General features: G+C 40.1%; 48 protein-coding genes and 1 pseudogene (2 of these 49 running past the window's edge). 48 read left to right on the forward strand and 1 reads right to left on the reverse strand.

Annotated features, from left to right (window positions below; genetic code table 11):
* From FQV30_RS04335 to FQV30_RS04395, 15 genes and pseudogenes are all read left to right on the forward strand, one after another.
* Positions 1–1,607, forward strand: partial view of a hypothetical protein gene (locus FQV30_RS04335; protein WP_146498897.1) — the 3' portion only. 94 nt of this gene lie to the left of the window's left edge; 1,607 of the gene's 1,701 nt are visible here — the last part of the coding sequence; its start codon lies beyond the left edge, outside the window; the stop codon is at positions 1,605–1,607.
* Positions 1,608–1,620: 13 nt separating this feature from the next.
* A complete protein-coding gene (locus FQV30_RS04340) occupies positions 1,621–1,815 on the forward strand; it encodes a hypothetical protein (RefSeq protein WP_146498898.1) in 195 nt (64 codons plus the stop codon).
* Between the two features lie 38 nt (positions 1,816–1,853).
* On the forward strand, positions 1,854–2,381 hold the full coding sequence (locus FQV30_RS04345) for a hypothetical protein (RefSeq protein WP_186725517.1): 528 nt from the start codon (positions 1,854–1,856) through the stop codon (positions 2,379–2,381).
* Entirely contained in the window at positions 2,378–3,937 is a 1,560-nt protein-coding gene (locus FQV30_RS04350) for an AAA family ATPase (RefSeq protein WP_146498900.1), read from the forward strand. Before FQV30_RS04345 ends, FQV30_RS04350 begins: the two co-directional genes overlap by 4 nt.
* A 318-nt stretch (positions 3,938–4,255) precedes the next feature.
* Positions 4,256–5,116 (forward strand): hypothetical protein, encoded by an 861-nt coding sequence (locus tag FQV30_RS04355; RefSeq protein ID WP_146498901.1) that lies wholly within the window; start codon positions 4,256–4,258, stop codon positions 5,114–5,116.
* Positions 5,117–5,254: 138 nt separating this feature from the next.
* Positions 5,255–6,667: a TcaA NTF2-like domain-containing protein gene (locus tag FQV30_RS04360; RefSeq protein ID WP_186725518.1), complete on the forward strand. Its 1,413-nt coding sequence runs from the start codon at positions 5,255–5,257 to the stop codon at positions 6,665–6,667.
* A gap of 524 nt (positions 6,668–7,191) precedes the next feature.
* A pseudogene (locus tag FQV30_RS04365) lies at positions 7,192–7,419 on the forward strand (hypothetical protein); the annotation flags it as partial.
* Positions 7,420–7,456: 37 nt separating this feature from the next.
* Positions 7,457–7,729 (forward strand): hypothetical protein, encoded by a 273-nt coding sequence (locus FQV30_RS18330; RefSeq protein ID WP_370512355.1) that lies wholly within the window; start codon positions 7,457–7,459, stop codon positions 7,727–7,729.
* A gap of 25 nt (positions 7,730–7,754) precedes the next feature.
* A complete protein-coding gene (locus FQV30_RS18335) occupies positions 7,755–7,856 on the forward strand; it encodes a sortase family protein (protein WP_370512356.1) in 102 nt (33 codons plus the stop codon).
* 13 nt (positions 7,857–7,869) lie between these two features.
* Positions 7,870–8,049, forward strand: a complete 180-nt coding sequence (locus FQV30_RS18340) for a sortase domain-containing protein (protein WP_370512357.1) — start codon at positions 7,870–7,872, stop codon at positions 8,047–8,049.
* Between the two features lie 479 nt (positions 8,050–8,528).
* A complete protein-coding gene (gene nhaC / locus FQV30_RS04375) occupies positions 8,529–9,950 on the forward strand; it encodes a Na+/H+ antiporter NhaC (protein WP_146499567.1) in 1,422 nt (473 codons plus the stop codon).
* A gap of 451 nt (positions 9,951–10,401) precedes the next feature.
* Positions 10,402–11,613 (forward strand): hypothetical protein, encoded by a 1,212-nt coding sequence (locus FQV30_RS04380; RefSeq protein ID WP_255473304.1) that lies wholly within the window; start codon positions 10,402–10,404, stop codon positions 11,611–11,613.
* 473 nt (positions 11,614–12,086) lie between these two features.
* Positions 12,087–13,094, forward strand: a complete 1,008-nt coding sequence (locus FQV30_RS04385) for a TRAP transporter substrate-binding protein (RefSeq protein ID WP_146498904.1) — start codon at positions 12,087–12,089, stop codon at positions 13,092–13,094.
* Between the two features lie 67 nt (positions 13,095–13,161).
* Positions 13,162–13,662, forward strand: a complete 501-nt coding sequence (locus tag FQV30_RS04390; protein ID WP_146498905.1) for a TRAP transporter small permease — start codon at positions 13,162–13,164, stop codon at positions 13,660–13,662.
* Between the two features lie 8 nt (positions 13,663–13,670).
* Complete coding sequence (locus FQV30_RS04395; protein WP_146498906.1) at positions 13,671–14,948, forward strand: TRAP transporter large permease; 1,278 nt, start codon at positions 13,671–13,673, stop codon at positions 14,946–14,948.
* A gap of 37 nt (positions 14,949–14,985) precedes the next feature.
* Here the strand turns inward: FQV30_RS04395 and FQV30_RS04400 are convergent, their stop codons facing one another.
* Positions 14,986–15,993 (reverse strand): LacI family DNA-binding transcriptional regulator, encoded by a 1,008-nt coding sequence (locus FQV30_RS04400; protein WP_146498907.1) that lies wholly within the window; start codon positions 15,991–15,993, stop codon positions 14,986–14,988.
* Positions 15,994–16,240: 247 nt separating this feature from the next.
* Between FQV30_RS04400 and FQV30_RS04405 the strand changes: the two genes are divergently transcribed.
* From FQV30_RS04405 to FQV30_RS04550, 33 genes are all read left to right on the forward strand, one after another.
* Positions 16,241–17,737, forward strand: coding sequence for a tagaturonate epimerase family protein (locus FQV30_RS04405; protein WP_146498908.1), 1,497 nt, complete (start codon positions 16,241–16,243; stop codon positions 17,735–17,737).
* 19 nt (positions 17,738–17,756) lie between these two features.
* On the forward strand, positions 17,757–19,184 hold the full coding sequence (gene uxaC / locus FQV30_RS04410) for a glucuronate isomerase (protein ID WP_146498909.1): 1,428 nt from the start codon (positions 17,757–17,759) through the stop codon (positions 19,182–19,184).
* A gap of 15 nt (positions 19,185–19,199) precedes the next feature.
* Positions 19,200–20,225, forward strand: a complete 1,026-nt coding sequence (locus FQV30_RS04415; protein ID WP_222434311.1) for a Gfo/Idh/MocA family protein — start codon at positions 19,200–19,202, stop codon at positions 20,223–20,225.
* Positions 20,226–20,420: 195 nt separating this feature from the next.
* Entirely contained in the window at positions 20,421–22,325 is a 1,905-nt protein-coding gene (locus FQV30_RS04420) for a glycoside hydrolase family 28 protein (RefSeq protein ID WP_146498910.1), read from the forward strand.
* A gap of 181 nt (positions 22,326–22,506) precedes the next feature.
* Positions 22,507–23,463 (forward strand): sugar kinase, encoded by a 957-nt coding sequence (locus FQV30_RS04425; RefSeq protein ID WP_146498911.1) that lies wholly within the window; start codon positions 22,507–22,509, stop codon positions 23,461–23,463.
* Positions 23,464–23,518: 55 nt separating this feature from the next.
* Positions 23,519–24,595, forward strand: coding sequence for a mannonate dehydratase (gene uxuA, locus FQV30_RS04430; protein WP_146498912.1), 1,077 nt, complete (start codon positions 23,519–23,521; stop codon positions 24,593–24,595).
* Positions 24,592–25,428, forward strand: coding sequence for an SDR family oxidoreductase (locus FQV30_RS04435; RefSeq protein WP_146498913.1), 837 nt, complete (start codon positions 24,592–24,594; stop codon positions 25,426–25,428). Before uxuA ends, FQV30_RS04435 begins: the two co-directional genes overlap by 4 nt.
* A gap of 55 nt (positions 25,429–25,483) precedes the next feature.
* Positions 25,484–26,242, forward strand: a complete 759-nt coding sequence (locus FQV30_RS04440) for an SDR family NAD(P)-dependent oxidoreductase (protein ID WP_146498914.1) — start codon at positions 25,484–25,486, stop codon at positions 26,240–26,242.
* A gap of 451 nt (positions 26,243–26,693) precedes the next feature.
* Positions 26,694–27,596 (forward strand): Ig-like domain-containing protein, encoded by a 903-nt coding sequence (locus FQV30_RS04445; protein WP_146498915.1) that lies wholly within the window; start codon positions 26,694–26,696, stop codon positions 27,594–27,596.
* 607 nt (positions 27,597–28,203) lie between these two features.
* Positions 28,204–29,109, forward strand: coding sequence for an AEC family transporter (locus FQV30_RS04450; RefSeq protein ID WP_146498916.1), 906 nt, complete (start codon positions 28,204–28,206; stop codon positions 29,107–29,109).
* A gap of 218 nt (positions 29,110–29,327) precedes the next feature.
* Entirely contained in the window at positions 29,328–29,975 is a 648-nt protein-coding gene (locus FQV30_RS04455) for an acetyltransferase (RefSeq protein ID WP_146498917.1), read from the forward strand.
* A 209-nt stretch (positions 29,976–30,184) separates the two neighbouring features.
* Positions 30,185–31,174, forward strand: coding sequence for a GNAT family N-acetyltransferase (locus FQV30_RS04460; RefSeq protein WP_146498918.1), 990 nt, complete (start codon positions 30,185–30,187; stop codon positions 31,172–31,174).
* A 40-nt stretch (positions 31,175–31,214) separates the two neighbouring features.
* Positions 31,215–32,054, forward strand: coding sequence for a DUF2334 domain-containing protein (locus FQV30_RS04465; protein WP_146498919.1), 840 nt, complete (start codon positions 31,215–31,217; stop codon positions 32,052–32,054).
* A gap of 459 nt (positions 32,055–32,513) precedes the next feature.
* Positions 32,514–33,434, forward strand: coding sequence for a glycosyl hydrolase family 28-related protein (locus tag FQV30_RS04470; RefSeq protein ID WP_146498920.1), 921 nt, complete (start codon positions 32,514–32,516; stop codon positions 33,432–33,434).
* A 703-nt stretch (positions 33,435–34,137) separates the two neighbouring features.
* On the forward strand, positions 34,138–35,460 hold the full coding sequence (locus tag FQV30_RS04475; RefSeq protein ID WP_146498921.1) for a UDP-glucose dehydrogenase family protein: 1,323 nt from the start codon (positions 34,138–34,140) through the stop codon (positions 35,458–35,460).
* A gap of 80 nt (positions 35,461–35,540) precedes the next feature.
* Complete coding sequence (locus tag FQV30_RS04480; protein ID WP_186725519.1) at positions 35,541–36,860, forward strand: oligosaccharide flippase family protein; 1,320 nt, start codon at positions 35,541–35,543, stop codon at positions 36,858–36,860.
* Entirely contained in the window at positions 36,838–37,341 is a 504-nt protein-coding gene (locus tag FQV30_RS18285) for an acyltransferase (RefSeq protein WP_146498923.1), read from the forward strand. Before FQV30_RS04480 ends, FQV30_RS18285 begins: the two co-directional genes overlap by 23 nt.
* Before the next feature lie 96 nt (positions 37,342–37,437).
* Positions 37,438–38,496: a glycosyltransferase family 4 protein gene (locus FQV30_RS04490; protein WP_186725520.1), complete on the forward strand. Its 1,059-nt coding sequence runs from the start codon at positions 37,438–37,440 to the stop codon at positions 38,494–38,496.
* Positions 38,489–39,745 (forward strand): hypothetical protein, encoded by a 1,257-nt coding sequence (locus FQV30_RS04495; protein WP_146498925.1) that lies wholly within the window; start codon positions 38,489–38,491, stop codon positions 39,743–39,745. Before FQV30_RS04490 ends, FQV30_RS04495 begins: the two co-directional genes overlap by 8 nt.
* Positions 39,746–39,766: 21 nt before the next feature.
* Positions 39,767–40,900: a glycosyltransferase gene (locus FQV30_RS04500; RefSeq protein WP_146498926.1), complete on the forward strand. Its 1,134-nt coding sequence runs from the start codon at positions 39,767–39,769 to the stop codon at positions 40,898–40,900.
* Between the two features lie 26 nt (positions 40,901–40,926).
* On the forward strand, positions 40,927–41,952 hold the full coding sequence (locus FQV30_RS04505) for an NAD-dependent epimerase (protein ID WP_146498927.1): 1,026 nt from the start codon (positions 40,927–40,929) through the stop codon (positions 41,950–41,952).
* A 408-nt stretch (positions 41,953–42,360) separates the two neighbouring features.
* Positions 42,361–43,488: a glycosyltransferase family 4 protein gene (locus tag FQV30_RS04510; RefSeq protein WP_146498928.1), complete on the forward strand. Its 1,128-nt coding sequence runs from the start codon at positions 42,361–42,363 to the stop codon at positions 43,486–43,488.
* Between the two features lie 538 nt (positions 43,489–44,026).
* Positions 44,027–45,409, forward strand: a complete 1,383-nt coding sequence (locus tag FQV30_RS04515) for a nucleotide sugar dehydrogenase (RefSeq protein WP_146498929.1) — start codon at positions 44,027–44,029, stop codon at positions 45,407–45,409.
* Between the two features lie 607 nt (positions 45,410–46,016).
* On the forward strand, positions 46,017–46,139 hold the full coding sequence (locus FQV30_RS18145; RefSeq protein WP_255473306.1) for a hypothetical protein: 123 nt from the start codon (positions 46,017–46,019) through the stop codon (positions 46,137–46,139).
* Complete coding sequence (locus FQV30_RS04520) at positions 46,136–47,572, forward strand: sodium:solute symporter family transporter (RefSeq protein ID WP_146498930.1); 1,437 nt, start codon at positions 46,136–46,138, stop codon at positions 47,570–47,572. The genes FQV30_RS18145 and FQV30_RS04520 overlap by 4 nt, the downstream gene beginning before the upstream one ends.
* Entirely contained in the window at positions 47,569–47,691 is a 123-nt protein-coding gene (locus FQV30_RS18150; RefSeq protein WP_255473307.1) for a hypothetical protein, read from the forward strand. Before FQV30_RS04520 ends, FQV30_RS18150 begins: the two co-directional genes overlap by 4 nt.
* Positions 47,692–47,707: 16 nt before the next feature.
* Positions 47,708–48,424: a DUF1028 domain-containing protein gene (locus tag FQV30_RS04525; RefSeq protein ID WP_146498931.1), complete on the forward strand. Its 717-nt coding sequence runs from the start codon at positions 47,708–47,710 to the stop codon at positions 48,422–48,424.
* 344 nt (positions 48,425–48,768) lie between these two features.
* Positions 48,769–49,398, forward strand: a complete 630-nt coding sequence (locus tag FQV30_RS04530) for an acetyltransferase (protein ID WP_146498932.1) — start codon at positions 48,769–48,771, stop codon at positions 49,396–49,398.
* A 1,640-nt stretch (positions 49,399–51,038) separates the two neighbouring features.
* The gene (locus FQV30_RS04535; RefSeq protein WP_146499569.1) at positions 51,039–51,698 is read left to right on the forward strand and encodes a sugar transferase; all 660 of its coding nucleotides are present in this window, start codon (positions 51,039–51,041) and stop codon (positions 51,696–51,698) included.
* A gap of 302 nt (positions 51,699–52,000) precedes the next feature.
* Entirely contained in the window at positions 52,001–52,177 is a 177-nt protein-coding gene (locus FQV30_RS17875) for a hypothetical protein (RefSeq protein WP_186725521.1), read from the forward strand.
* Between the two features lie 602 nt (positions 52,178–52,779).
* Positions 52,780–53,931, forward strand: a complete 1,152-nt coding sequence (locus FQV30_RS04540; RefSeq protein WP_146498933.1) for a hypothetical protein — start codon at positions 52,780–52,782, stop codon at positions 53,929–53,931.
* 693 nt (positions 53,932–54,624) lie between these two features.
* Positions 54,625–56,475, forward strand: coding sequence for an aminotransferase class I/II-fold pyridoxal phosphate-dependent enzyme (locus FQV30_RS04545; protein ID WP_146498934.1), 1,851 nt, complete (start codon positions 54,625–54,627; stop codon positions 56,473–56,475).
* 246 nt (positions 56,476–56,721) lie between these two features.
* Positions 56,722–57,671, forward strand: the 5' portion of a protein-coding gene (locus FQV30_RS04550; RefSeq protein ID WP_146498935.1) for a DUF1015 family protein. Its footprint extends 103 nt past the window's final position; 950 of the gene's 1,053 nt are visible here — the first part of the coding sequence; its start codon is at positions 56,722–56,724; its stop codon lies beyond the right edge, outside the window.

Genomic DNA, 57,671 nt, shown 5'->3' on the forward strand with positions numbered 1-57,671 from the left:
AAGTTGATACAGTAAATAGTGAAGTAGTGGACATTAGAAATAACTTGAATCATCTTATTCAAGAATTTCAAGATTATGTAAAGAAAGACTTGTTGGAGAAAAGCTTGCAGCTGGCTGAAACCCGAATCGTCAAAGTGCGGCAGGAGCTTGAAACGAGCTATGGACATTACGGAGAAGTGCGCCGCCGAGTGACCGGAATCCTACAAGCGGTAGATGTTGGACTGGTGAAAAAAGAGACTATAGAAAATTCTACTGAAGAACATATGCTGGCAGCTCCGCGGTATTGGTTAGCGCCATGTCTAATTTCGCTTTCTGCCTGGCTTAATGACAATAAAGAGCTGGCGGATAAGGCCATGTTAGAGGCGCTGCGTCGCGATAGCGAAAAAACTTCGTTGTTTTTTGCTCTTGTAACACGCCGCGGAGCCAGATATAAAGCCAGCAGCGATTGGTTAGATAAATATTTCGGATTGCAAAACCCGGAATCATTAGAAAGAGAAATTGTCGTATTGATCGATGGTTTTACAAATGGCATATTCGGACCGAATGCCCGTATGAATTGTGGAAGGCAAATTGAGTCTTGGATTTCGGAACTATCCCAAAAGGCTGGTTTTATAGAAGAACAAAATGCCCAGTGGAAAGTCGCATTGGAATCTAAGCTGGAGGAATTGAATGATCAATCCTATCCATACTTGAAAGCGCATAGCCAGACATGGCCTCGTCTAGAGTCTAGCCTTGAAGGGGCAAAAATCCATAGAACTATTACCGATTACTTTACTGAAATTCTTGGACGTGAAATTACTCCAGCTAAAAGCATCGCATATGCAGTAGACGGACTTCTTGATACACTCGTGTCTAAATTCGATGATGAGGAATTGCCACTAAGAAACGATGAAAGATTGCTTTCGTTAATCATCCAACAAAACGGGGACAATGCAACGGCACAAAAAATGTTCAAAAATGAGAACACATTAAAAGAACGCGTCTCTTTCACTCAATTATTAACGAACTTTGCCATGCATCCAGAGGTATCTAATGCATCAATAGCAACACAAAAGTTTTCGATCGCATGGTCAAAAGAGTGGATCAAGCATGCCCATGATGACTTAACCGCTGAAAATCGTGCGACTATTCCAATCGATATTGACTTAGAGATCGATCAATGGACGGGACAAACACAAGACGGCTCTAACGAAGAGGAGCTAGTATCCTCACTTGAAAACAATATGGAACAAAGAAAACAATTTGCGATTTCTCAAGTTAAACTAAAAATGGCCCATTGGGCAGCTCTCGCAGGCGGGATATTATTCGCAATAGGCGGCTTCAGCACTCCATTCCTCTTTCTATTCGCAGCAGCTTGCGGCTGGTATTTCTATTCAGGAAAACAAGGGATTCAAAAAAGAAAAGATCAAGTTGCAGAAGATTTTAGGGTGTTATCCGAAAAATCTAAGCAGAAATTGCTTGCGGCGTTAGCGGAAACAGTTGATTGGAGAAAAGAGTATGCGCATGAAGATGCAAATGCATCTTTAGTCACTGAACTTCTTGACTCTATTAATCCAGAGCAATATTCATTCTCGAGCCATGATACTGCAAGAGCAGTTGTAAATTAAGGAGGAGAGAAAAATGAGCAATCCAGAAAATTCGTCAAGCGTACTAAATAGACAGAAATCTATAAATAGTAATCCAGGAACTTCATTTCAAAAGATGATGAAAGAAGTAGAAAAAGAAACAATCAATAATACACTTGCTACTCAATTTCCAGAATGGGATTTGAAGCCGCCAGCCAATCTAGTAAGAAGAAAGCGGACAAAATTATAATGAATCCTCCGACTACTTATTCGCAATGGATTGAGTGTTTGGATTGTTTAAAAACTGCTATGCAAGATGAAGAAACAATCTTGTTGATGGAACGTGGAAGTATTGAATGGACGCCAGGCGTTGCTGAACGTTTAACTCAACGGCTTTATGAAGTGATTGATTATAGGCTCCGGCAAACTTCTGATCAATTCCAAAAACAGTTGAACCATGGCCGCGGAGATGAAATTGCTTTGGTCCAAGCCATTCTTTCTGTTCGCAAGCGATTAGCTCTATTAAAAAGGCTAGCGCAGCTTTCAGTATTTCCAGACAAAGTAAACGAAGCAATGCTCACCATTCTTTCAGATTACGCTAAAAAATCTCAGCAATCACTTGAAGATAGTGCAAAGACAGATCGAACTGGCCGATTAAGAATAACCATTAAAAATAATCCAATTACAAGCTTTGAGAAAGTAGAAAATGTATTTGGTTCTTCTGTTGAAACAACGTCTAGAGCTGTAAATATGACTAAAGAGAAAAAAGCAGGCAGTGAACCGAAACCGACGGGAAGAAGAGTGATTTTTAAATGAATGATGCCACTAATTGCTTTAAAACATTAGAAAGATATTTGAAAGCAAGAATCCCATTTATTACAATCCGCACATCTGAACATAAAAGAGCCTTAGAGATAGCGGCACAAATAGCTTATAAGCTATCGCTTCCCGTCTACAGTCATACTATTTCCCAAGGGACAAGGGATATTCTTACAAACCGCTTAGCTAATGAGGATCGCTCGGTTATGGGAGGGTTGGATTTCGCAAATCAGAAAATCAGCCAGCAACAAAATGTCACGTTTATTTATACAGAAGTACAGGACTTAGAGGACGACACACCGATTGCGAGGCAATTTCAAGATTTAGCGATGATGGCAATTGAAACTGGGGGCAGTATTATTGTCATTACCAATAAGCCTGTGTGGGGGCCATTACAACGTTCGGGAATGTCGATTGCTTTAGATCCGCCGAACGAAGATGAAATGCTTCAAATTATTCAGGATCAGATTTCCGGTTACCGCGGTGAAATGGTCATTGAATGGGGACCAGAAGAAGAAAAACAAGCTGCTGCTATTTTAGCAGGTATTAGCCAAATCGAAGCAGAAAATGTGATTGCTACTTTACTAGCTAATGGTTCTATACTAAATTCTGATCTTAAAGAACTTATGCATGCGAAGGATCGGATTTTTGCTGATATCTCAGGAATTGAACGCGTACAAGTCCGAGATGACTACGAGGTCGGCGGATTAGAAGGCATGAAACGCTGGTTAGAAGCTAACGAGCAATTGTTAACAGCAGATTTACGTGAAAGAGGCATTCGCCCTCCGCGCGGTATTTTGTTAGTTGGGGTTCCGGGATGCGGAAAGTCTTTATCTGCAAAAGCGATTGCTTCTCAATGGAATTTGCCTTTATATCGCTTAGATCTTTCTACAATTCACGGCCAGTATTTAGGACAAAGCGAATCAAGATTAAAAGAGGCCTTGGCTACAGCAGATCATGTAGCACCTTGTGTTTTATGGATTGATGAAATTGAAAAAGGCTTAGCTGGAGCCACTGGAGGTGGAGACGGCGGAACATCCACCCGCTTGGTTGGCCAGTTCCTATACTGGTTGCAAGAAAGTTTAGCGCGAGTATTTATTGTTGCTACGGCAAATGATGTTTCGCAATTACCACCGGAATTGCTCCGCAGAGGAAGGTTTGATGAGCTGTTTTTTGTTGACTTGCCTACACCGGAGGAGCGAGAAGAAATTATCCGTATTTATGTGAAAAAGGGTCTGAAAGTAGATTTGCCAGATGCACTGCTGCAAAAACTGGTTATGATATCTGAAGGTTTTGCAGGTTCAGATTTAGAAGCAGCTGTAAGGGAAGTAGTCAAGCAAGCAGTCGTTAAGGGTGATGATTCTATTTCGGATCAGACATTATTGGATTATTTTCAAAACATTGTTCCACTGTCTCAGACTAGTCCAGAACAAATCGAAAGTATCAGAGCTTGGGGGAAAGAAAGAGCCGTCCCAGCTGGAAAACAAATCGAAAATGGAAATTCCGATTTGTTGCAATCCAAGAAAAAAAATGGACGGACAGTTCTCGTATAGAAAAGATAATAAGCAGACGGATTGTGTTATTGAGCCGTCTGTTTTTTATATTTTGAACTCCCTTTACTGAAATTACCACTCGAATAACAATATACTCTGTAAGACATTAGAATTTAATACATTAATATGGGAAAAAAATAATATATTTTAACTGCAAAAGAAAAATATATGATATTATTTATCTAGTATTTTAAGACTACTAACATAGCCTATTATTTACTAAGAGATTTATCAACCTGGCTATAAAGAAAAGGAGGCAAAGTAGTAAAAGCTATAGGCATGTAATATATTAACCAAACAATCTTAGGAGGAAGAAAAATGAAATGTGAAAAATGTAACCATGAACAAACTACAGGTAAATTTTGTGGAAAATGCGGGAATGCACTTGTAGCACAAACGTCAACTAATACGGGACCTACTTTCCAACAGGTATCTACCGCGCAGCCAGTAATTTCAGCTCCCTCAGCAGCACCAACTTATCAGGCACCTACTGATCCAAATCTACATGTAGAAAAAGTTAAAGAAACTTCTAAGCAGTATTGGGCCTATTTTTTGGAACATTTGAAAAGACCGTCTACGATTCTTGAACGCTATGATATGAATTTTATAAATGCATTAATCACTTTTGCGATTTTTGCATTGGTCACCGCGTTAAGCATTAACGATATGATTGGCTATTTAATTGCTCCTGTTGATGAATTTAGCGAGATGTTTGTAGAGGAGAGCTTAAAGCCCTCATTCGTTAAAATATTGCTTTATGTTGTCGTGGCATTAGGAGTAGTTTTTGCACTATCAATTGGTTCGCTTTTTGCTGTTTCTAAATTTTTTGGTCCTCAAACACATTTCAAGCCGCTCGCTACAATGTTTGGCACTTATCTAATTCCTTCAATTTTAGTAGTATTTGCAGCTTATCTTTTACTATTAATAGACTCTAGAGGAATTGGCAGTACTTTATTTACTTTAGGTTTATTATTCAGCATTTTTGTAATGCCATTATTTTTAATTACAACGCTTATCAATCAAAAATCACAACAAATTGATTCTTTTTATGCATTTATCGCTTATATTGTTTTATTTGCTATTGGCCTTTCAATTATCCTTTCTGTATTTGTAGACGCGACACTTAGCGATTTGATTTCACAAATAAATGATCTAATGGGTGGCTACTCAAGTTTTTGAAAATTAATCAGTTTAAAATTTGAATAGAAGCAACTTAAATAGAAAGTCGTTACAAATTTTATAGATATTGCAAAAAGTCTAGTGATAGCAGGTCGTAAATCAACTTGTACTTAAAAAGATAGAATAGGAGGGAAAGCTTTGGAGAAATTTTGCCAGGAGTGTGGAAACAAGCTTGAAGCAAATCAAACTTTTTGCCCGGAATGTGGTACACCCATCCAAAATTCTAGCGAAGTAGAAAGTTCAACTCCAGCGAGTTATAGTTTAAATACCCAACCAGTTACAGAAAAAGTGAAAAAGCCAATGTCATTGAAAAAGAAAGTCAGTTTAGTACTAGTGGCAATATTAGCCATTGGTCTTGGTGCAGGACATTATATGATAGAGGCCAAAACTTCTCCGCAAGAGAAAGTGAATGCCTTCTTATCGGCACTGGCAATAGGCGATACAGAAGGAATTATGAAAGAAATTATAATTCCTGAAAATATTGTAAAAGATGATCAGGTATTCACCGAGTATTTGGAATCCCAAGATCTTGAAGCATTTCAAAGCAGAATTTATGAAGCGGCAAGCGGAGTGGAAAGTGACGGTATTGCTCGCTTTGTTTCACATGAAAATGGAGAAGACATTTTACGTATTACACAAGAGAAATTCATAGGACTGTACCCTGTAATTGAAATCGAAGCAATTCCTGTTGAAGTGAAATTTTTGACAGATATCAAAAATGCCGAATACCAATTGGGCGATAAAACAATTCAAGCTGATGAAAGCGAAATAGAGATAGGTGCTTATTTACCGGGAGTTTATCAATCAGCCTTGACCGTTACAAACGGAGAAATTGTTCGTACGATGAATGAAGAGCAAGAAGTTTCAGGTGATGGAAATATGACAATAGAAATTCTAGAGGCACAGGTAATGGTGAAGATATCTTCCGATGATCCGAATGCAACTGTTTATATTGATGAAAAATCTACAGGTAAAACTGTAGATGAGTTATCTGTTGTAGGGCCAGTTTCCGAAGAAGATACCATTTCAGTTCATGTAGAGCGCAAAAACAAAAAAGGTGAAATTGAAACCTCTATAGAAGAAACAGCGTATGCAGGTGATGTGTTGGAACTGCCAATTTATCCAGAAGAGGAAGAAACAGTTGCGGCTGAAGAAGAGGAAGCAACTGATTCAGAAGCTTTTACAGAAGAAGCACTCGCAGATTTCATTACTCATTTCCGTTCCGCCTATCAAAGTGCTTTAAACAGTAAAGATTACTCCATAGTGGAGGACTACTTACTGGAAAATTCAGAAACTAGTAAGGAAGTAGAAGATTTCATTGCTGATATTGGCACTGACTATTATTTGTATGAATTTATTACAGACAACGTAACTGAATATGATATCCAGGAAGACGCAGCTTTTATTACTACGTATGAAGAATTCGATTTTACTAATCATTTAGATGAAGTTACAAACTATAAGCGAAATAAGCGTTATAAGATTGTAGAAGGCGAAGACATGTATAAAATCGCAGAAATCGATATTTTGGATACAGAAAGAGAAAAGTAGAAATTGCTTGTTTTGATAACATAAGCAATAGATAGCACCGATGTTTAAAAAATCTTTCCATCGTTTAAGAGGTGGGAAGGAAAACTTGTTTGCGGCAAAATTTCGTAAGAGAAGTGAACAGTATAAATAAGAGGCATTTAAATTATGAGGAGCTTGACCTTTACAGGTTGAGCTCCCTTTTTTTATAGAATTCACTCATAAAGGTATAGACGAATTACCGATGATTTCACTGTTATCCATCTTGTTGTCCCAATGATCACCTGAACACTGGTTATAACAAAGATTCCAATAATAACAATTCAAATAGTAAATAAAACGTTTCAATACTCCCAAACTGTACTCCATTGAATTCATATAGATCCTTTTGATAGTTCTCAGAAGTTTTATGATTCTAACATTTCTAACAAACCTATTGGCATACCTGTATAATAAAACAGATTTTAAAATTTCGGGAGGCATCGGTTTGCCAGGCTTAAAAGAGAGAGAACCCTATTTTGATACATATTCATCTACTGGAGGATTTTGATGAACAACAACTGCTTGCGGTGATTCACAAGCGGGCTGAATATCAACGGAACGGGTTCTTTTATCCGGAACTTGCCATGTATTTTAAAAATCCCGAGAGGATCGAAGGCAGTTTCTTTATCCGCCATCATTCTTTCCGTACGCACATTGATGATAATGAACACTATCTTTCGGGCTATATTGCTTATTATAATGAATTAACAGCGGAAACCAGCAGTGTAGAATAAAGGCATCTGCTTCAAGAAGATTAAGGAGAGTACCGGAATGCAAAAACTAGGGAATTTGCTTATTGTTGTCGGTATCGTGCTGATAGGTTACTTTGTTTATGAATCGAAGACTCAGGAAATGGCGCAAAGCGAGTCGCTTGAAAAGGCAACGGAAACGATCGAACAGGCGCAAAGCGGACTGGAAGAGAGAGAAGGACCGGAAACAGAGGTGCCCGAACATTTCAAGGCGGACCCTCTGGAAGCTTTCGGCATATTGGAAATACCAAAACTGGACAAAGCTTTGGGGAATTGTGGAAGGCGCGGATGCTGATGTTTTAAAAAAAGGCGTGGGGCATATGCGTGAGACAGTATACCCGGGACAAGGTGAACAGATTGTTCTTTCCGGCCACCGGGACACGGTTTTCCGCGACTTTGGCAAACTGGAAATAGGGCGATGAATTTATCGTTAATATGCCGTATGGAAAATATAGATACGAAATCCGTGAAACCAAAATCGTTCCTGAGGACGACACCACCGTGGTTAGGAAAATGGGGGAAGAAGTACTTGTGGTCTCCACGTGCTATCCATTCAACTTTATCGGATCGGCCCCTGACCGCTTTGTTGTCTATGCCTATCCCGTGGAAAATTAGATTATGCTTTTGGGCAGCATGTCCAAGCGTGATTCAATGCAATCTAGTGCGATCAAAAACCCTGTCCAGACATTCCTTGGACAGGGTTTTTGATTCGGTGGAAAAGCCGGATAGTCATGTTTTGCCGTGCTAAAGATAAATTGAGGACTGGTCCTTATAATGTTTGGTGTAGTTTTGAAGATCAGAAGTGCTTCTATACTACACTCCCTTTTGAATTTTTCAAGCTTCTGTTTCAGTATGAAACTCTTATCATAACGGCTCCAAAAAGGTTGATTATTATACACGATGTTCTTTTTTTATACCTTTTGAAATCAGAAAAACAGTTTTCTCAAAACAGTTTGATAACGAAATGGCCGCTTGATATTATTACAAAGAAGTAAATTGAAGCGATGAAACAAAGGGGCGGATGCGGAAAGGGACGTATGAACGGAGCCGATGAAAAGAGGAAAGAAACCAATCATGTACAAGGGGGAAAAGGGATGAACGGAACACTGTCGCCGTTGAAAGCGATTACACTCATTGCGGTATCGATTGCCATTATATTTGGCGGTATTATTTTCATAGATGCAGAATCAACCATTGTGCTGCTGGCTGCTGGAACGGCACTTATCATTCTGAGTTTGTTGTGGGGCGTGAAATGGGACGATATCGAAAAAGACCTTATGGATAATTTGCGCGCCATGTTCATACCGATTCTTATTTTGCTTGCAGTCGGCCTGATGATCGGGGTCTGGATGCTGTCCGGGACGATCCCGATCATCGTCTATTACGGATTGCTCCTGATCAAGCCAAGTGTTTTTCTGTTTGTGGCGTGTCTCGCATGCGCACTGATGTCCGTCATGGCAGGCACTTCTTGGGGAACGATCGGCACGATCGGTGTAGCGTTCATGGGCGTTTCAATCGGTTTGGATATTCCTCTCCAGTACACTGCGGGGGCTGTCGTTGTCGGAGCCATTTTCGGTGATAAGATGTCCCCTTTATCGGATACGACCGTTATGGCCGCTGCCGTCACGGATGTGAAATTGGTGGATCATATCAAGCATATGCTTTACACCACATTGCCCGGACTGGTCATTTCATTGATACTTTTCCTCATATTGGGCTTTCAGTTCAGCGGACAAGTGGAAAATGAACAAATCACAAGCATTTTAAGTACGCTGGAATCTAACTTTAATTTGAACCCTTTGCTGCTGCTTCCGCCTTTTGTCATCTTGTTTTTGATCTATCGGAACAAACCGACTTTGCCTGTTTTTGGAGTGGGGATCTTGCTGGGTGCGTTGCTCGCTGCCGTATTCCAAGGAAACGGGCTGTCGGAAATAGCGCTTGCTTTGAATGATGGCTACACCGCTTCGACAGGAGTGGAAGTTGTGGACAGCATGCTGCAGCGCGGCGGCCTTTCCAGTATGCTCGGAACAGTCGCTTTGCTGATTGCGGCAGCCATTTTCGGCTCGCCACTGCGTACTGCCGGCGTGATCGATGAGATTTTGACTGGCATCCAGAAAGTCGTGAAAACAGGAAAAGGCATCATGATGTCGAGCTTGTCGCTCCACGCGTTCCTGTTCGTCATCACCGGAAGCTATTATGTCACGTTCGCCGTACTCGGCCCTATGATGAAATCGATGTATGACAAATATGGCCTGCACCGCAAGAACTTCTCCAGAACCTTGGAGGATACAGGAACCGCATTGGCACCACTCATCCCGTGGAGTGTAACGGGCGCATTCATCGCCGGGACACTTGGCGTTCCGACGCTGCAATACGCGCCCTTCGCACCGATGCTGTACCTGGGAATAGTCTTTGCAATCCTTTATATCTTTACCGGTTTCGGAATTTCAAAAGTTGAAGCTCCGGTGGCCGGAAAAGAGAAAGCGGTGCCTGCGAAGAAAGTGATGCAAAACTGATCGGAAAGAATGTGAAAAATTCATTCATCATTGAAAAGAATGTAAGAATGAACCTTAGCGCACAGATGTAAGGGAGTGATTGATCTGCCAAAAGCTTGTTCTTCTAAACAGAACAAGCTTTTTTCATGTATCAGAACTCATTCTTTAATTGATGGAATACATAGAAAAATTTGACAATATACCTCGCTATAAGTAATCTTAGTTTTGTAATTGCAAAGAAGTTGCAGGCGATTGATTTCAGGTTAAGGAAAGGGGAGGCTTATGAGAAAATCTAAGGTATACAGGAGGGTAAATGACTGATTCTCTTTTTTCTAGAAACTTGTATCTTTTTTATTCATTCGTGTTTTTTGTCCATATCCTCAATGTGTTTTTAAAAAGCGGCAAGCTTAATTATTTTTTGGGTATTTTGGCGATTATTATGCTGCTTGTTTCTTATAAGCAGGCATCAAAATTGTTTAAAATCCTTTCTGGCACTTTTATTCTGGCAGGGGCATTATTATTTGCTTCCACTGATTTTTCTCTAAGGCAAATCCCTGCTATATTGACTTCCAATATGCCGCTGCTGACGCTTCTGGCGATGCTGCCTTGGATGACTAGCGTTGTAAAAAGCGGACGATTTGACAGGGATCTGAAGCAAGTAATGGAAGTGAACGTAAAAGATCTTGGAAAGCTGTATCCACGCAGTTCAATTATTACATTGGTGATGGCGGCGTTTTTGAACTTGACTTCGACGACTATCGCTCAAGATGTATTGAAGAAAAACTTGAAGACATTCGACAAGAAAGTCAGGAATTCGTTCATTAATACAACGACACTTAGGGGCTACTCTTTAGCGCTCCTTTGGAGTCCGTTGGAAATTTTGCTGGCAGCCTCGATATTTGCCACCGGTGTGGACTATTTGGATTTATTGCCTTGGCTCTTGCTGATTTCAGGCGTCACTTTATTAGTCGACTCCATCTGGGGCAGGTATCAATACAGGAAATACACTTACAATCACGTTGCATGTGCAGGGCAGCCGATTGATATGAAAAAATTAATAAAAAAATTACTCCATTTGATTAGTGCACTTGCATTGTTTTTAACTTTAGTCGTTTCTCTGGGCAATCTTTTCAATTTGGAATTTATTTTCACAGTCACTGTCTTGATTCTTCCTTTTTCACTGGCATGGTCGGTTTTAATGAAAAGATTTCGGCGGTTCTGGGTAATCGGTTGGGAAACATGGAAAGAAAAAACCAACTCTATGCAAAATTTTATTGTGCTGTTCATCTCGTTAGCATTTTTCGCGAATAGCAGCAATGGTACTTCTTTTCTGGACGTAATTCAGGAGCCGCTGGTGGGAATGGCAGATAAACCATGGATGGTTATGATTACCATTCAACTGCTTTTTATATTTCTCAGCATGTTCGGCATTCATCCAGTCGCTACAATCGGAATTTTAAGCAGCGTTGTTTCCACTCTGATCGCCTTCATGAATCCAATCAGTCTCGCAATCATTCTCGTGACCAGTTCTATCTCTACTTTGACTGTCGGAACTTACGGCCTGGTCGTTACCTTGACATCGGCCAATATGAACCAGAGCCCATATAACATTACATTACAGAACATGCCTTTCGCTCTTCTTTTCGGCGGAATTGGCTCCATCACTGCCTATATGCTCTTATAAAAGCTTAGCCTGCAATTTGTTGAACCAGCAGAAGAAATTATGAACCGTTTTGGAATATCGACCATTTATAGATAATTATGAGATGCCTGATATAAATTCCCAGAAGAGCTTGATTTTTAAAACGCTTACAATTATAATTAAATTAAGAATAATAAGACTTTTCGGAAGCTTCCAGCTCTGGAAGTCATCCACTTATTCCTTTTGGCTCTTCAAGGAAAAACAGCCGACTTTATGTAATTCAATCATTGATTCTAAAGAAAGGAAGTGATCTGCTCGCCTTGCCTGCTCATCCTACATTCCAGATGGTGACGAGCCAAAAGGCCGGTGTTTTATTGGCTTGAAATGATTGGCTCACTATTGTATTGATGGTTATTGTTTTATTATGAACCAAAATAACAACGTTGTAAATTTTAATTTGACTGAAAAACGGGACTTTTTAGAGGAACTGATATAAGAAAACGGGGGGATTATAAATGAAAATGAAAACGCTATCAATTTTGGTGATTATGACGATTGTGGCTTTGGTTCTTGCGGCGTGCGGAAGTGGCTCAACAAGCGGAAGCGGAGGTTCTTCTGGAGAAGGAACCATCACATTGAAGTTAGCTGAAAACCAGCCAGACGATTATCCTACGACAATCGGGGATAAGGAATTTGCGAGGTTGGTCGAAGAGAAAACAGAAGGGCGCTATAAAATTGAAGTTTACTCTGGCGGACAGCTAGGCGAAGAAACGAATAGTATTGAACAGGTTCAACTTGGTTCTATTGACTTGGCCCGTGTTAATGCATCCCCTCTTTCTCAATTCGCGGAGGAAATTGGTGTTACATCAATGCCATTTTTGTTTGAAAGTGAAGAAGAGAAATGGGAAAAGCTGAATGGCGATGTCGGCCGGGAGCTGTTGGATACATTGGATGGCAGCAATATGGTTGGTCTGGCATTCTATGATTCTGGTGAAAGAAGCTTTTATAACACAAAACGTGAAGTTAAAACACCGGAAGATATGAAAGGGTTGAAGATCCGAGTTCAAAATTCCGAAATGTCTATCGCTGTAGTTGAAGCTTTAGGCGCTTCTGCAACACCGATGGAGTATGGGGAAGTGTATTCCAGCCTGCAGACAGGGGTTATTGATGGGGCAGAAAACAATTTTCCAAGCTATTACACTTCGAACCATTATGAAGTAGCACCATACTATACGGTAAATGGCTATACGGGAACACCGGAAGTTGTAATTGCTTCTCAAAAGTTGTGGGATACATTAAGTGATGAAGACAAAGAGTTATTTAGAGAAGCTGCATTGGAATCTGTAGAAGTTCAACGTGAAGCATGGGCTGAATTGACGGAAGAGTCAAAAGCGGCGGTTGTGGAAGGCGGCAGTAAATTGGTTGAAGTGGATGATATCAAACAGTGGAGAGACGCTGTTCAGCCTGTATACGATAAATACGGGGACCAATACAAAGAGTGGATTGAGAAACTGTCGAACTAAAAATCGGTGAAGAGGGAGGGGCGGTATACCGTTCCCTTTCCTGTTTCTCTTTTTAGGAGGAAAACCTATGAAAATGTTGAAGTTTTTGAAAACGTCCGTGGATCGCCTTTTACTCATCACCGCATTGACCATGCTATTGGCAATGGTAATTACCATTATTGTTCAAGTCTTTTCCCGTCAAGTGTTCAGTTACACTCCTTCCTGGTCAGAAGAAATCTCCAAAATTCTTTTTGTATGGGTTAGTTTTTTAGGAATTGCATATGGTTTTAAAGCAAGGCTACACATTGCCTTAGGCCTGTTAGTGAATAAGATGCCCAAAAAAGTCCAACATGTTTTTGATTATTTAGCAAAAGCGCTGATTGTAGCGTTCGGGTTGATCATGATTTATTATGGATGGCAGTTTACGACCTTGATGGGTAATTCCAATATGCCGGGAACCGGTTGGCCATCCAGTGTTTTATATGCAGCGATACCGATATCAGGAGTTTTTGTGACATTCTACGGACTTGAACTTTTCTTCCAAAAAGGCCTGCATACAGAATTCGATGATATAAGTGAGGTTCAGTGACTATGACTATGGATGTATTAATTTTGATGGGCAGTTTTCTTATCCTGTTGTTGCTTCGGGTGCCGATAGCCTTGAGCCTTGTTGTTTCGTCTTTGCTGACAGGAATTTATATGGGGGTTGATCTCGCCGCGCTTGTACAGCGGATGGTGGGAGGGTTAAACTCATTTTCTTTACTGGCTATCCCATTCTTTATACTTGCCGGTGAAATCATGAATGAAGGCGGCATATCACGCAGGCTGATTGACCTTGCAAACGTATTGATCGGGAAAATACGCGGTGGGTTGGCGTTGGTGAATGTTTTAGCCAGTACTTTTTTTGGAGGTATTTCCGGCTCCGCTTTGGCTGATACTTCATCACTAGGCTCTGTGCTGATCCCCATGATGAAGAAACAGAAATATGATACAGATTATTCGGTTTCCGTTACAATCTCCAGTGCTACGCAGGGAGTTATGATTCCCCCGAGCCATAATATGATTATTTATTCCACTGCTGCTGGCGGCGTCTCGGTCGGTTCTCTTTTTATAGGAGGCCTTTTGCCAGGATTGTTGCTTGGTTTGAGCATTATGATATTAACGTATGCGATTGCTGTTAAAAAGAATTATCCGAAAGGCGAACGTGTAGCGAAAGAGCAAATCCCGAAAATCATCAGAGAAGGCCTGTTAGGTCTGCTTACAGTCGTCATCATTATGGGCGGGATTTTAAGCGGATTTTTCACAGCTACTGAATCGGCAGCAATTGGTGCACTTTACGCATTCCTCATCACATTTCTTGTTTACCGGGAAGTTTCGATTAAACGAATGGGCGTTATTTTGCATAATACATTTAAAACCTTATCGATGGTATTATTCCTGATTGGTGCATCTTCTGCTTTCGGTTGGTTATTGGCCATGCTGCGGGTCCCGCAAATGGTAGCAGATGCAATGATCAGCATATCCCCGAACAACGCTGTCACTATTCTTTTAATCGTTGTAATCCTGCTGATGCTCGGTATGGTAATGGATATGGCGCCGCTTATTCTGATTGCTACACCGATTCTTTTGCCTGTCGCGATTACCGCAGGGATGGATCCTGTGCATTTCGGCATTACGCTCATTTTGTGCTTGGGCATCGGCTTGGTGACTCCGCCGGTCGGATCCGTCCTCTTCGTCGGTTCTGCGATCGGACGAATATCGATCGAGAAAGTCTCGAAATCCATGTTGCCGTTCTACGGGGCAATGTTGGTCGTTTTACTGCTGGTAGCTTATGTGCCAAGTTTTTCTTTGTGGCTTCCAAGCTTTTTTGACTAAAAAAAGGTTCCCTTATGAAAAGCATAAGGGAACCTTTTTAGTTAAAGTCGGTGCCAGTGTTTCTCTTTATGCATGAGTTTCTTTCTGAGAGTACGGGAGTTAGCTTGGTTGAATGCTGGACTGGGTTTTCATCTTCCACCAGTTTGATGATGGTATCAACGATTTTTTTCGCCAAATCTTCGATTGGAACGCCGACACTGGTCAGTGGAATTTCCAATGTTGCCATTTGCGGAATATTGTCATAGCTAATCAAGGAAATATCCTTTGGAATGTCTATGTGGTGCTGCTTTAGGCCACGTATAATGCCGCTGCTTATATCATAGCTTCCGCCGACGATGGCAGTGGCCCGATTTGGCGAAGCCAGAAATTCGTGCACGGCTGAATAGCCGGCATGCCAATCAAGTCCGCCGGTGTTGATGATATTGCTTTCATCCGGCACATCCAAATTGAATTTTTTTATGGCATCTCTGAAAGCTTCGTACTTTTTCAACTGGCGTGGATCGGCTTTTGATATATAACCGATATAGGCGATGTTCCGGTGGCCCAATTCATATAAATAGGAAACGGCCTGCAGGATTGCCTGTTCATGGTTCGGATCAATGACAGGATAGGATGAATGGCTTTTGCTGCTCACACCATATACCAGCACCGGAAAAGGGTAGTTCCGGGCCTGTATGCCGACATCTTCCTCAAACAAAATGACGCCATCCACTTGGTATTTTTTGAATGTTTCCAAGGATTTATCGACAGGTTCGACGGATAAAATCATGGAATATGGAGTTTTGTTTATTTCATTGCTGATTTTGGTTACCAATACGGCCAAAACAACTCGCTCAATCGTTGGCCATATAAGACCGATAATCTTTGTTTTTTTAGAAACCAGGCGCTGAGCCGCAAAGTTAGGCTCATAACCCATTTCCTGGGCGATGGCAAGAACTTTTGTTTTTGTTTTTTCTTTAACCAAAGGACTGTCGTTCAATGCTTTGGATACTGTTGAATAGCTGACGCCTGCCACTTTTGCGATATCTTTTATCGTAACTGTCATGTGATCACCTGAAAAACTTCATATTTTCCTTAAATGTACCATAAAGAAAGGGTTTTAACATTATTTTTAGAGCAGTACAAAAGAAAGAATGTTAAAATAAAGAATTTTTTGAAAAAATAGGTTTTAAGGTTGTTTTGGGATGTGAAATGTTTTAAGATAAATTTACAACGTTGTTATTTTTTATTCCTCTTTTTGAAAGCGTTATCAAAACATCAATGCAAATGAAAACAAGGAGTTGGAGATTACGATGGAACAATTTGAAACGGCAGTGGAATTTCTGGAACAAGGAACATTGGAGCAGGCTAGTGGCAAAAACGTTAAAGTTTACGAAAAATCGGTTGCCGAGAAGGATGGCACGAAATTGGTCATGGTACGTGATGGAAATCAAAAATGGATCATCGCCTCGGGGAAAGGGGAATTGCTCAATGAGTTGGAGGGCGGAAAGATAGGGGAAGGCAGTAAGGTTTGTCCTCTTTCGCATGAAAATCGGTTGGTGTTGAACCGGCATTTCGACTATACAGTTCCCCAGGCTTTCGGCAATAAGCAGGCGACGATGGGGTTGGGCGACCGCTTAGGAATTGCTTCGCCGGGACATATTGAAGCACTTCGGAACAGAAAAGTGAAGCCGATTCTTGCTCAGCAGAGCATTCGGGAGCTTACTTTAACGAACAGATCGATGAATGACATGCTTGATGCGGCTTCTTTTGCAGTGTTCCAGGAAGGCTATAAAGGCGGGTTCGGTGCCGATGGCGACCATATCAAGGAAGAAAAAGATATTCAGTATGCTCTTTCTCTTGGAGTGTCGATGTTGACGCTTGACTGCTCTGATCAAATTAAAAAAAATATCGAAAACGCTCCAGCCGAAAAGATAGAAGCTGATTATGAACAGCTTCCAGAAGACGCAAAAAGCTATTTCAACAGCGAATATTTGGATAAAGAATTTGATGTGAATGGGCTATCGATAAAATTCGATAAAATCACATTGATGAAAAATGTATTGACCTATGCTGAAGCCTTGGATTATACGGAACGGGTTTACAAAGAATATATTACCCAGGCGGGACGCCCGATCGATTTTGAATTGTCTATTGATGAAACGGAAACAATCACTTCGCCAAATGCGCATTTCTTTGTCGCCAATGAGCTTAAGGCAAAAAAAGTGATAGTCAACAGCCTGGCTCCTCGATTCTGTGGAGAGTTTCAAAAAGGCATTGACTATATCGGGGATATTGAGCAGTTCGAGCGTGAACTGGAAGAACATGCATTGATTGCTGAGTTTTTCGGCTATAAGTTGAGCATCCATTCCGGCAGCGATAAATTTTCGGTATTTCCTATTATTGCAAAATACACGAAAGGCGTCCTGCATGTGAAAACTGCCGGAACAAACTGGCTTGAAGCAGTAAGGGTGATTGCTGATGTCAGACCGGATCTATATCGCCGCATGCACACTTACGCATTGGAGCATTTGGATGAAGCATTACAGTATTACCATATCACACCGGACATGAGTAATATTGTCCCGCTTGAAGGCAGGCCGGATGCCCAGCTTCCAGAATACATGAATAACAATGCAGCGCGGCAAGTTCTTCATGTAACGTATGGCATCTTGCTTACTGCTAAAGATGAGGAAGGCAATTTCTTATTCAAGGATGAGTTTTTTGATACGTTAAATGAAAATGAAGAGGTATACCGCGAAGCGCTTGTGAAACACATAGGCAGACACGTTGACCTTCTGAATCTTTAAAATAGAAAGGATAGTTCATATGCGATCATTTATGGATGAAAATTTTTTATTGGAAAATGATACAGCAGTTCAGCTGTATCATGGCTATGCAAAAGAAATGCCGATTATCGACTATCATTGCCATTTGAGCCCGAAAGAGATCTATGAAAACAAAAAGTTTAAGAACGCCGCGGAAATTTGGCTCTATGGCGACCATTACAAATGGCGCGTGATGCGGGCGAACGGGATAGAAGAAGAACTCATTACAGGCAGTGGCTCTGATTATGATAAGTTCCTGGCTTGGGCAAAAACGGTTCCTATGGTTATCGGCAATCCGCTCTATAACTGGACGCATTTGGAACTGCAGCGCTTTTTCGGTATCTATGAATTGTTGAATGAAAAAACGGCGCCGGCAATTTGGGAAAAGATGAACACTTTGCTGGACGGCGAAGGGTATGCGGTACGTGATTTTATCCGCAAGTCAAAAGTAGATGTGGTATGCACAACTGATGATCCTGCAGATAGCTTGGAATACCATATAAAGTTGAGAGATGAAGCGGATTTTCAAACAAAAGTATTTCCAAGTTTCCGGCCTGACAAAGCGCTTGAAATCAACAAAGATGGATTTGTCGATTGGATTGCTAAGCTTCAGGAGGTTTCCGGAACAACAATAGACTCCTACGAATCTTTCCTTGGAGTCCTGGAAGCGAGAGTCGACTTTTTCCATTCTGTCGGCTGCCGCGTTTCCGACCATGCCATTGATACAATGATGTATTCAGAGACGGATGAAGCAAATGCAGGAGAGCATTTCAAACGCGCATTAGCAGGAGAAAAAGTTCCGCTGGAAGGCGAGAAAGCATTCAAATCTTTTACACTGACATTCCTCGGGAAACTATACGCCAAGCGCGGATGGGTCATGCAGTTCCATATCAACGCTCTGAGAAACAACAACTCCCGGATGTTACAGCAACTTGGCCCTGATACAGGCTATGATTCCATGAATGACGAAGCGATTGCGAAGCCGTTAGCCCGCTTGCTGGATTCTTTGGAAAAAGAAGATGCCCTGCCTAAAACTATTTTGTATTCTTTGAACCCGACGGACAATAATACATTGGCGGCGATGATCGGAAATTTCCAAGGGGGCGGAATTCCAGGGAAAATTCAATTAGGGACAGCATGGTGGTTCAACGATACGAAAACCGGCATGTTGGATCAAATGCAAGCGCTTGCTAATATAGGCGTCTTCAGCCAGTTTATCGGCATGCTGACAGATTCGCGCAGTTTTCTTTCTTATACACGGCATGAATATTTTAGAAGATTGGTATGCACATTTATCGGAAAATGGGTGGAAAACGGAGAGGTTCCGGATGACATTGAATTTTTGGGAGAAATCGTCCAGAAAATTTCTTACCATAACGCAGAGGAATATTTTAATTTTCAACATTTGCCTGCCGGTTCGCTAAAGTGAAAAGGAGGTGCATCATTGGATAAGCCGATAAACTTCGCGATTGTGGGCTGCGGGGCGATCGCCCTGCAGCATATCGAAACGATAACGGAATTGCCGGGTGCCAAGCTTTCAGCTCTTTATTCCAGGAACACGGACAAAGCAAATGAGTGGGGACAGAAATATCAGGTGAAGTCCTATTCGGACTACGACCGGCTGCTTGCAGACGAATCCATTGATGTGGTCGTCATATTGACGCCAAGCGGCACCCACGCAGAATTTGGAATCCGGGCAGCACAAGCGAAAAAGCATGTGATTGTTGAGAAACCCATCGATATCACTCTGGAAAAAGCAAACGCGCTAATAACGGCTTGCGGGGATGCGGGTGTGCTATTGAGCTGCATTTTTCAACATCGGTTTGATGATGCGGTCCTCAAGCTAAAAGAGGCTGTCGAGGAAGGCCGGCTGGGGCAGTTGAATCTGGGAGTTTCCCGTACGACATGGTACCGGCCCCAAACATATTACGACAGCGCAGAATGGCGTGGAACCCGCGCGCTTGACGGAGGCGGGGCTTTGATGAATCAGTCTATCCACTATATCGATCTCCTAATATATATCATGGGACCCGTTGAGGAAGTATTCGCTTATTGTGCAAGGAGAGCGCATGAACGAATCGATGTGGAAGATATTGCGGCCGCTGCCGTGAAATTCAAATCGGGGGCTGTCGGTTTAATAGAAGGAACTACTGCGGCTTTCCCGGGATTCAATACAGCTTTGGATATTTTCGGGGAAAAAGGGAGTGTCCGGATCGACTCGGATCAGATTGCTGGGTGGCATATCCAAGACATGGAAGAAGAGGCTGTTAGTGCCGGCAGGAATGCGGAAAAAGAAGCTCAATTCGCTGAAACCGCACTTTCATTTATGCGCCAGTACGAAGACATCACCCAAGCAATCGCAGGTGGCACTGAACCTCTTGTCAACGGCAAAGAAGCAGCCAAATCACTGGAATTGATATTGGCAATCTACAAATCCGCTGAAACCGGCAGACCGGTTCAGCTGAACTGAACCGGAAAGGAAATTCAAATCTAAAGCTTTAACAGAGTTTGATAGGAAAGGACAGCGGCCGATCTTTCTGAGTGCCCCCTGCTGTTTTCCGATTTATCACTCGCATCCATCTTCATAGAAGACATCAAGAGCAAGCTAGTGAACGACTGATTTATTACAGGAACTTACAACTATTCGAAAATAGGGAGGACCAAAATGAAAAAGTCTTTGATAGCACTACTGCTTTCTTCAGTTTTAATCCTGCAATACGCTTTTGCCCCGGAAGTTACTCAAGCAGCAGAACCGGACGTCTGGGAAACTGAGCTGCCGAAAATTTTAGCAAATATCGAAAAGCCGTCTTTTCCTGATAAAGATTTCTCGATTATCGATTTTGGTGCGGCAGCAGATGAAACGGCAAAATCGACCGAAGCCATCAATGCTGCAATTACGGCAGCACACGAAGCGGGAGGAGGCCGTGTAGTTGTGCCAGCGGGCAAATACTTGACTGGTGCAATCCATCTGAAAAGCAACGTTAATCTGCATATAGAAGAAGGGGCCACTGTGCTGTTCAGCACCGACCCCAAAGATTATCTTCCGCTTGTGAAAACAAGGTGGGAAGGCGTGGAACTGTACAACTATTCCCCGCTTATTTATGCCTATGGCCAGGAAAACATCGCTGTAACCGGAAAAGGGACCCTTGATGGACAAGGAAGCAATGAGGATTGGTGGCCGTGGAAAGGCAAAAAAGAATACGGCTGGACAACAGGGGAACCCCATCAAGCAGCAGCAAGGGATAAATTGTTCCAGATGGCTGAAGATGGAGTGCCGGTGGAAGAAAGAAGATTCGGAGAAGGTTCTTATTTGAGACCGAGCTTTATCCAGCCTTATGAAAGCAGCAATATCTTAATAGAAGGCATAGAAATAAAAGATTCTCCTATGTGGTTCATCAATCCCGTTCTTTCTGAAAACGTAACCATTGATGATGTAACGGTAGTTGGCCACGGACCGAACAACGATGGCGTGGATCCGGAATCCAGCAAAAATGTTCTGATAAAAAATTCTCACTTTGATACGGGCGATGATTGCATCGCGATCAAGTCAGGGCGTAATGCAGACGGCAGACGAATCAACGTCCCTTCGGAAAATATCGTGATCCAAGGAAATGAAATGCGGGATGGCCACGGCGGAGTGGTAATCGGCAGTGAAATCAGCGGCGGTGCCAGGAATGTTTTCGCAGAAGACAATGAAATGGATAGCCCCAATTTAGACCGCGTGCTGCGCATCAAAACAAATTCAGTCCGCGGTGGTATTGTAGAGAATGTTTATTTGAGAAACAACAAAGTGAACAAGGTTGGCGGAGAAGTCGTCCGCATCAACATGATGTATGAAGAAGGGGATGTTGGTGACTTTACGCCAATCGTCCGCAATATCGAAGTGGACGGGCTCGACAGCAATGGCGGCAATTACGGCATCTATATAAAAGCCTACGACCGGTCGCCAGTCCAAAATTTGAAAATCACAAATTCGAGTTTTGATAATGTAAAAACTCCGACGCTGATCGAGAATGTGGAGAATATGGTTTTATCAAACTTTACGATTAATGGCAAGAGCTACGACAATGTGGCGCCTGTCACGACACCAGAAGTGATTGGGGAACGCTTGTCGAATGGAGAGTATCTTGACGGTGCAGAAGTCCGCTTTGATGCACAAGATGCGGATGGAATTGCGAAAATCCGCTATCAGATTGAAGATCTTCCGTGGACGGATTATGCAGATCCTATTTCAATCAATGAAGCGGGGGAAACTGCAATCCGCTATCAAGCATTCGATAACACAGGCAACCGGGAATCGGTGCAGACGATTTCTGTGAAAGTTCTTGATGCCAACACAAAGAGCTTGAAAGAGTTGATCCAGCAAACAAGTTTAAGCAACAAAGGCATGGAAAATTCGCTGCTTGCTAAAATCGGAACTGCTGAGCGCCATTTCGCAAAAGGAAATGTGGAACAAGGGAATGGGGCTTTGAACGACTTGTTGAAATTTATCGGCAATAAAAAGGAAGACCAAATTCCTGTTGCCCTCAGAAGCGACTTATCGCTGGTGATAAAAAGATTGATGGAGTAAAACTCGGATAACCCGTTCGAAATTCCAAGCGGATTGCCCTTGAATCCTAAATGGCAAGAAGCATTTCCAGGATTCAGGGGCATTTGACTTTTTTAGAAATCGGTTGATTGAGAAAGTGCCATCCATCCGTTTTGGACTTGAATTATTGTAGGAAGATGACTGACTAAGAAAGGGAATGATTATGGAAAAAAAGTTTAAAGTATTCACATTGGGTGATGCACTCATCACATTCAACCCTTCAGAAACCGGCCCGCTCCGATATGTCTCTTCATTTAGCCGAAAGGTGGGCGGCGCGGAATTGAACTTTGCCATTGGCTGTGCCCGTTTGGGGATGGAATCAAAATGGGTTAGCCGATTGGGCGGAGACGAATTCGGCCGGGTAATTTATAACTTTGCACGCGGGGAAGGAATCGATATGTCGGAAGTGAAGATGGTGGAAGGGTACCCCACTTCGTTGAATTTTAAAGAAATCCAAGAAGACGGATCCGGAAAAACCTTCTATTATCGCCATCAATCTCCGATTTTAACTATGTGTCCTGAAGACATAACAGATGCGATGTTGGACGGGATAGATTTGGTTCACTTGACAGGGGTTTTCTTGGCGGTCGATCCAGGCAACCTGGAAATTGTAAAACAAGTGCTGAAAATCGCCCATGAGAAAAAGATCCGGATTTCCTTTGATCCGAATATCCGGCTGAAACTGTGGACACTTGAGCAGGCAAAAGCGGCCTATAAAGAAGTATTGCCTTTTGTGGATATTCTTTTGACGGGCCTAGACGAAATAGAACTGATTCACGGAGATATTTCCGATCGTGCTTTGGAAAGCTTTGCCGAATCTTTTAGGATCAGCCAGCTTGTCATAAAAGATGGAGGTAATGGCTCCCGCCTGCTTCAAGGGAACAGATGGTATTCCAAATCGGCTTTTCAAGTGAACCCGGTCGATACTGTAGGAGCAGGAGACGGATTTGATGCGGGCTATATCTATTCTGTTCTTCACGGCTATGCACCGGAAGAGGCACTGGAATTCGCTAATGGAGTTGGAGCCCTTGTAACTACGGTATCCGGGGATAATGAAGGGCTTCCTTATCTGCAAGAAGTCCTTTCGCTGGTCGGCAAAGAAAAAGTAATCGCGCGATAAGACAAGCGTACGGCAAGCATAAATAGAAAAGTGCAAAGCAAAGGAGAAAAAGCTTATGAATATGACTTTCCGCTGGTATGGCCAAGGAAATGATACGGTCACGCTTGAACACATCAAGCAAATTCCTGGCGTCAAAGGCATCGTTTGGGCACTTCACGATAAGCCCGCCGGAGAAGTATGGACGACAGAAGAGATTGGGGCAGAAATCGCTTATATCGAATCCCATGGTTTTCACGCTGATGTAGTAGAAAGTGTCAACGTCCATGAGTCGATAAAAATCGGCACTGCAGACCGCCTGCAGTATATCGACAACTATAAACAGACCATACGGAACCTTTCGGAATTTGGCGTAAAGGTGATTTGTTATAACTTCATGCCGATTTTCGACTGGACAAGAACTGAAATGTTCCATCCGCTTGAAGATGGATCAACTGCTTTGTTCTTCGAAAATGCGAAAGTGGAAAATGCCGATCCGAAAGAATTGATCCGCACGGTCAGCGAAGCATCCGATTTGACGCTGCCTGGCTGGGAACCGGATAAGCTGGCCCGTATCACGGAATTATTCGCCGCTTATGAAGAGGTGAATGAAGCGAAGCTATGGGAGAACCTGGAGTTTTTCTTGAAAGAAATTTTGCCGGTTGCAGAACAATCAGGGATCCAAATGGCTATTCATCCTGATGATCCGCCATTTTCGATTTTTGGTCTGCCGCGCATCATTACAGGGGCTGGAAGCTATGAAAAACTGATTGAAATCTCGGATTCCCCTTCAAACACATTCACTATGTGCACAGGTTCTATGGGGGCAAGCAAGTCGAATGACATGGTGGCAATTGCTGAGAAATACGCAAACCGTTCTCCGTTTGCCCATATCCGCAATGTGAAGATATACGATAATGGCGATTTCACCGAGACTTCCCATTACACGCAGGATGGTTCGATTGATATTAAGGGTGTGGTAAAGGCACTGCAGGCTCAGAAATACGGCGGCTATGTGCGGCCGGATCATGGCCGACATATCTGGGGAGAAGTCTGCCGGCCGGGATATGGGTTATATGATCGTGCTCTAGGCATTATGTATTTGCTTGGGCTTTGGGATGCTTATGAAACCAAAAGAATGGAAGGTGCCAAATGATTCCGATTCATAAAAATTTAAATGGCCGTGTAGCTGTGATTACTGGAGGCAGCGGCGTCCTTTGTTCAGAAATGGCCCGTGAGCTGGCTCGGCAAGGCATGAAAGTCGTTATCTTGAACAGAACGGCTGAAAAAGGGGAAAGCGTTGCCCAAGAAATCAGGGAAGCAGGTGGAGAAGCGATTGCCCTTGCGGCGGATGTATTGAACCGCTCGTCACTTGAAACCGCAAAATCCCATATACTTGAAAAATATAGTGGAATCGATTTATTGGTGAACGGGGCTGGTGGCAATCATCCCGATGCCATCACTGGACCCGAGCTCCACGGGGACGGTGCAGCTGGACCGTCGTTCTTTGACTTGGATGAAAAAGGGTTCTCAACCGTATTTTCAGTTAATTTTACGGGCACTTTTCTGGCATGCCAAGTTTTCGGGAGTGAATTATTGAAAAGTGCAGCTCCGGCAATCATCAATTTATCTTCGATGAGTTCTTATGCCCCATTGACTAAGGTCGTGGCTTACAGTGCTGCCAAAGCATCTATTAATAATTTCACACAATGGATGGCTGTCCATTTCGCTGAGACAAACTTACGCATCAATGCAATTGCGCCAGGGTTTTTCCTGACCACACAAAACCGGAACTTGCTGCTCGACCAAGAAGGCAACCCGACGGCACGCAGCAATAAGATACTTACAGCTACGCCGATGAAAAAATTCGGGGAGCCCGGCAACCTGCTCGGCGCGCTTTTATTTTTAGCGGATGAATCGTACTCATCTTTTGTTACGGGCACTACCCTTGCGGTGGATGGCGGCTTTATGGCTTATTCAGGAGTTTAACAAGAGCCTATACTTATGATTTATCACGGAATTCCGTTATTCAGGAGGCGTAGAGATGTTCAATCTAATTGGAAAAGTGGTATGGGTGACAGGAAGCAGCACAGGAATCGGCAGAGCCATTGCCGTTAAATTCGCGGAATGTGGCGCAAAAGTGGTTGTCCATGGCAATGCGAACAAAGTTGAAGCTGAAAAAACTTTGAAAGAAGTTTCCAGCAAAGGTGCAGACAGCCTTCTAGTCTTAGGAGACGTAACAGATAGAAGCCAAGTGGACCGGATGGTTGTTGAAATCAAAGAGGAATTCGGGCAGATCGATGTTCTGATCAATAATGCGGGAACGATGGTCAAGCGTGCAAAAGTAGAAGAAATTGAACAGGATACATTAGAAAAGATTTTTGCTATCAATTTCACTTCTGTTGTTCAAGTCACTCAAGCGGTGCTCCCTCTCATGAAAGACCGGAAAAAGGGGGTTATCGTCAATATGACTTCTATCGCAGCAAGAAATGGCGGAGGTGGAGGGGCTGTTATCTATGCTGCGGCAAAAGGGGCGGTCAGCACACTGACCCGTGGACTGGCGAAAGAATTAGCTGAGGACGGAATACGGGTCAATGGAATCGCGCCCGGAGTAATTGCCACACCTTTTCATGAGCGGTACTCGACACCGGAACTTGTTGAAAAAATGGTAGCGGCTGCTCCTCTTGGCCGAGCTGGCCAAGCAGAAGAGATTGCAGGAGCGGCACTATACTTAGCATCTGATTTATCAAGCTACGTCACTGGAGAAATCATCGAAATAAATGGCGGCGTATTAATGGATTAAAGATCAAACGTTTGAGGTGCTTGCAATGATCATTTGATGGATTGGAACTGCTTTCCTGAAATTACGGATGATAACTTCAGCGCTGATTATCGGATGTAAAGGCAGTCGCCATTGTTGAATTTCCAATGGCTTGCAGAGATTTTTACAAAATTGCCACAAGCCGCTGAAAAATGGCCAACCAATTGAGACACTCCTCACGAGCCGGGGCACCGGCTCGTGAGGAGTGTCTTTTTGTTATAAAGAATAAAAAAGTATTATTTTAACCGGTTGTTAACCTACAGAGACTAAGATGGTTCTTAATGAGAGAAAGCATTTTAATGGCACTAAACGGATTGCATGTCCAAAACCAATGAATTGAAAAAGCAGAAGAAGGCTGCGGATTTAGCGGCAGTACTGGTATTCACTGCTGAAACACTGGCAGTAATATAAAAAAACGAAAGAAGGTAAAGCGATGGAAAAAGGGACATGGTTCAAGAAGTTGTTTGTCTTGCTGCTTTTCATGTTACTGGTGTTTGGAAATACCGTTCAAGCTGCAGGAAATGGAACAACAGCGGGAAAAGCCAGTACATCAATTGAGCCGGCAGATTCAAAAGCGACAGCCGCGGCTATAGCCGTGAAGTCGGTGAAAATGAACAAATCATCGGTCACGCTCCTGAAGGGGAAAACGGTCACATTGTCTGCAAAAGTCAGTCCAAGCAATGCAACGAACAAAAGCTTGAAATGGAAAAGTTCAAATACAAAAGTGGCGAAAGTCGACAGCAAAGGAAAAGTGACGGCAGTGGGGGCAGGATCCGCCAAAATCACTGCGGCATCAAGCAACGGCAAGACGGCTGCTGCGGCCATCAAAGTTCCTTACAGCAAAAATTTGAGCGCAGGCACTTGGAAAGCGGGCACCCATCTGCCGGCAGGGCGCTATAAAATCACGACTAACTCATATGCAGGTAATTTGTTCATCACTATGAAATCGTATGACCGCTATGTAAACGAGATTCTTGCCAAGAGTCCAAAAGATGGTGTGACGGCTGTTACCACAGACATCAAAAAAGGCGATAAAATCGAAATCCTGGGTCTCGACAAAGTGCAATTCACCCAAGTGGTGTCCCGTGTGAAATCGAATACTTTGCACGCCGGCTACTGGACCGTCGGGAAAGACATAGGCGCCGGAAGATACAAAATCACCACAACGGATCGTATGGGGAACCTATTCGTAAGCAGGGGACAATCGCTGCTCGTAAATGAAATTCTTTCCGCAAAAAAGAGCGATTACTCTGTGACGAGCGTAACGACCACCCTTAAAAACGGGGATCAAATTCAGCTTTCAGGAATGAATAAGGTGATTTTCAAGAAGCAGTAACCGTGCAGGAAAAGGAAGGGGAAATTAGCAGCCTAATCACACACTTCCGCTAATTGAAACTTATCTCAATCAAATGCTGTTCTTAGAGCCAAGAAAAAATGGAGACCTTATTTGAAGTCAAATTCTTTTCTGTGCCTATCCAAAAGATTGTTTGATTTTATCGCATAAACCGCTTTTGGCTTGTTGAATGATAAGAGATGAAATCGTAGAAAGATGAAGACATAAAGGGGAGAGACTGCTGGGGGAATTTATCACCAGCTAAAAGAAAAAAGTCTTCTGCTTGTCTAGCTGGTACATTTTGTTGCCTGTAATTGGATCGTGAGTCTTGAACTGTCCAAGGGACTGGACGGAATCATCTCTACCGAACCCGAAGTGCAGGGAGAGACGAACGACCATGCGCAGATAAGTTGCATCTTGTGCACTCGGCAAAACTTTGAGGTTGAGTTTGGGGAACGAAATAGAGTCGTAAGCTCTTAGCTTCGATTGATACTGGTAGAGCTTGATTTGAGCATTTGGACAACTGGTCTTTTCATCCAATTTTCCGTACAATTAACGTTTAAGGGGAAGCGAAAGTGGCTTCCACTCGGATTACTGGATGTGAAATCAATTGGTCATCATTGAAATATTGAATGTCGTTTTGCCGGTATTCCTGCTGATGGGTGTCGGTTTTGTTGTAGGCAAGTGGATGAAGATCGATTCCAAATCGGTTTCCGACTTGTCGATTTATGTATTCAGTCCGGCCCTTTTCTTTTATTCGATATCAGCTTCCCAGATGGATATGGGCGATTTTGGGCGGATCGTCCTTTTCGCTTTTTCGTTGTTTCTGATATTTGCTTTGTTCATTTACGCTGTCGGAAAGATTTTCAAATGGGATAAAACTTATCAAAACACGCTGATGCTGGCCAGCGGATTTCCGAATGCGGGCAACTATGGGCTTCCGATTATCCTTTTTGCATACGGGGAGGAAGGAGTCGCAATCGGCATCATTTACTTGGCGATGCAATCTTTTCTGATGAATTCGGCAGGCGTTTTTTATGCTTCGAATCATGCGCACGTTCCAAAAAAGGATATTTTCCTGCAGGTCGTCCAGATGCCGGGCGTTATTGCCATTCTCCTGGCGCTGGCACTGAAAATTGCCGGCATCCCGATTCCAGCGGCGGTCGAGAATGCGACAGGACTGCTTGGCCAGGCCTCGATTCCGACGATGCTGACGCTTCTTGGTGTCACCCTAGCGTCAATCCGGATCAAGAATGTTCTCAGCTTTATCGGGACGGCTGCCGTATTCAAGTTGATTGCGCTGCCTGCCTTGGCATTTCTTTTGCTCGGGCTGATTTATCCGGCGGGTTCGCTTGAGGCGAAAGTGCTGCTCGTTGGCGCCGCTACACCGACTGCCGCGACGACGACCTTGCTCGCCATCAAATTCGGGATGAACCCGGATATGGTTTCAAGCGCTATGTTTGTCAGTACAGTTGCAAGCATCGTGACGATTCCATTATTATTATTGATGGTGTAAGGCATAGCCTCATTCATATAGCCGAAGCCAGCAGCCATATCGGTTGCTGGCTTCGGTTTTTTGTGTATTGGGGTTGATCAAAATAGCAGGAAAGTATAAAAAATGCTTGTTTGATGATAGATAGGTATTCATACACTGGTAAAACTATTAAAAGAACCATATAATTCTACCTATTAAACAGGGAAATCTTATGTGAACTGAAACCGGGAGGACTGCACGTGAACATCATATTAATAGGCGACAGCGGCCACGCGCGGGTTATCGCAGACAACATAACATCAAGCGGCAGCCGAGTAGTTGCCAGGTTGGACGATAAATATACCGAACCGTTTAAGGAAGACGGCAGCTGGATGGGTCCGGTATCTGAAGTATATTCCTTGATTGAAAAAGAAGGGGCGAAGGTTGTCATTGCCATCGGCTCGAATTCGGTAAGAAAAAAAATCGTGGAGCGTCTGGCGCTGGATGTAGAACAATACGCAACCGTCATCCATAAAGATGCAATCGTCTCTCCAAGTGCAGTGATTGGCAAAGGCACGGTCGTAATGCCGGGCGTGATTGTCAATGCAGCGGCACTGATCGGCAGCCATGTAATATTAAACACTCGTCTTGTAATTGAACATGATTGTGTCGTCGGCGATTATGCGCATGTGTCGCCGGGAGCCATGATTACAGGCGGAGTAAAAATCGGGGAAGGTGTCCATATCGGAGCCGGGACGACCGTTATTCCGTTGAAGGAGATTGGCCGGTGGAGCGTTGTCGGCGCAGGAGCCGTCGTCATTGACGATATTGAAGAACATTCAACAGCTGTGGGTATACCGGCAAAGGTTATCAAAACGGCATCAGCATCCGCAAAAGCGGTACAGTAAGACGCCATAAAAATCAGGAAGAAGTCAGTTGATGGGTTATTCAAACTCATGGGCTGGCTTTTTTATTGTGCAAAGAAAAGGACTTGCTCAACTAAATTTGAATATTCTAAAATTTTAACCCTCATTTAACCTTCATCCATTAGTATGGGTTGCAACAAGGGACATGACTGGAAAATCCATGGAGTGATTTATTGGGGGAGGAGCAGGCTATGAAAGAAATCTATTTTGATGAAAACTTTGGCCGGCTGCATGAAGCGGTGGAAGGCGGAAAGTGTGAAGTATTCGAATACCGCAGTGCTTTAGGCTCGGTCCGGCATATGTATATTAAGAGGGAAATTCCTGCAGACATAGACGGAGAGATGTATTACGACCTGGTAACGCCGTTTGCATACGGCGGCCCGGTCATTCAGGATTGCAAAGAAGACGGGGAGTGGGACTTGGTTTATGAATTTATCCAGGCGTTTGATGCATACTGCAAAGAAAACCGCATCGTCTGTGAACAGGTGCGCTTTCATCCGGTGGCAGAAAATGTGGTGGATTTTATCGGGTGCTACGAAACGGATTGGATTGGCGATACATACGGAACGAATTTAGAGGCTTTTTCGGATCCGGTCAAAGAAGAGTTTTCGGTCTCCTGCCAAAATGTGATCTGGCGGGCGCTGGAAGCGGGAGTGGAATACCGTGTCACTGCAAAACCGGATAGCATGGAAAAGTTTGCGGAGTTCTATACTAAGGCGGTGGAAGGAGGAGAACCGGACCTCGAATATTTTTTGGAGTGCGGAAATGCATTCAACGAGCAGTTGGTGCTCGTCGAAGCAATATTCAAAGAACAAGTGATCGGCATGAGCTTGAACTTCTTATCGGCCGGCGTCTTGTATACGCATCTGGGGGTGGTCCATCCGGGTTTTGCTTATTTAAGTCCAGTCCATGTCATGCGCTTTGGCCTTACGCTTTGGGGGAAAGAAAACGGTGCATCAATGATTCACGATGGCGGATGCATTGTCATGAATGGCGGGATCCATAACGCGGACTCCTTCAAGCGGCAGTTCAGTAAGCATAGCAGTTTCAAATGGTGCATCGGCCGTCGGATCTGGAACGAGGAGATATACGAAAAGTTGTGCAAGGACATGGAAATCGGGAGCGGGGCTGACAGCTTTCCGGCGTATCGTATGAATGAGAGCGGTTCTTGCGCCAGTTGATTCCATATGACTTGGAGAGATTTCTGGAAGAACAGGATGGATGCAGCAGGGTGGCACTTTCCTGAAAATCGTCTCGGCCGCAAAAATCCAATATATTTTTTCTGGAATTTATAATGTAGAACAAAAGGAGAGAAATGGAATGGGTGGAAAATATATTTTCAGATTTGATGATATCGCTCCGAATATGGACTGGGGGAACTATGAATATATAAAAAGTATATTCGATAAATATGATGTCAAACCGCTTATCGGTGTAATTCCCGACAATCAGGATCCTGAACTACAAAAGTATGCATATAGAGACGAAGATTATTTTTGGAATGAAATGAGGAAACTTCAACGGAACGGCTGGGAAATTGCATTACATGGGTATCAACATAAATATGTGACAAAAGAAGCCGGGATTTTTGGCATAAACAATAAAAGTGAATTTTCGGGGTTACCCATCGAAGTTCAAAACGAAAAAATAAAAAATGGTATGAGATTATTTAATAGCCGTGACATTAAAACTGATACTTTTATGGCTCCATCACATTCCTTGGATAGAAATACATTGCTGGTTCTGAAGGAAAATGGAATCCATACAATAACAGATGGATTTGCGCTGTATCCATACTATTATGAAGATTTGCTATTTGTACCCCAACTATTCGCAACCCAACGGAGAATGCCTTTTGGCATTTATACGTTTTGTATTCATTTCAACACGATGACCAAAGCAAGTATTACCGAAATAGAGGATTTTATTAAGTTAAATAGAGATGATATTATTACATTTTCTGAAGCAAAGGCATATGCCACGAAAAATCCGATCAATAAATTATCAGGAACATTCTTCAAGTCATCCCTATCTGTTAAACGGGGTTTGCAAAATATTTGACACGGGGACACTTATGGTTTGTCCCATGTTTTTTGTGCAATCTAAGATCATGTTTTTTACGATAGGTAAGGCTTCTGGAACAGAGTTTTCTGAGGCAATAGCAGAGCCGCCGGATTGAATCCCGGCGGCTCTTGTCTTTTGCTTTGTTGTCCATTTTTGCGCTTAGCCTGTGTAAAAAGGTCATACTAAGAGGAAATTAAGATGCTTTTCGTTTCAAATACTTCAGGAATTTAACCCGCTTTTAACCTGAAAGGACTAAAATTCAAGCTGACAATCTCTTTCTTATACAAGTAAAGGCAGAAAATCTGCTCTCCACTACTTTTATATATTTAAAGTAATCGTAACTTTGGGGTTTGAAATGGCTAAGTTCAAGTGTAAACAGACTTCCTGTTTTAATAGAAACGTTTAAGGAGAATTTTAAGGAAGCTCAAGGGATAAAATTGTGAAAGGGGACTGAATGTGATTAGCCAAAGCCAAGTTATTATCACTGTAGTTTTGATGCTTATGACAACATTTTTGTATTTCAACCAATCTTCTTTAAACAAAGAAATGGAGTCTGCCACATCAATAACGGATTTTGGAGCAAAAGGTGATGGCACTAGTGATGATACTAAACCAATTCGAGATGCAATAGAGTCCATAAGCAAAGCAGGCGGAGGAGTAGTGACCATTCCTAAAGGAACCTATATGATTGATGCAATCCAATCTGTACATCTAATGGATAATGTTACATTAGATTTTAAACCGGGATCAATATTCAAAGCCATACCGAATGATGCAAGCAACTACGCAATATTAAGCATTCACGACGTTGAAAATGTAAAAGTGACCGGGAAACCGAAGATTCAGGGAGAAAGAGCGCAGCATACCGGTGAAACTGGAGAGTGGGGTTTTGGAATAAGCATTAAAGGTGCAACTGATATTTACATTGAAAATGCAAATATAGTAGATTGCTGGGGCGATGGGATATATATAGGGCCGACCAAAAGCCAAAACTATAGTGAAAATATCGTTATAAAAGATCCTCTGCTTGAAAATAACCGAAGGCAAGGAATTTCTGTTATATCCGTTAAAAATTTAAAAATAACTGATCCCGTCATCAATAATACCAGTGGAACTGATCCGCAAAGCGGAATTGATATAGAACCTAATTCGAATACGGAGCATTTGGAAAACATAGAAATAGTTAATCTGTCTTCAAAGAATAATGAAGGCTTCGGCTTTCAAATCTACTTGGAAAACTTCGAAAACAGTAAAAACCAAGTCAGTATAACAGTTGATACATCGAAAAATATTACAGATGGAATTTCAATATCCAAAACCGATAATATCAAAGGGGAAATTAAAATCGGCGATGAACAATTCCTGCCCGACCTTTAAAGACTATAGAAATAGTAGAGTGATTTCAACCTATAGTGAACTGCACCTCCATCGTTAGACAGAACTAACAATGGAGGTGCAGTTTTTTAAGCGAAATTCGCATCTGCAGTTAAGAGCTTGATATCATGCCAGGACTTGGATGGAAAAAATATTACCAAGAAATCAAAAGTAATGGAGCAATCATTTCCAATACTATAAGAACTATAAGAAGAAAATCGCCGAGAGGCTTTTCTTGAACGTGGAGCATTATGCGACGCTGATCATGGATGCAGGTGCAAAAATTTGCGATCACGCCATTTGAACCCATCCCTTGCTATGTAATATCAACAAGATGCGACTATGGAAAACCTGCTAAGAATTAATATATGGAATGAAAGTTGAAATGCTTTTCGTCAAGCCACGGCAAACGGCTTTCGAAAGGCGTTTTTTTATTCTATAAAACAAAATTTTTTGACAGTTTAACCAGTTCTTAACCTGTAGGTACTAGTATCTATCTTAACAAGAGAAAACACTTGAAGTTTTAGCTGATTCTTAATGGAAGAGGGGTCATGGGAGTGGAAGATTAAAAAAGTTCGGCGAATTGGACTAATTGGAAAACATTCATCATTTATGGGGGCTTGAGCTTCAACTTTATATTCCTTTTTATTTCAGAAATGATATTTCAACTTTTAAATTGCTATCAAACAGTATTGGAGAGAAAAATATGACAAAAATAGCTGTAGTAGGAACTGGATATGTGGGTTTGGTATCAGGGGCAATTCTTTCGGATTTCGGGCATACGGTAACATGTGTAGATATAAACGAAGAGAAGATTCAGGATTTGATCAACGGCAAAATCCCGATTTATGAACCCGGGTTGGAATCGATTGTCCAAAAAAACACTTATTATAAACGCCTAAGTTTTACGACAGATATCAAATCTGCCGTCGAAGATAATGAAGTGATTTTCATTGCAGTCGGTACTCCTGCAGCAGAAGACGGAAGCGCAGACCTGCAATATGTTCTGCAAGTAGCAAAAAACATAGCAACTTACATGAACGGCTATAAAGTCATCGTCAATAAATCGACCGTCCCAGTAGGAACGGGGCAAAAAGTAAAAGAAATGATCCAAACTACGCTTGCGGAAAGGGAGGCCGATTTCTCTTTTGATGTAGTATCGAACCCTGAGTTTTTACGGGAAGGATCTGCTGTACGGGATTTCACCCATCCGGACCGTGTGGTTGTAGGGGCGGAAAGCGAAAAAGCACTTGAAATAATGAAAGAGGTTTACCGCGTACTGTATTTGAATGAAACCCCTTTGGTTGAAACCGATCTTGAAACATCTGAAATGATCAAGTATGCAGCTAACGCATACCTGGCAATGAAGATTACGTTTATCAACGAAGTTGCAAATGTTTGCGAGAAAGTGGGAGCCGATGTCCAGAAAGTTGCTAAAGCAATGGGGCAGGACGGCAGGATTTCTCCTAAATTCTTGAATTCGGGTCCGGGTTACGGAGGCAGCTGTTTCCCTAAAGATACGATTGCGCTGGCTCGGATTGCTGAAGAAAACGGAGAAACTATTTCTTTGATCGAAACGACCATAACAGCAAACGAAAAGCAGAAACAGAAAATGGTCGATAAAATTATCAACGGCCTCGGCGATGTAGATGGCAAAACCCTTTGCATTTTAGGGGTGACGTTCAAGCCGAATACCGACGATATGAGGGATGCTCCAGCTTTAGTCATCTTGCCTGCACTTGTAAAACTCGGCGCAAAGTTGAAAATATACGATCCAGAAGGCCGGAAAGAAGGAACGTGGCGGTTGAAAGAGATTGAGGACAGCATTGTCTGGTGTGAAACCTCATACGAAGCGATTGAAAATACCGATGCTACGGTGATCTTAACAGAATGGAACGAATTCAGGAATCTTGATTTTGATAAGGTAAGGCAAATTGGGGGAAGCAATAACTTCTTTGATTTGAGAAATATTTACAATAAAAAATCGATGATTGAAAAAGGGTTCAATTATTACGGGGTCGGAGTTTAGGAAGCAGCGAACACAAACCGATTATTATGTACTACATATATAATAATACGTTGCCTAAACGTGGTCAGAGAGGAAGAGAAATGAAAAAGCTGTTAGCGCCATACTCCAGGGTATTCAAAAATACCGGTATTTTGCTGAGTGGAAACGTAGTTTCTAAGCTCATTAATTTGTTCACTCTGTTTTTGACTGCCAGATATTTAGGAACAGGGAATTTTGGTACGCTGGTTTTCGTACAAACTTTTGTCTTGATCGTCATCACTTTTGTTTCTTTTCAGCCATGGCAGGCGATTATCAATTATGGCACTAGACTATCGCAAGAAAAGGATAAAAAAGATTTCAAACTATTGATAAGCTATGGTTTTTTTCTGGATATTCTTAGTGCCATTCTTGGGTTTATACTCAGCCTTGTTTTTCTCCAATTTTTTAGCCATTACTTTAATTTCAGTGAAGATGTCATTCTCTATAGCAGCATTTATTCAGTGGTTATTCTCTTTTATATCAACGGCACTCCAACAGCACTACTTAGGATCTATGACAAATTCAAGCTTTTTGCGTTTCAGGAAATTACCACCGCTATCATAAAAGTGATTTTAATCGCAATAACTTGTCTGCTCCAAGGGGACCTAATCCATTTTGTACTGGTTTGGGTGTTGACAGATATCATTGCCGATTGTTTACTCATGTACTTTGGCTTTAAAGAATATTCAAAGCGGGGAAATAAATTCAGTCTGTCTTTCTCTTTTAAAGAAGTTAATGAAAAATTCAAGGGGATTTGGCAGTTTGTTTGGATGACCAATCTGCAAAGGACAATTAAAATCATTCCTAATTACCTGGACATCGTAATGATTCAATTTTTGCTTGGCGCTAATACTGTCGGGATTTACAAAATTGCCAAAAGCATAGCTGCCACAGTAAATGGCCTCGCAGATCCGTTGTATCAGGCCATCTATCCGCAACTGGCAAAGTTTTGGTCGGGAGACGATAAAAACAACTTCTTCGGACTGATAAAGGTGATAGGGCTGATTATGGGGGTAATTGGAGTTGTTGGCTGGCTCGGCATCATCGTAGTCGGCGAACAGGTCATCGTTTTGGCAATGGGGCTTGAATATATCGATGCTTATAGTGTATTGGTTTGGTACTTTCTAGGTGTGATTCTTTCTATGGTGGGTTTGCCTATAGCTCCGGCAATGTTATCGATGGGATTAGTTAAACAGCATCTTTATATCGTATCGATCAGTTCGGTTTTATATTTGATTGTTCTTTACTTCTCCTTGTTGAATTTTCAATTAGCTGGCGCTGGAATTGCTTATTTCATTTTTTATGCCATCTGGCTAATTTTATACATTATTTATTTTAAAAGTGAGAGGAAGAACTTCAATGAAATCAACCAGCCCAATTAAGGAGCATTTTGCCTTCAGAAAACTCTACTACGGCCTAAGAAGAATCTATTATGGGATGAGAAAGCGTTACTATTCGATAATACTGCAGCACGAAGGGAATTTGAAAATTTTCGGAAGAGTCATTATCGCCAAACCTGAAAATATTGAAATAGGAAAAAACGTCTCTTTAAACGAAGGGGTGCATTTGAATGCAAGGGGCAAAATCAAAATAGGATCGAATGTCCATATCTCGACTTATGTTGTTATCAATACAGGTGCACTGATTCTTGATCATGACGAGAATGTTGACAGGGTCCATACAAGCCAAGAAGTCGTAATAGAAGATAATGTGTGGATCGCAACTGGAGCGATCATAAATCCTGGCGTTTCCATTGGCGAAAATTCAGTTGTCGGTGCCGGAGCAGTCGTCACTAGGGATATTCCAAGCAACAGTGTAGTTGGGGGCGTCCCTGCCAGGGTGATTAGAAAGTTAAGTTCCTGACTATTCGCTAAGACATTAGGGGAGTGAATGAGATTGAAAATATGTTATTTATCGGGATCTATAATACCTTCAAAAAATGCCAATAGCGTTCATGTTATGAAAATGTGCCAAGCTTTTGTTGAGAACGGCCACAAAGTGAATTTGTATGCCAGAAAATCAGATGAGACCATTAAGGATGTGTTCGAATACTATGGGATAACCCGGAAATTCTATGTGGTCCATAACGAATGGCCTTCTTATCGAGGTTTAGGCGGCATGCTTTATGCAAATCGAGTAAGAAAAAACATAGAAAAAGCGTCTGCTGATATTTTTTACGGAAGAGAGCTATATAGCTTGCTGGCAGTTTCGGGTCTCGGTAAACCACTCGTATACGAAGCTCACAAGCCTCCAACAACTTTATTCGGAAAAAAATTAGAAGCTATGCTATTGCGGAAGAAAAATTTCAAGCACCTCACGGTCATATCAGAAGCCTTGAAAAACGAATACTTAAGAATCTATCCCTTTTTGACGCAAGATAAAATCATAGTCGCACATGACGGAGCAGACCTCCCGAAAGAGGAGCAACTAAAAAACGATAAGCCAAAAACTAACGTACTGATGTCATCAAATGATGGATTGAACGTCGGGTATATAGGCCATCTATATCCAGGAAAAGGGATGGAAGTCATCTCAGCGTTAGCCAGTAAAATGCCGCAAGTAAATTTTCACGTTATCGGGGGAAAGGAAGAGGATCTGAAGCATTGGAAGCAGGAATGCCAAGACCTTGAAAACCTTTTCTTCTATGGATTCGTTCCGAATGGTGAATTATGCAAATATTATTCTTCCATAGACATTTTTCTGGCCCCTTATCAAAACAAGGTGGCAGCAGCTGGCGGAAAAGGCGACATCAGCAAGTGGATGTCCCCATTAAAAATATTCGAATACATGGCGTATAAGAAAACTATGGTAGCTTCCAATCTTCCCGTATTGAAAGAAGTATTGGTCCATGAAAGAAACAGCATATTATGCAATCCTACCGATATTGACGAATGGGTAGAAGCGATCTTATTATTGCAGAACAATCCGGATATACGAGAAAAAATAGCTGAACATGCTTTTGATGACTTGGCCTTGAATTTCACATGGAAATTGAGAGGGGAACGGGTGCTTGGCTAATCTAATGCTCTTCTTCATTACGTTTCTATTCATCTTCGGTTGGAAAATAACAGATTCCTTGGATATCATTTTCCTGATTTCCTGTGTGACAAGCTTTATCACATTAATCATACTTCGTCCGACATTCCCGAAGCTGATTGCTATAATAATCAGTTTGCTTTTGGTCATTAGCTTGTACTCTGGAGTTATTGTCATTTTGCATGGAGCTGCCGATGAACAAATATTTTTAAGGTCCGTAAGATCAATGATCAATTTTATTGGCGGTTTCTCTATAGCCTATCTGTATGTAAGAAAGTTTGGCGAAAAATTTTCTTTTCAAATTTCACATCATATTTTTCTATCCATTGGCCTGCATGCAGTCATTATCCTTTTGATGTATTTGAATGACACGCTAAGAAATCTGGTATACGAACTGGCTTCTACCATGAATGTAGTAAACGATACCACGCCCATTGCATTAGGCTATAGAATACCGGGTTTAACTTATGGGCTTTCTACGACTTCGGTAGTGCAGATGGTCGGTCTTTTGTTGCTTCCTTATCTTTTGCAGCATGTGAATAAAAGCGTTTGGAAGCCGGTTTATCTGTTTAGTGCAGTATTGATCGTCATTTCCATATTCCTGACTGGAAGAACTGGTTTATTGTTTTTAGTCATACTATTCCCATTAGCTATGTTATTCGGCAACAGCAAAAAAGAGAGAATGAATATAGTTCGTTCAGCTTTTAGCTTTTTGAAAATTGGAGTGGTAGGTGCTTTGCTTTATTTCTCCTTCTCTTTTTTGATTAAGTTCTTGCCTGCATATTTCCAGGAATATACCATCGCAAAAGCAGGTGAAGTTACACAGTTTTTCACCAACTCAGGGAACACAGAAACCACTGTTGCCATAAAAAGCATGTATTTCTTGCCGACAGATGCATTGACTTTTATGTTTGGATCCTCGAATTCAGGCAGGGGGGACTTGGGGTATATCCCTTCAGATGTCGGGTTTATCTTGCTGATCTTTTCAATTGGAATTATTGGATTGATAATCATGCTGAGTGTGTATCTACTATCAATGAATATCGCTTTAAAAACATATTTTTTGGATAAGAAAATCGCAGTAGTCACTTTGCTGGTTTTGCTATCTTCTCTGATGTTGAACTTTAAGGAAGTTGCCCTATTCACCAGAAATCAATGGTCTATTCAATCCCTATTGATTTGTACGTGTATCTATATCGTGTATATGCAGCGTGAATGGAAAAAAAGTTAAATTCTTAAAGAAATGCACTAAGTGATTTTAAAAGGAGTGTTTTTTATTAAAATCCTTCATTTGATACCCAGCCTCACCAGCGGCGGAGCAGAAGCGATGTTGACAAAACTTATCACCAACAACAAAGATCCCAATGCCACGATGGTTGTTGTCACTCTTTTGAATGCTAATTACTTTTACGATGCAATAGCGAATACCGGAACCAAGGTATACAGGCTGAATATCGATCAAGGCAGGCTTAGTTCGCTTCGTATTTTCGAATTATTTAAGATTATAAAACGGGAAAAACCGGATGTTATACAAACCTGGATGTACCATTGTGATTTGTTTGGCATCCTATTGAAGATGGTGTTTCCGAAAGTAAAGCTTGTATGGAATATTAGGCACAGCCATCTTGTAAAAGGAGCCGATAAAGGGACAACAATTCTTGTAGCCCGCATCTTAAGCCTACTGAGCTTTATGCCAGATAAAATAATCTGCGGCTCTACTGCCGCCCAACAATATCATACTGAACTGGGCTATAGAAAAAACAAAACACTTGTAATACCGAATGGATTTGATACCGATATTTTTGCGCCGAACAACCAAGTGAAAAATGACATAAAAAGAGAATTGAAAATTCCTGAGGATCATTTGGTCATTGGCCACGTGGGCAGAGCAAAAAAAATAAAAAACCAGATTGATTTAATAAAAGCTTTTGCTGAAATTTCAAAAGTCCATAAAAACGTAACGTTGGTGCTGTTAGGAAAAGGGATGGTAGAAGAATACAAAACCCATGAACTGATCGTGAATAATCCGAACATCAGGTTATTAGAAGAAACTCCTAACGTAGCCCGATATTTAAAAGCATTCGATCTGTTTGTACTTCCATCTTTAAGCGAAGGGTTTCCAAATGTAATAGGCGAAGCAATGGCTAGTGGCGTTGCTTGCATATCTACAGAAGTTGGGGACAGCCCACAAATTATCGGCAATTACGAATTTATTGCTAAAAGAAATTCACTTGATGATTTGCGTGAAAAAATCAACTACTGGCTGGAACTGGAAGAAGAGAAAAAAGAAGAACTGAAAGTTTCTTCTAGAAAAAGAATTTTAGAGTTGTACTCTATAGAAAAAATAGTGCAATTGTATGTAAGTTTGTATAGAAAAGTCGCTTAAAAACTTAAAAAACGAGGGGTAATTACATGAAGATTTTAATAACAGGCGCAGCTGGATTTATTGGATCGCATTTATCAAGAAAATTGTTGGATCAAAACCATTCTATCGTTGGAATCGATAATCTCAATTCTTATTATTCGGTAGCTTTGAAAGAATCACGCTTAGAAAGGTTAACGCATGAGAATTTTAAGTTTTACGAAGAAAGCCTCGAGAGTCGTGAAGCGATAACAGCAATATTCGAGCAGGAAAAACCGGAAGTTGTGGTAAATTTAGCGGCACAAGCAGGGGTCAGATACAGTTTGGAAAATCCTCATGCGTATATCGAATCCAATATCGTTGGATTTATCAACATTTTAGAAGCATGCCGCCATAACCAGATTCAGCAATTGATTTATGCTTCTTCAAGTTCCGTATACGGCGCAAATACATCTTTGCCATTTTCAGTGCATGATAACATTGACCATCCGCTAAGCCTGTATGCTGCTACAAAAAAAGCCAATGAATTGATGGCCCATACTTATAGCAGCCTTTATAATATCCCGACGACAGGCTTAAGGTTTTTCACCGTGTATGGTCCTTGGGGAAGACCGGATATGGCCCTGTTCATGTTCACTAAAAATATTATTGAAGGAAAACCGATCAATGTTTTCAATAATGGTGAAATGATGCGTGACTTTACATACGTGGATGACATTGTTGAGTCAATTGCGCGTTTAGTCGAAAAGCCGGCACAGCCGAATCCGAATTGGACAGGCGCCACTCCTGATCCTGGCACGAGCTATGCCCCTTACAAGATCTACAATATTGGAAATAACAATCCGGTCAATTTGATGGATTTTATCGAAGCAATCGAAGAAAAGGTCGGGAAGAAAGCGATCAAAAACTATATGCCGCTGCAAGCTGGGGATGTGCCGGATACTTATGCAGATGTTGCAGATTTATATCGGGATATTGATTTCCAGCCGCAGACAAATATCAAAGACGGCGTAAGCAAGTTCGTCGACTGGTATGTTGAGTACTATGAAGTGAAATTAGAAGGGTCAGAAAAATAGCAATAGGCGGACTAAGGCTGGGTGGGAACTGGCGTAAGCTGCCATTGTTTTCCCTTCACATGCCTAAGCGCTGAGTGGTACCGGCTATATGATTGGGGCAAGTCCTGCCCTAGTCAATAAGCATGGCCCATCAGACTGAAAAGTGGTTTCTGGTCAAGTATGGATAGTTCTTAAAATAGTCAGCAATATGCAAATCCAGCTGTGTTAAAAAAATTTCGTATATATAGCTATAGACGTTAAACGGAGCACTGGCATATCAGTTATTATCTGAATATTGTAAAAACTATTCATGATTCTGTTGCTGAGATTTCCTAAAGTAGCGGGGTCTGAACGCTTTTCTTTCCTGCCACAAATGTTAAGTAAACTAATCGTTTTATCATTAGGTTTTATAAAGGAGGAAGATTTACAGTGCCCAAAATACTAATAATAGCCAATCATGATTATGGTTTATATAAATTCAGGAAAGAACTGCTTCAAGAGCTTTTGAAAACCAATGAAGTATATATTTCATTGCCGATGGGTGATTTCATACCTGAATTGTGTGATTGGGGATGTGAATTTATAGAAACACCGATTGATAGAAGAGGAGTAAACCCGTTTAAAGATATCAAACTGTTGATGGGTTACATGAAAATAATGCAAGAACTCAAACCGGATGTAGTTTTGTCTTACACCATCAAACCGAATATCTATGGTGGATTGGTCAGCAAATTTAATGATATTCCGTTTATCGCAAACATTACAGGGTTAGGATCTGCCGTAGAAAATGAAGGGATTTTGCAAAAAATTACGTTAATCCTATATAAAATATCGTTCAAAAAAGCGCGTTATGTTTTTTTTCAGAACCAGGAAAACCAAGAGTTCTTTGAAAGAAGTAAATTGACGCCAGCCAAAAAGGTTCTGATACCAGGCTCAGGAGTCAACTTAACAGAGTACGCTTTATTGGATTATAAAAAGACCGAAAAAATGCACTTTCTGTTTATTTCCCGAATCATGAAGGAAAAAGGGATAGATCAATATTTAGAAGCTGCACAGTTTATTCGAAATAAGTATCCAGATACGGTATTCCATATCCTCGGTTCTTATGAAGAAGAAGAATACGAGGGCAAACTGAGAGAGTTTCAAGAAAAAGGAATTATTGAATACCATGGATCGCAGAAAAGCATAAAAAAATTCCTTGAAATGTCCCACTGCACCGTACATCCCACTTACTATGCAGAAGGGATGTCGAATGTATTGCTGGAAAGCGCAGCGAGCGGGAGACCTATCATTACGACCAATAGAAGCGGATGCAAAGAAATAGTCGATGATGGAGTAAATGGCTTTCTTGTTGAAGAGAAAAATAGCCAGGATCTGATCGAAAAAATAGAGAAATTCATCAACCTGAGCGATGAAGCCAAAAAGAATATGGGGATTTCAGGAAGAAAGAAAGTCGAAGCAGAATTCGACAGAAATATTGTATTAGATGCATACCTAAATAAGATAAACGAGTGCTACGAAACAAAATCCAGTTTAGCAGGAGCTTATACTGAGTAGAAATGCTTTAATTGGCAGCTTAGTAAAAACGGCGGTGCAGTCTGGGCTGCAATGAGATGATTCCGATATTGAACCGGAATCATCTTTTGTGTTCTGTAACTGCTTCGTCTCCTCCAAGATCTGCCAATGAAGGAACCAATTGAACACCTTATAGGGATCTCTAAAATTCCTGTAATGTGTTTTTTAATGAAGAAATATTCTAATAATTTAACCGACTTTTAACCTTTAAAGACTAGTATTACCTTAACAAGGGAACAAGCTAAAGTTTTTACAAAGTAACTTCTTGAAGCAAAGAGGCTATTGATTCGAATGTTATTTATTTTGATGAAAATCTAGCTACTGCACGAAAAGTATTAAAGTTCTTAATTCTTTAGGAAAATTGCAACACAAGAAATAGGAAAAGTTTATGCGATCAGTTATAAGCTCCCATAGTTATCTAGCCCTTGTTTTATTGGAATGTGAAAAAGAAAAATCATCAAGATAATTAATGCTTAATTGGGTTGTCTGGAGTACTTAATTTAAAATTGGGGGAAATAATATGTGCCTTTATGAGAAAATTGTTGATCGTGAAGAAAAAGTATCAATCGTCGGTTTGGGGTATGTTGGGATGCCAATTGCAGTTGCATTTGCAAAAAAAATAGACGTAATTGGATTTGATGTCAATAAAGAAAAGGTTGAACTGTATAAAAATGGAATTGACCCTACGAAAGAGGTAGGAAATGAAGTGATCAAGAACACATCGATTGATTTTACTTCGGACGAAGCAAAGCTGAGGGAAGCGAAATTCCATATCGTTGCAGTGCCTACACCGGTTAAAGGAGACCGGACGCCCGATTTGACGCCTATAGAATCGGCAAGCCGTACTTTAGGCAGAAACTTGACTAAAGGTTCCATTGTCGTTTTTGAATCTACAGTTTATCCGGGAGTCACAGAAGATATTTGTGTGCCTATTTTGGAAAAAGAGTCAGGATTGAAATGTGGCGTGCACTTCAAAGTCGGCTATTCACCAGAAAGAATCAACCCTGGCGATAAGGTACATAGACTGGAAACTATTATTAAGGTTGTAGCGGGACAAGACGAAGAAACATTGGACATTGCTGCAAAAGTATACGAATTGGTTGTTGAAGCTGGGGTATATAAAGCGGCGAGCATCAAAGTGGCAGAAGCCGCAAAGGTCATAGAAAATTCGCAGCGCGATATCAATATCGCCTTCATGAATGAATTGTCTATCATCTTCAACAAAATGGGGATAGATACAAATGCAGTCCTTGAAACAGCAAAAACCAAATGGAATTTCCTTAACTTTTCTCCGGGTCTTGTAGGGGGCCATTGCATAGGGGTCGATCCATACTATCTGACATACAAAGCAGAGCAGATGGGCTACCATTCCCAGATCATCTTATCAGGAAGAAAAATAAATGATGATATGGGTAAATACGTAGCGGAAAATACCGTGAAAAATATGATCAAGGTAAACAAGCAGATAAACGGTGCAAAAGTGGCCATCTTCGGTGTAACGTTCAAAGAGAACTGCCCGGACGTCCGAAACACCAAAGTAGTCGATGTGATCAACGAGTTGGAACAGTATGGAGTTGAAGTCAAGATTGTCGATCCTTCCGCCGACCCGGAAGATCTATGGAATGAGTATAGGTTGACTCTTAGCACCCCGGAAGAAATAACTGGCGTTGATGCAGTTATTTTCGCAGTACCCCATGAAGAGTTCAAATCGATCAAGCTTGAAGATGTGAAAGCTATGTTCAAACACAAGGAACTTGTAAACATAGGAGCTCACCATGAGCCATTTACAGCTGTGGACTTCGGTGTTGAAGTAGACAACAAAGATTGCGTTTTGGTGGATATTAAAGGAATGTTCGATAGAAATCAAGCTGAAGATGCGGGCTTTTTATACTGGAGATTATAAAAATGAACGGTCTTAATAATGTTTCAACCGGCACCAATCAAGTGTAGAAGAATTTTAATTTTAAATTTATCATATGAATTATAATGAATGCGCGAAATATTTATAAGGTCGTCAAGATGGAAATATGAAATAATTTTATAAGAGAATAGATAACCCGTACAGAGATAGAAGAAATAGAGAAGGAACTAAACGCTCTTTCATAAGAGAAAAAGAGTTCGCACGCTGTTGTATTGTACAGGCGTGTGAACTCTTTAAAATTTAACTAGATAATAAAATCAAATACAGAAAAAATATTATTTGAATAAAAATTAGAACACAGTTTTGTAGAACAAACATCTCTTTGAGATGTTTGTTTTTTTCATATTGAAGTACTTATTAAAAAGTTCGAATTAAAGTCTGATTAGTTTGACAACTTAGATTTGCATAAATATACTCTACAGTAAGTTTGATTTACGAAGTGAAAGGAGGGTTTTGATTAAGCTTTATTACTGTAGTTTTATATTCTGTTTTTTTAACATCTGAATTGATTTTTAGGAATAAATCACACAGAAGGAAAGGCAGAAAAAAGTTAGCCATTTACTCATAATAGTAATGGGGAGGAAAGAAAATGACTTTTTGGATAACCAGCAGCATCATTTTATTTCTTATTGTTGTGATTTCTGCTTTCGGACCATTGTTCGGTCTGTATGGCGAGATGATCCATAAGGAGAATGAGGAGGAACGCAAGTGAATATTCCCTGGGGCAATATTATCGTTATTCTGATCCTTGGCGCTATCTTCATTGTATCCAGCTGGTTCATCTCCCGTAAAGTTTCGACGGCGGATGAATACATTTCCGGGAACGGCAAGCTGGGAGTGGCATTTGGGACAACGTCTCTTTTGGCATTCTGGATTACGGGAAACACCATCATGGCGGCGCCGGAAGCGGCATACGGAATGGGGGTCATCGGAGCGATCGCCTACTCGTTCCTCGGAGGCGTGGCGGTGGTGTCGTTTTCGCCGCTCGGCAAACGGATCCACGAAATCATTCCAAACGGCAAAACTGTCGGCGACTTCTACAAGAACCGCTTTGACAAAAAGAACTATTTCTTCTTCATGATCATGCTGTTCTTCTATATGTTCGGTTTGCTGATGACGCAAGGAATCGGCGGCGGACTGTTGCTCGAACAGATTTTTGATGTACCTTACACTTTGGCGGTTGTGCTGACGTTCGTTATCGTTATTGCCTATGCCACAATGGGCGGCTTTTCATCCATCACCGGCATCGCATTTTTCCAGGTTATGTTGATCTTCATCGTTGTTATTGTCGTGCCGCCGCTTGTTTACTTTTCAACAGGCATTGCGCCGGTTTATACGGGAATGGCGCAATTTGCTCCTGAGAAACTGGACTTGCTGCTGCCGGCCGGCATCCTCTTTATGTTTGCGGGGGCGATGTTCGCCATCGGGGAAGTGTTCATGGACAATACGTTCTGGCAGCGGGCTTATGCGGTGCGCAAAGACAAGCTGATGAGCATCTTCGGTTTGGCTGGAATCGGCTGGTTTTTCGTTCCGCTTGCCACGGCGACGCTCGCCTTTGTTGCAATCGGCACCAATCAGGCACCAGCCGAGGTCAACCAAGTGGCGCCGTTTATCGCACAGATCTACGGAGGCAATTTTGTCAGCTGGGTGTTTTTGGTTGGCGTCTGGTCCGCGCTCGCTTCCACCATCGCGGCAATCCTTAATGCGCTGGTATCGCTATTGATCCACGATATTTACCAAAGCATCAATCCGCGGGCTGACAATAAAAAGCTCCTCCGCATCAGCAAAATTTTGACGGTGGTGATCGGGATTTTGGCGCTGTTGATTTCCTTGCCAAAATTCTTAACGATGCTGCAAATGCTGATTTTTCTCGGCGTCATCAATGCGGCATTCGTTTTCCCGATCATTTACGGCTTGTTCTGGAGAAAACTCGATGCCACAGTCGCTTTTATCGCTTCAATTCTTGCCATTGTTGTAGGGTATTTTGTCTACTTCACAATAGGCAATCTGCAGGGAGTGGTGGCGAGCGGCTGGGTTTCATTTCTTGTCTGCTGGATTGGAAGCCTTGTAAGGCCGGCAGATTTCAATTGGAACAAGCTTTACCGGGTCGGCCAAAGCCATACATCGGAGGTGGAACGTAAATGACAATTTCCCTTGGCGCTTTCACCATATTGATCTGGATCAGCATTCTCGGCTCGGCGCTTTTGATGCTGACGATTTTTGGGTATTTCATCTACGAACTAAGAAAGAAAAAAATCTGGTGATTCTAGGAGGATGGCAATGTTAAAACTCAACACTTTTTCAATCGCTGCAAGAGATGAGAAAACCGGCCAGCTCGGTGTGGCCGTATCGACAAAAGTTCCGGCGGTCGGTCTGCTTTGCCCGTTTGTCAAAGCGGACGTCGGCGCCATTGCAACGCAATCATTCGTCAATCCGTATATCGGCATCAACGGGCTGAAATATTTGGAAGAAGGGCTATCAGCACAGGAAGTGATGGATCGCATTCTCGAGGAAGACCCGGACCCGTCCATCCGCCAGTTCAGCATTGTGGACAAGAACGGTTTGGCTGTATCGTTTTCCGGAGACAAATGCGATGGCTGGTACGGGCACGTAACGGATGAGAACTATGCCATTGCCGGAAATATGCTAGTTGGAGAAGATACCATCCAGGAAATGAAAAAATCCTTTGAAGCTACTGGGGATTTGACACTGGCCGAGCGGCTTTTGAAAGCGATGGAAGCGGGACAGGCTGCTGGGGGCGACAAGCGTGGGAGACAATCTGCTTCCCTTAAAGTGTATTCCACCGAAGAATATCCGCTCGTCGATCTTCGGGTGGACGAACATCCGGATCCAGTAAAAGAACTTGGCCGCATTTACGAAGTGGCGAAAAAGGAACTGTTCCCGTTCATGGAGATGCTGCCGACATTGGAAAACCCGGCAGGCAAGTTCGATTTCGAATCTTCGCGGGAGATGGGATTGCTGCAGGATAATGAATAGCAGCGAATGGAATACAGTTGTGAATTTTAAGAAGCCTCTTTAAAGGAAATCATTTTTCTTCAAAGAGGTTTTTTATGCCGACCAATAATATAGAGAAAACAGGAAAGTAGCACAGATTATAAATGGACGCTGCAAAGAGCTGAAAATCCATTTAGTTCGAATCTGTCATTGTACTTATGATAAAAGTATTTCTAATTATACAACTTTATAATATTATGAGAAAGATTATACTATTAATAATAAAAGAAGAATACATACTCAACAGGAAAATAAAACATTGGATATACAATCAATGAAAAATTGATGGGAAGTACAAAGTTTTCAATACATAGAGGAGAATGAATATGAACATAATATTAATCGGCGACAGTGGTCATGCACGGGTCATTTACGACAACGTGATATCTGGTGGGAATCAGGTGGTGGCGAAGCTGGATGATAAGTATACTGAGCTTTTTAAAGAGGATGGCTGCTGGATTGGACCTATTTCTGAAGTATATGGATTGATTGAAAAAGAAGAGGCAAAAGTGGTTATTGCTATTGGTGCCAATACAGTAAGAAGAAAAATCGTAGAGCAGCTTTCATTAGATGCCTCATGCTATGCGACTGCCATACATAAAGACGCTATAGTTAGCCCAAGTGCCGTCATTGGCCATGGAACCGTTATTATGCCGGGAGCTATAGTCAATGCAGCTGCTAGTGTCGGCAACCATTCAATTTTAAACTCGCGGATTGTTGTAGAACATGATTGTAAAATTGGGGATTTTGTCCATGTGTCACCTGGAGCGGTAGTGGCCGGAGGCGCAAAAATTAAGGAAGGCGCTTTGATTGAGACGGGCGCTGCTATCATTCCGATGAAGCAAATCGGCCAATGGAGTATTGTCAAGGCGGGGTCTGTCGTAATGGATGATATTGCAGAAATTTCTACAGCAACCGGCGTTCCGGCAAGAATTACAAAAAACGTGCTTCTGTAAAAACAGCTAACTAATCTGAACGAAAAGTTATTGAATATGTAGAGCTGCTCACTTGTTAAAAGAGTAATGCGAAATAGTAAAAGATTGCACTTGAAAAGCTTGTCCCAGTGTTTGGGGCAAGCTTCTTCTTATGCATAAATATTAGCTTCTTCATTAAATGTATTAACAATGTTGATAGGTTTAACAGGGCTGGGAAATCAAGCAATATGCTGGCGATTGTGTAGAAAAAAACGCACATTAATCTCCGTTTATATAAATACATAAAGTAAAAATTAAAGATAATGGCGATTTAACCAAAACCTACTAATATACATAAAGCGCTTTAAATGATATCAACAGCGTAGTAAAAAGTTGCACTCTTAAAATTACAGCGATTAGGTGCGACCTGATTATTGCCGCCATATTTACAAGGTAGTAAAAGAATTAGTTGAATATAGTATTGATGCCGATGGTATTAGGGCAGGAGTGATTGCTGCATCTTTTTATAATCATAATTAGTACTAGGGCTTGTAAAAAAATGGTTATGCTAGATCCGCTTAGACGATACAGTAGAAGAAATTATAAGATCATTACTATATTCGGCTTTCAATTGGAAAGCTATGTTACAGAAAGAATCTTAAGAGTAAAAAGTAGAGTGATAATGAATGAAAAAAGACGTTGTAAAATGTTCTTGTCTAGAAAGATTACGGAAAATTCATTGCTGTGTTTAGTATATTTAATGTTCTGAAATTATCATACGATAATCAATAAAAGTTTTTTTGACCAACTAATTTTATTATTGGCCGAAAAAGCTTTTTTTATCATAATAAATTACTCGAACTATTTAATCGTCTTTTAACCTTTAGAGTCTAGTATTAGTACTAAAAAGAAGAAAAGTGACGAGAAAGTGAGCGATGGTGAAAAGAAGGTGTGACTTTAAATGAGAAATATTTTGAGTTATGGAGATCTGCAATGGCGTCCATAGCTTGCCGGCTTGCAGAGGAAAGGGAAACGATTCTTCCATCAGTAAATAACAAAACTTTTTCCAGCTGTTATGAAAAAACAGATAAAGTTGCTTATTAAAAGGTTTTTTAGAAGCTTTAAGTAATCGCAATAGTTAATAAACTCTAGATGAAAAGGCGTTCTACGACTAAGAAAAATCTAGATGTTAAATGAATTAAATTAAAAATGCGCTTTACTCCGTTACCCTCTGCTTTTAAAAAGACAAATACGGAAGTTTATTGAGGCATGATTGGAAGGTAAACAGCAAAAACAAATAAATATCACTATTTAAATTGAAATAATGATACTTGTTATAAATTTAGGTATTTATAACTAATAAAATTTATTATAAAAAAATTAAACTAAATAATAAGTTATATTTTACTAGTTTTTAGAAAATTTAATGTTAAAAGAATATTAATTCATGTTAAAATGTTATAAAATATTGAAAATTCAAAAAACGAGGTGATTAAAGAAATCCTAGTTACACAATTTTTTCTGAACTATTGTAATTAGGTAATTATCTACATACTCATAGAAAGAATAAAATAATTATGAATTAGAAAAGGTATAAAAAAGTAGAGAAAATTCGAAAAATATAGACTAATAGGCAAAAAGGGGGGATTTTATTGAGAGTTTTTGAGAAAAGTAAACATGAAATGATAACTGAGTTTCCACAACCTTCTACTAAAGTACCTATAAATAGTGCTAACAATTCTTATCTTTATTCTAAGCGTGTTCTCGATATTTTATTATCGTTAGTCGGGATTCTACTTCTTCTTCCATTTTTTCTAGTCATATGTATTTTGATAAAAAGTGAAGACTGGCGCAGCACTATTTTCTTCAAACAACAACGAGTTGGAAGAGACGGAAAGATGTTTTTTATGTATAAATTCCGTTCAATGGTAAGCAATGCAGAAGCATTGAAAGCAACCTTAGCAAATCAAAATGAAGCAACAGGGCCTATTTTTAAAATTAAACACGATCCACGAGTTACAAAAATAGGGAGATTTATCAGAAAAACAAGCATTGATGAACTGCCACAACTACTAAATGTTCTTAAAGGAGAAATGAGTCTAGTGGGTCCAAGACCACCGCTGCCGGACGAAGTGGCGCTATATACTTCTTATGAAAAAAAGAGGTTAGCTGTTACTCCAGGACTTACTTGCTACTGGCAGGTAAGTGGAAGAAGTAGTATTGGATTTGAGGAATGGGTTGCTTTGGATTTAAAATACATTCAAGAGCGATGTATTTTGGTAGATCTAAAATTAATATTTAAAACGGTATTTGTTCTCTTTGGTTCAAACAATGCTTATTAGCTCATTTAATAAATAAAACCTTTACCATTTTAAGTTTGGTAAAGGTTTTTTATTGTTTCTGCGAAAGTTGTTATAAATTAAAAATTTAATAATTAAAGATAAGTAATGAGTGTGAAAATATAAAAAAAGGTAAAGAATTTAATAGTTTAGAATAAAAATGTTATAATTAAAGAAGTAAAAAATATAGAAATTTTGGTTTTAATATAATTTTAAATTTTTGTATGACGATTTGAAAGAACAGCAAAAGGTTATATCAAAGTTAGTGATTATTAAATAAAATAAATTAAAAAGAGGCGTTTACTATGTGGGGAGTATTTATGAGTGGAGGAGTATTTGTATTAGCCATTGTCTTTTCTTTAGCTAAAGCAAGTTCTCGTTCTGAAAAAATTACTGAATCACACCGAACCGAATTACTTTCAAGAAAAAAAGCCGAAAAAGCAGTTCACAATTCTAATAATAAAAATCAAATGAAAGGTTAAAGAAGTTTATTGAGTAGTGAATACGAAATAAACTTCTTTATTTTAATATAAAAATGTTTGTGAATATTATGTCTAAATTGAAAAGTTTTGATGTAAGAATATTAAATAGTAGTAAAAGTGCTGAAGATATTTGCATTCCATATATCTTCAGCTTTTTTTATTCAGTTTAGTTTAATACTACTCTTTCTTTTTACACTTATAAATTTTCTAAAAAGAAAAGTTCAATCAAAATATTAACTTTACCTTTGTGCCGTCACTAATATATATAATTATTTTTTAAGGAGTAATTCAATACAATAAATTGTAAATTTTAAAATCAATGCAAATCCTAGAATGAAATGAAGCAATTCTTAAATACATTTAAATAAATGTAAAGAATAACTTGAAAAATGTTTTGAATATTCTTAATATTAAATATAATATAAGTTTTTAAAATGTAAGAAGTTTTAATCAAAATAATAATTTTGTATAAAATTAAATGATTTGTTTTACTATTTAATTACTTCAGTTAAAACCTTGAAAAAAGATTAAAGATTTATTAATTATAAGACTAGCACTATATTAAACGCTCAAAAATATTGTTGATAATAGGGGGAGATATGATGAATAAAAGATTAAACGTTGCAGTTACAGGATATACAGGAACAGGTTCTTCAGCCGTAATTGACTTTTTAAGAGAATTTGATGTTTGTGGTGTTCCATTTGGAGAAGATAAAGAATACGAACATATACCTTTTTATGCTGACAGTGGATTATTTGATTTAGGAGCAATTCTTATGAACGTAAATAGTCCTGCGCGTTCTGATACAGCAATTTCCTCATTTGTTAATAGCATGAACTGGCTTAACAATAATAATTTCGGTTGGTTTGGATCCTATAAATGGTTAGTAGGTGATAAATTTCAGAAGGCAGTGCAAGAATTTATTGGAGAGATTAGCCAGCCAATAATAGGAAGTACATACAGTCATTATAAATCTGTTAGGTTTTCGGTTTTAAAAGTTCTATTACAACTAGCAGCTAAAATAGTTTATAAACGATCATTTATTAGATGGGGACGTAAGTATGTAATAGATAAAAAACAAAATTACTTTTCTATGCCTACACCTACAGAATTTTATAGTGCTGCTCGCAAATTTGTTAATGCTTATTTTGAAATGTGTTCTGAACCTGGAAAACAAATTATGATATATGATCATTTGCTTTGGCCGCAACAAACCCACTTGATAAATGATTATTTTGATCAAAATTTTAAAATGATTGTTGTTATGCGTGATGTAAGAGATTTATATACATTAAATAAAAACTATTGGTATAAACCTCCAGTTGGTACAGGAACTCCTTTATTCCCAATAAATCCTTACGAATTTGTAGAATATTGGAAAAGGGTTGGAGAACTCGAAAACAAAAAAAACAATTCCAGCGGTGTGTTGTATATTTATTTTGAAGATTTAGTATATGATTATGATGCAACGGCCTTGAAAATTATGGAGTATTTAAAATTAGAACCAGAGCAACATATTAATAAAAAGAAATATTTTAACCCTGCTGAATCTATTAAAAACACTCAAACCTTTTTTGTGAAAAAACCTTGGGCTCAGGAAGCAGCAATTATAGGAAACAGGATCCCAGAATATACGTATGATTTTCCTTTTTTAATCAATACAAGTGTTTCTGAAATGTTCGATAGACCTGGTATGTTTAATAGACATAAAACAACTTCTGATTTTCAAGAAAAAGAAGAAAGAATTAATTAAACGATATTATTTCTTATATAATTCGAGAATTTAGATTTCATACACTTTGTTGAAGTAAATTGTTTATTGAAATCATTAAAAGTGTTCATTGCATTGTCTTGTGATTTTGTTTTTCTAATAAAAAGATTTTATATTATCCACTACTTCCTTGATGTTTTTCGATTAGGGTTTAGTAACTTACCATGAATATATGAAAACTCCTTATTCCGAAACTAAAATAATTAGTGGATAAGGGGTTTTTAAATTGTTAAAAAAACTAAGAACCTCTGAAAACTATACAAGAGTTGAAATGAATTTTTTACTATGTTGATAAATATAGGAGAAAAGTTAATAAGATTAATTAAGAGTCTAATAAGAAAAACTTTAGTTAAAGAAAACTACTGTTGTTAGTTAAATTTCAAATAGGAAATAACTACTTGCTATTTTATTTTAATATTCGTAAAATTAAAACAATTCTATTTATTCATTGCTGTAAAAGGTTAATTTGTCGAAGGTCAAAACTGAAAAAACTAGTCAAAAAATTTAAGGAGTTATGCTTCAATTATTAGTTTATCGTTAACTGATATGACTTAGGCAAAAGGTTATTTAATAATAGAGGCATTTAGTATGAATAAGTGAAAAAGTAAAAAAATAAATATAAGGTCAGGAAATGTTTTTAAAAAATTTATTAATGAAGGAAGGGACTGAAACTCAATGCAGGGAATCATTTTAGCAGCGGGAATGGGAAAGCGACTTAAAGAACTAACTAATAACAATACAAAAAGTATGGTAAAAGTAAATGGTGTAACAATGATTGAGAGAATGCTTCGTCAACTAGATAAATTGCGGCTTTCAAAAATTGTCTTGGTAATTGGATACAAAGGAAAAGAGTTAAAGGACTTTGTTACGACTTTAGAAATTCATACGCCAATAGAATATGTGGAAAATAAAATCTATGATAAAACAAATAATATTTATTCACTCTATTTGGCAAGAGATCATCTCGTGAGGGAAGATACATTGTTATTGGAATCGGATTTAATCTTTGAAAGTTCTGTTCTAAATAAATTAATTGAAAATCCATATCCTAGCCTCGCACTAGTTGATAAATATGAAAGCTGGATGGATGGCACAGTAGTAACATTGGATGAGGAAAACAATATCAGAAGCTTTCTAGGGAAAAAAGACTTCAAGTATGAAGATAAAAAAGAGTATTATAAGACAGTAAATATCTATAAATTTAGTAAAGAATTTTCTGTTACTCATTATGTGCCTTTCTTAGAAGCTTACAGTAAAGCGCTTGGAAACAACGAATATTATGAACAAGTACTTAAAGTGATTACGATGCTAGATAAACCAGAGATAAAAGCTGCTTTACTAGAAAATGAAACATGGTATGAAATTGATGATGTACAAGATCTTGACATCGCTGAATCAATTTTTGCTACCTCTCCTGAAGAAAGGCTAAATAAAATACAGATGAGATATGGAGGGTATTGGAGATATCCGAACTTAATTGATTTTTGTTATTTAGTAAATCCGTTCTATCCGTCTCCGAAGTTGTTAGATGAAATTAAAGCTAATTTCGATCGTCTAATTTGTGATTATCCTTCGGGAATAGGCGTTAATAGTTTATTGGCTGCAAAATATTTTGGTTTAAAAAAAGAGCATGTAGTTGTCGGCAACGGAGCTGCTGAACTAATCAAATCATTGATGGAAATTTTGGGTGGCAAGATTGGAATTATTATTCCTACTTTTGAAGAATATGTAAACCGGAAAGATACTGATGACCTTGTTCCTTTTTATCCTAATAACAAAGATTATTCTTATACAGCTAATGATTTAATGGAATTTTATAACAATAAGGATATATCAGTTTTATTATTAATCAACCCGGACAATCCTTCTGGGAATTATATCCATAAAGACGATATTTTAAAAATCGCAGCATGGGCGGAAAGAAGACAAATATCTTTTATTCTTGATGAATCCTTTGTCGATTTTGCGGATGAGGTAGGAGCTACCCTTTTGCAAGAAGAAATTTTATCAAGCTATCCTAATTTGATTATCCTTAAAAGTATTTCTAAATCTTTTGGTGTACCGGGAATTCGTCTAGGTATTCTAGCATCCTATAATACAAATCTAATCGATATTATAAGAAGAGATATAGCTATTTGGAATATCAATTCTTTCGGGGAATTCTATATGCAAATTTCTGAAAAGTATAAAGACGATTATAAAAACGCTATGGAAAAATTCAAGTTAGTAAGAAGGGATTACATTGAAGATCTTAAAACTATAAGCTCTATATATGTATTACCTTCTCAAGCAAACTACGTAATGTGTGAAATATTAGGGTCCACCAAAGCAAAAGATGTGACAGAAGCATTGCTAGACAGATTCAATCTATTAATAAAAGATTTGTCTCAAAAAAACGGCATAGACGGGGAGTATATTCGATTAGCAGTAAAAAGGCCGGAAGAAAACGATATGATGGTCGCAGCTTTAAAAGAAATTTTGGAACATAATACAATAGTAGAAGAAACGTATAAGCAAAAAATGTAACTTATGTCGGTTTTTAATTCGCGATATATGTATCAAATTTGTTTTTATTTATTTTTTAAAGGTAATGACAAAGTTTTAATTGTTAATGTTTTTAATTCGTTATTTTAAAGAGTTTTATATTAAAGCCATACATACAAGGGCTTTATAAAGATTGATAACGTTTTCGCTAGGAATTTTTAATCGAAAGAAAGTAACTGGATTAGTTTACTCCTAAAGATAGAAGTGAATTTTTATATGGGGTGAGACATGTTGGAGATAAATGTACTGGAAAAATCTTTTATTAATATTAGTGGAGAAATTTACGATTCTGAATATATTAACTTAGTCAATATAGAAGACGATAAATTAGCACTTGATGAAAGAACGCTATTCCTAACTCGTTTAGAAAAAGAACGATTAAATGGACAGCCAATCAAAAATTATAATGATGCCGTGTATGTTTTTAAGTATAACCAGGTTTTTGGATTGGTTGGAGATGTGCCGATCAAGGAATATAACTCGGGTAAAATAAAATGCCATGAGCTTGTAATGCCGGACACTGTGCAAGGGATGCTTAGCAATCTTCATAGCTATAATTGTGAAGCCGCTCCGGTGCTCCTCGCCCATAGGAAGAAAATCAATTACTCTTACTATATTTCTGAAAAGAAGTATGTGGAAAATTTCAGTCTGAATGGGGGGTTGGAAATCTATGTTTTTTGTGGAAAAGAAGCTGCTAAAATTACAAAAGAATTTGAGGATGAAGAAAGCATTTATGTAGCTGATGGACACCATCGCCTATATACAACTTCGTTATCAAGTTTTAAAAGGTCGGTTTTGTCCTGCTTGATAAGTTTTGAGTACTTAGATATTTTACCTATCCATCGAATTATTCCAAATATAGATGCGCAACTTTTTGAGAATGCGAAAGAATTTATCTATACAAAATTTAATGTTATGAAAGAAAATACACCTTTATCAAAAGGAAAAATCCGCCTTGAGTATGAAGAAGAAAAATTTGTTGTGAGTCTTATAGAGTTAAATTCAGATGCTTTTTGGAATAACGATATATACCGATTAAACACTCAAATTATTTCTCAAGCTTTCCGGATATTTGATACGGGAAGCCTTCAGTATCTTTCGGATACGGATTTGAAAAATTATAAGTCCTCGCCAGGTAAGAAAAATATCTTGATTGAAACATACCCGATAACAAAAGA

Source organism: Planomicrobium sp. CPCC 101110 (assembly GCF_007859395.1).
Taxonomy (GTDB): Bacteria; Bacillota; Bacilli; order Bacillales_A; family Planococcaceae; genus Planococcus.

Excerpts from the sequence above, each read along its gene's own strand:
- FQV30_RS04340 (WP_146498898.1), top strand. The coding sequence starts at position 1,621 with ATGAGCAATCCAGAAAATTCGTCAAGCGTACTAAATAGACAGAAATCT.
- FQV30_RS04350 (WP_146498900.1), top strand. The coding sequence starts at position 2,378 with ATGAATGATGCCACTAATTGCTTTAAAACATTAGAAAGATATTTGAAA.
- FQV30_RS04355 (WP_146498901.1), top strand. The coding sequence starts at position 4,256 with ATGAAATGTGAAAAATGTAACCATGAACAAACTACAGGTAAATTTTGT.
- FQV30_RS18330 (WP_370512355.1), top strand. The coding sequence starts at position 7,457 with ATGCAAAAACTAGGGAATTTGCTTATTGTTGTCGGTATCGTGCTGATA.
- FQV30_RS18335 (WP_370512356.1), top strand. The coding sequence starts at position 7,755 with ATGCGTGAGACAGTATACCCGGGACAAGGTGAACAGATTGTTCTTTCC.
- FQV30_RS18340 (WP_370512357.1), top strand. The coding sequence starts at position 7,870 with ATGCCGTATGGAAAATATAGATACGAAATCCGTGAAACCAAAATCGTT.
- nhaC (WP_146499567.1), top strand. The coding sequence starts at position 8,529 with ATGAACGGAACACTGTCGCCGTTGAAAGCGATTACACTCATTGCGGTA.
- FQV30_RS04385 (WP_146498904.1), top strand. The coding sequence starts at position 12,087 with ATGAAAATGAAAACGCTATCAATTTTGGTGATTATGACGATTGTGGCT.
- FQV30_RS04390 (WP_146498905.1), top strand. The coding sequence starts at position 13,162 with ATGAAAATGTTGAAGTTTTTGAAAACGTCCGTGGATCGCCTTTTACTC.
- FQV30_RS04395 (WP_146498906.1), top strand. The coding sequence starts at position 13,671 with ATGGATGTATTAATTTTGATGGGCAGTTTTCTTATCCTGTTGTTGCTT.
- FQV30_RS04400 (WP_146498907.1), bottom strand. The coding sequence starts at position 15,993 with ATGACAGTTACGATAAAAGATATCGCAAAAGTGGCAGGCGTCAGCTAT.
- FQV30_RS04405 (WP_146498908.1), top strand. The coding sequence starts at position 16,241 with ATGGAACAATTTGAAACGGCAGTGGAATTTCTGGAACAAGGAACATTG.
- uxaC (WP_146498909.1), top strand. The coding sequence starts at position 17,757 with ATGCGATCATTTATGGATGAAAATTTTTTATTGGAAAATGATACAGCA.
- FQV30_RS04420 (WP_146498910.1), top strand. The coding sequence starts at position 20,421 with ATGAAAAAGTCTTTGATAGCACTACTGCTTTCTTCAGTTTTAATCCTG.
- FQV30_RS04425 (WP_146498911.1), top strand. The coding sequence starts at position 22,507 with ATGGAAAAAAAGTTTAAAGTATTCACATTGGGTGATGCACTCATCACA.
- uxuA (WP_146498912.1), top strand. The coding sequence starts at position 23,519 with ATGAATATGACTTTCCGCTGGTATGGCCAAGGAAATGATACGGTCACG.
- FQV30_RS04435 (WP_146498913.1), top strand. The coding sequence starts at position 24,592 with ATGATTCCGATTCATAAAAATTTAAATGGCCGTGTAGCTGTGATTACT.
- FQV30_RS04440 (WP_146498914.1), top strand. The coding sequence starts at position 25,484 with ATGTTCAATCTAATTGGAAAAGTGGTATGGGTGACAGGAAGCAGCACA.
- FQV30_RS04445 (WP_146498915.1), top strand. The coding sequence starts at position 26,694 with ATGGAAAAAGGGACATGGTTCAAGAAGTTGTTTGTCTTGCTGCTTTTC.
- FQV30_RS04460 (WP_146498918.1), top strand. The coding sequence starts at position 30,185 with ATGAAAGAAATCTATTTTGATGAAAACTTTGGCCGGCTGCATGAAGCG.
- FQV30_RS04465 (WP_146498919.1), top strand. The coding sequence starts at position 31,215 with ATGCAGCAGGGTGGCACTTTCCTGAAAATCGTCTCGGCCGCAAAAATC.
- FQV30_RS04475 (WP_146498921.1), top strand. The coding sequence starts at position 34,138 with ATGACAAAAATAGCTGTAGTAGGAACTGGATATGTGGGTTTGGTATCA.
- FQV30_RS04480 (WP_186725519.1), top strand. The coding sequence starts at position 35,541 with ATGAAAAAGCTGTTAGCGCCATACTCCAGGGTATTCAAAAATACCGGT.
- FQV30_RS18285 (WP_146498923.1), top strand. The coding sequence starts at position 36,838 with ATGAAATCAACCAGCCCAATTAAGGAGCATTTTGCCTTCAGAAAACTC.
- FQV30_RS04490 (WP_186725520.1), top strand. The coding sequence starts at position 37,438 with ATGAAAATGTGCCAAGCTTTTGTTGAGAACGGCCACAAAGTGAATTTG.
- FQV30_RS04505 (WP_146498927.1), top strand. The coding sequence starts at position 40,927 with ATGAAGATTTTAATAACAGGCGCAGCTGGATTTATTGGATCGCATTTA.
- FQV30_RS04515 (WP_146498929.1), top strand. The coding sequence starts at position 44,027 with ATGTGCCTTTATGAGAAAATTGTTGATCGTGAAGAAAAAGTATCAATC.
- FQV30_RS18145 (WP_255473306.1), top strand. The coding sequence starts at position 46,017 with ATGACTTTTTGGATAACCAGCAGCATCATTTTATTTCTTATTGTTGTG.
- FQV30_RS18150 (WP_255473307.1), top strand. The coding sequence starts at position 47,569 with ATGACAATTTCCCTTGGCGCTTTCACCATATTGATCTGGATCAGCATT.
- FQV30_RS04525 (WP_146498931.1), top strand. The coding sequence starts at position 47,708 with ATGTTAAAACTCAACACTTTTTCAATCGCTGCAAGAGATGAGAAAACC.
- FQV30_RS04530 (WP_146498932.1), top strand. The coding sequence starts at position 48,769 with ATGAACATAATATTAATCGGCGACAGTGGTCATGCACGGGTCATTTAC.
- FQV30_RS04535 (WP_146499569.1), top strand. The coding sequence starts at position 51,039 with ATGATAACTGAGTTTCCACAACCTTCTACTAAAGTACCTATAAATAGT.
- FQV30_RS17875 (WP_186725521.1), top strand. The coding sequence starts at position 52,001 with ATGTGGGGAGTATTTATGAGTGGAGGAGTATTTGTATTAGCCATTGTC.
- FQV30_RS04540 (WP_146498933.1), top strand. The coding sequence starts at position 52,780 with ATGAATAAAAGATTAAACGTTGCAGTTACAGGATATACAGGAACAGGT.
- FQV30_RS04545 (WP_146498934.1), top strand. The coding sequence starts at position 54,625 with ATGCAGGGAATCATTTTAGCAGCGGGAATGGGAAAGCGACTTAAAGAA.